General features: G+C 59.2%; 57 protein-coding genes (1 of these 57 running past the window's edge). 37 read left to right on the top strand and 20 right to left on the bottom strand.

Annotated features, from left to right (window positions below; translation table 11 throughout):
• The 7 genes from virB10 to C5750_RS24740 all read left to right on the top strand — a co-directional run.
• A protein-coding gene (gene virB10, locus C5750_RS24770) for a type IV secretion system protein VirB10 (RefSeq protein WP_105737856.1) crosses the window boundary here: on the top strand, positions 1-994 show its 3' portion. 302 nt of this gene lie to the left of the window's left edge; only the last 994 of its 1296 coding nucleotides appear in the window; its start codon lies off the left edge, out of view; it ends in the stop codon at positions 992-994.
• A 51-nt stretch (positions 995-1045) separates the two neighbouring features.
• A complete protein-coding gene (gene virB11 / locus C5750_RS24765; RefSeq protein ID WP_105737854.1) occupies positions 1046-2149 on the top strand; it encodes a P-type DNA transfer ATPase VirB11 in 1104 nt (367 codons plus the stop codon).
• A complete protein-coding gene (locus C5750_RS24760) occupies positions 2146-2895 on the top strand; it encodes a lytic transglycosylase domain-containing protein (RefSeq protein ID WP_105737852.1) in 750 nt (249 codons plus the stop codon). The genes virB11 and C5750_RS24760 overlap by 4 nt, the downstream gene beginning before the upstream one ends.
• A gap of 5 nt (positions 2896-2900) precedes the next feature.
• Complete coding sequence (locus C5750_RS26875; protein WP_425350517.1) at positions 2901-3245, top strand: TrbC/VirB2 family type IV secretion system protein; 345 nt, start codon at positions 2901-2903, stop codon at positions 3243-3245.
• 1 nt (position 3246) lies between these two features.
• Positions 3247-3549, top strand: a complete 303-nt coding sequence (locus tag C5750_RS24750; RefSeq protein WP_105737849.1) for a VirB3 family type IV secretion system protein — start codon at positions 3247-3249, stop codon at positions 3547-3549.
• Complete coding sequence (locus C5750_RS24745) at positions 3546-5924, top strand: VirB4 family type IV secretion/conjugal transfer ATPase (RefSeq protein ID WP_105737847.1); 2379 nt, start codon at positions 3546-3548, stop codon at positions 5922-5924. The genes C5750_RS24750 and C5750_RS24745 overlap by 4 nt, the downstream gene beginning before the upstream one ends.
• Before the next feature lie 228 nt (positions 5925-6152).
• Entirely contained in the window at positions 6153-7322 is a 1170-nt protein-coding gene (locus C5750_RS24740; RefSeq protein ID WP_158531256.1) for a TrbL/VirB6 family protein, read from the top strand.
• A 114-nt stretch (positions 7323-7436) separates the two neighbouring features.
• Here the strand turns inward: C5750_RS24740 and C5750_RS24735 are convergent, their stop codons facing one another.
• The 5 genes from C5750_RS24735 to hglS all read right to left on the bottom strand — a co-directional run bounded on the left by C5750_RS24735 (position 7437) and on the right by hglS (position 14095).
• Positions 7437-7622: a hypothetical protein gene (locus tag C5750_RS24735; RefSeq protein ID WP_105737844.1), complete on the bottom strand. Its 186-nt coding sequence runs from the start codon at positions 7620-7622 to the stop codon at positions 7437-7439.
• A 41-nt stretch (positions 7623-7663) separates the two neighbouring features.
• Complete coding sequence (locus C5750_RS24730) at positions 7664-7957, bottom strand: hypothetical protein (RefSeq protein WP_245421246.1); 294 nt, start codon at positions 7955-7957, stop codon at positions 7664-7666.
• Positions 7958-8220: 263 nt separating this feature from the next.
• Positions 8221-10608 (bottom strand): EAL domain-containing protein, encoded by a 2388-nt coding sequence (locus C5750_RS24725; protein WP_105737840.1) that lies wholly within the window; start codon positions 10606-10608, stop codon positions 8221-8223.
• Between the two features lie 483 nt (positions 10609-11091).
• Complete coding sequence (amaB, locus tag C5750_RS24720; RefSeq protein WP_105737838.1) at positions 11092-12603, bottom strand: L-piperidine-6-carboxylate dehydrogenase; 1512 nt, start codon at positions 12601-12603, stop codon at positions 11092-11094.
• 88 nt (positions 12604-12691) lie between these two features.
• Complete coding sequence (gene hglS, locus C5750_RS24715) at positions 12692-14095, bottom strand: 2-oxoadipate dioxygenase/decarboxylase HglS (RefSeq protein WP_105737836.1); 1404 nt, start codon at positions 14093-14095, stop codon at positions 12692-12694.
• A gap of 124 nt (positions 14096-14219) precedes the next feature.
• On the opposite strand from hglS, the gene C5750_RS24710 reads away from it, so the two are divergent.
• Both C5750_RS24710 and C5750_RS24705 read left to right on the top strand, forming a co-directional pair.
• Complete coding sequence (locus C5750_RS24710; RefSeq protein WP_105737834.1) at positions 14220-15125, top strand: LysR family transcriptional regulator; 906 nt, start codon at positions 14220-14222, stop codon at positions 15123-15125.
• Between the two features lie 150 nt (positions 15126-15275).
• Positions 15276-16559 carry an NAD(P)/FAD-dependent oxidoreductase gene (locus tag C5750_RS24705; RefSeq protein WP_105737832.1) on the top strand — a complete coding sequence of 428 codons (1284 nt, stop codon included), beginning with the start codon at positions 15276-15278 and terminating at the stop codon, positions 16557-16559.
• A gap of 26 nt (positions 16560-16585) precedes the next feature.
• On the opposite strand, the gene C5750_RS24700 is transcribed toward C5750_RS24705, so the two are convergent.
• Positions 16586-16810: a type II toxin-antitoxin system HicB family antitoxin gene (locus C5750_RS24700; RefSeq protein ID WP_105737830.1), complete on the bottom strand. Its 225-nt coding sequence runs from the start codon at positions 16808-16810 to the stop codon at positions 16586-16588.
• Positions 16807-17049, bottom strand: coding sequence for a type II toxin-antitoxin system HicA family toxin (locus C5750_RS24695; protein ID WP_105737828.1), 243 nt, complete (start codon positions 17047-17049; stop codon positions 16807-16809). The genes C5750_RS24700 and C5750_RS24695 overlap by 4 nt, the downstream gene beginning before the upstream one ends.
• A gap of 176 nt (positions 17050-17225) precedes the next feature.
• Between C5750_RS24695 and C5750_RS24690 the strand changes: the two genes are divergently transcribed.
• Positions 17226-18071: an endonuclease/exonuclease/phosphatase family protein gene (locus C5750_RS24690; protein WP_105738126.1), complete on the top strand. Its 846-nt coding sequence runs from the start codon at positions 17226-17228 to the stop codon at positions 18069-18071.
• Here the strand turns inward: C5750_RS24690 and C5750_RS24685 are convergent.
• Together C5750_RS24685 and C5750_RS24680 are read right to left on the bottom strand one after the other, a co-directional pair.
• Entirely contained in the window at positions 18043-19503 is a 1461-nt protein-coding gene (locus tag C5750_RS24685) for a phospholipase D-like domain-containing protein (protein WP_105737826.1), read from the bottom strand. The genes C5750_RS24690 and C5750_RS24685 overlap by 29 nt on opposite strands.
• A 14-nt stretch (positions 19504-19517) precedes the next feature.
• On the bottom strand, positions 19518-21017 hold the full coding sequence (locus C5750_RS24680; RefSeq protein ID WP_105737824.1) for a sensor histidine kinase: 1500 nt from the start codon (positions 21015-21017) through the stop codon (positions 19518-19520).
• 242 nt (positions 21018-21259) lie between these two features.
• Between C5750_RS24680 and rpmH the strand changes: the two genes are divergently transcribed.
• The 4 genes from rpmH (at position 21260) to yihA (ending at position 24480) form a co-directional block, all read left to right on the top strand.
• The gene (gene rpmH, locus C5750_RS24675) at positions 21260-21394 is read left to right on the top strand and encodes a 50S ribosomal protein L34 (protein ID WP_040853797.1); all 135 of its coding nucleotides are present in this window, start codon (positions 21260-21262) and stop codon (positions 21392-21394) included.
• 48 nt (positions 21395-21442) lie between these two features.
• Positions 21443-21826 carry a ribonuclease P protein component gene (gene rnpA / locus C5750_RS24670; RefSeq protein ID WP_105738124.1) on the top strand — a complete coding sequence of 128 codons (384 nt, stop codon included), beginning with the start codon at positions 21443-21445 and terminating at the stop codon, positions 21824-21826.
• Positions 21826-23664 carry a membrane protein insertase YidC gene (yidC, locus tag C5750_RS24665; protein ID WP_105737822.1) on the top strand — a complete coding sequence of 613 codons (1839 nt, stop codon included), beginning with the start codon at positions 21826-21828 and terminating at the stop codon, positions 23662-23664. The genes rnpA and yidC overlap by 1 nt, the downstream gene beginning before the upstream one ends.
• 192 nt (positions 23665-23856) lie before the next feature.
• The gene (gene yihA, locus C5750_RS24660; RefSeq protein WP_245421261.1) at positions 23857-24480 is read left to right on the top strand and encodes a ribosome biogenesis GTP-binding protein YihA/YsxC; all 624 of its coding nucleotides are present in this window, start codon (positions 23857-23859) and stop codon (positions 24478-24480) included.
• Between the two features lie 21 nt (positions 24481-24501).
• Here the strand turns inward: yihA and C5750_RS24655 are convergent, their stop codons facing one another.
• Together C5750_RS24655 and C5750_RS24650 are read right to left on the bottom strand one after the other, a co-directional pair.
• Entirely contained in the window at positions 24502-25221 is a 720-nt protein-coding gene (locus C5750_RS24655; protein WP_158531257.1) for an anti-sigma factor, read from the bottom strand.
• On the bottom strand, positions 25218-25757 hold the full coding sequence (locus C5750_RS24650; protein ID WP_105737816.1) for a sigma-70 family RNA polymerase sigma factor: 540 nt from the start codon (positions 25755-25757) through the stop codon (positions 25218-25220). The genes C5750_RS24655 and C5750_RS24650 overlap by 4 nt, the downstream gene beginning before the upstream one ends.
• A 184-nt stretch (positions 25758-25941) precedes the next feature.
• On the opposite strand from C5750_RS24650, the gene argB reads away from it, so the two are divergent.
• Positions 25942-26835: an acetylglutamate kinase gene (gene argB / locus C5750_RS24645; protein ID WP_105737814.1), complete on the top strand. Its 894-nt coding sequence runs from the start codon at positions 25942-25944 to the stop codon at positions 26833-26835.
• Here the strand turns inward: argB and C5750_RS24640 are convergent, their stop codons facing one another.
• The gene (locus C5750_RS24640; protein WP_105737812.1) at positions 26836-27318 is read right to left on the bottom strand and encodes an Lrp/AsnC family transcriptional regulator; all 483 of its coding nucleotides are present in this window, start codon (positions 27316-27318) and stop codon (positions 26836-26838) included.
• 121 nt (positions 27319-27439) lie between these two features.
• On the opposite strand from C5750_RS24640, the gene phhA reads away from it, so the two are divergent.
• The gene (gene phhA / locus C5750_RS24635) at positions 27440-28273 is read left to right on the top strand and encodes a phenylalanine 4-monooxygenase (protein WP_105737810.1); all 834 of its coding nucleotides are present in this window, start codon (positions 27440-27442) and stop codon (positions 28271-28273) included.
• Position 28274: 1 nt separating this feature from the next.
• Here the strand turns inward: phhA and C5750_RS24630 are convergent, their stop codons facing one another.
• A complete protein-coding gene (locus C5750_RS24630) occupies positions 28275-28937 on the bottom strand; it encodes a GGDEF domain-containing protein (RefSeq protein ID WP_158531258.1) in 663 nt (220 codons plus the stop codon).
• 255 nt (positions 28938-29192) lie between these two features.
• On the opposite strand from C5750_RS24630, the gene C5750_RS24625 reads away from it, so the two are divergent.
• Both C5750_RS24625 and C5750_RS24620 read left to right on the top strand, forming a co-directional pair.
• A complete protein-coding gene (locus C5750_RS24625; RefSeq protein ID WP_105737806.1) occupies positions 29193-29918 on the top strand; it encodes a pyrimidine 5'-nucleotidase in 726 nt (241 codons plus the stop codon).
• The gene (locus C5750_RS24620; protein ID WP_105737804.1) at positions 29915-30787 is read left to right on the top strand and encodes a DUF817 domain-containing protein; all 873 of its coding nucleotides are present in this window, start codon (positions 29915-29917) and stop codon (positions 30785-30787) included. The genes C5750_RS24625 and C5750_RS24620 overlap by 4 nt, the downstream gene beginning before the upstream one ends.
• Here the strand turns inward: C5750_RS24620 and C5750_RS24615 are convergent.
• Positions 30772-31614: an LOG family protein gene (locus C5750_RS24615; protein ID WP_105737802.1), complete on the bottom strand. Its 843-nt coding sequence runs from the start codon at positions 31612-31614 to the stop codon at positions 30772-30774. The genes C5750_RS24620 and C5750_RS24615 overlap by 16 nt on opposite strands.
• A gap of 153 nt (positions 31615-31767) precedes the next feature.
• Here C5750_RS24615 and dapD point away from each other — a divergent pair, with 153 nt between their 5' ends.
• Complete coding sequence (gene dapD, locus C5750_RS24610; RefSeq protein WP_105737800.1) at positions 31768-32622, top strand: 2,3,4,5-tetrahydropyridine-2,6-dicarboxylate N-succinyltransferase; 855 nt, start codon at positions 31768-31770, stop codon at positions 32620-32622.
• An 83-nt stretch (positions 32623-32705) separates the two neighbouring features.
• Positions 32706-34001, top strand: coding sequence for an MFS transporter (locus C5750_RS24605; RefSeq protein ID WP_105737798.1), 1296 nt, complete (start codon positions 32706-32708; stop codon positions 33999-34001).
• 5 nt (positions 34002-34006) lie between these two features.
• Here the strand turns inward: C5750_RS24605 and C5750_RS24600 are convergent, their stop codons facing one another.
• Positions 34007-35035 carry a 2-dehydropantoate 2-reductase gene (locus C5750_RS24600; protein WP_105737796.1) on the bottom strand — a complete coding sequence of 343 codons (1029 nt, stop codon included), beginning with the start codon at positions 35033-35035 and terminating at the stop codon, positions 34007-34009.
• Between the two features lie 101 nt (positions 35036-35136).
• Between C5750_RS24600 and dapE the strand changes: the two genes are divergently transcribed.
• Positions 35137-36324, top strand: a complete 1188-nt coding sequence (dapE, locus tag C5750_RS24595) for a succinyl-diaminopimelate desuccinylase (protein ID WP_105737794.1) — start codon at positions 35137-35139, stop codon at positions 36322-36324.
• 6 nt (positions 36325-36330) lie between these two features.
• The gene (locus C5750_RS24590; protein WP_105737792.1) at positions 36331-36942 is read left to right on the top strand and encodes a hypothetical protein; all 612 of its coding nucleotides are present in this window, start codon (positions 36331-36333) and stop codon (positions 36940-36942) included.
• On the opposite strand, the gene truA is transcribed toward C5750_RS24590, so the two are convergent.
• Genes truA through def form a run of 4 tightly spaced genes read right to left on the bottom strand, consistent with a single transcriptional unit; the run spans position 36894 to position 39642 of the window.
• Positions 36894-37679: a tRNA pseudouridine(38-40) synthase TruA gene (gene truA, locus C5750_RS24585; RefSeq protein ID WP_105737790.1), complete on the bottom strand. Its 786-nt coding sequence runs from the start codon at positions 37677-37679 to the stop codon at positions 36894-36896. The two genes, C5750_RS24590 and truA, sit on opposite strands and share 49 nt — an antisense overlap.
• Positions 37679-38176: a GNAT family N-acetyltransferase gene (locus C5750_RS24580; protein ID WP_105737788.1), complete on the bottom strand. Its 498-nt coding sequence runs from the start codon at positions 38174-38176 to the stop codon at positions 37679-37681. Before C5750_RS24580 ends, truA begins: the two co-directional genes overlap by 1 nt.
• On the bottom strand, positions 38173-39102 hold the full coding sequence (fmt, locus tag C5750_RS24575) for a methionyl-tRNA formyltransferase (protein ID WP_105738122.1): 930 nt from the start codon (positions 39100-39102) through the stop codon (positions 38173-38175). The genes C5750_RS24580 and fmt overlap by 4 nt, the downstream gene beginning before the upstream one ends.
• A gap of 9 nt (positions 39103-39111) precedes the next feature.
• Positions 39112-39642 (bottom strand): peptide deformylase, encoded by a 531-nt coding sequence (gene def, locus C5750_RS24570; protein ID WP_105737786.1) that lies wholly within the window; start codon positions 39640-39642, stop codon positions 39112-39114.
• Between the two features lie 134 nt (positions 39643-39776).
• Here def and C5750_RS24565 point away from each other — a divergent pair, with 134 nt between their 5' ends.
• From C5750_RS24565 to C5750_RS24540, 6 genes are all read left to right on the top strand, one after another.
• Positions 39777-41012, top strand: a complete 1236-nt coding sequence (locus tag C5750_RS24565) for a DNA recombination protein RmuC (protein ID WP_105738120.1) — start codon at positions 39777-39779, stop codon at positions 41010-41012.
• A gap of 153 nt (positions 41013-41165) precedes the next feature.
• The gene (locus C5750_RS24560; RefSeq protein WP_105737784.1) at positions 41166-43181 is read left to right on the top strand and encodes a hydantoinase/oxoprolinase N-terminal domain-containing protein; all 2016 of its coding nucleotides are present in this window, start codon (positions 41166-41168) and stop codon (positions 43179-43181) included.
• Positions 43182-43288: 107 nt separating this feature from the next.
• Positions 43289-45469 (top strand): malate synthase G, encoded by a 2181-nt coding sequence (locus C5750_RS24555; RefSeq protein ID WP_105737782.1) that lies wholly within the window; start codon positions 43289-43291, stop codon positions 45467-45469.
• Positions 45470-45475: 6 nt separating this feature from the next.
• Entirely contained in the window at positions 45476-45991 is a 516-nt protein-coding gene (locus tag C5750_RS24550) for a DUF3859 domain-containing protein (RefSeq protein ID WP_105737780.1), read from the top strand.
• Positions 45992-46092: 101 nt separating this feature from the next.
• Complete coding sequence (locus C5750_RS24545) at positions 46093-46512, top strand: GNAT family N-acetyltransferase (protein ID WP_105737778.1); 420 nt, start codon at positions 46093-46095, stop codon at positions 46510-46512.
• 142 nt (positions 46513-46654) lie between these two features.
• Positions 46655-48697, top strand: coding sequence for a GAF domain-containing protein (locus tag C5750_RS24540; protein WP_105737776.1), 2043 nt, complete (start codon positions 46655-46657; stop codon positions 48695-48697).
• Here the strand turns inward: C5750_RS24540 and C5750_RS26705 are convergent.
• Positions 48684-49016, bottom strand: coding sequence for a hypothetical protein (locus tag C5750_RS26705; protein WP_162800121.1), 333 nt, complete (start codon positions 49014-49016; stop codon positions 48684-48686). The genes C5750_RS24540 and C5750_RS26705 overlap by 14 nt on opposite strands.
• Between C5750_RS26705 and tsaB the strand changes: the two genes are divergently transcribed.
• The 9 genes from tsaB to C5750_RS24490 form a co-directional block, all read left to right on the top strand.
• A complete protein-coding gene (gene tsaB, locus C5750_RS24530; protein ID WP_105737772.1) occupies positions 48906-49595 on the top strand; it encodes a tRNA (adenosine(37)-N6)-threonylcarbamoyltransferase complex dimerization subunit type 1 TsaB in 690 nt (229 codons plus the stop codon). The two genes, C5750_RS26705 and tsaB, sit on opposite strands and share 111 nt — an antisense overlap.
• Positions 49592-50095, top strand: coding sequence for a GNAT family N-acetyltransferase (locus C5750_RS24525; RefSeq protein ID WP_105737770.1), 504 nt, complete (start codon positions 49592-49594; stop codon positions 50093-50095). Before tsaB ends, C5750_RS24525 begins: the two co-directional genes overlap by 4 nt.
• Positions 50096-50099: 4 nt before the next feature.
• Positions 50100-50966 carry a lyso-ornithine lipid O-acyltransferase gene (olsA, locus tag C5750_RS24520; protein WP_425350520.1) on the top strand — a complete coding sequence of 289 codons (867 nt, stop codon included), beginning with the start codon at positions 50100-50102 and terminating at the stop codon, positions 50964-50966.
• 9 nt (positions 50967-50975) lie between these two features.
• Positions 50976-52415, top strand: a complete 1440-nt coding sequence (gene miaB, locus C5750_RS24515; protein WP_105737766.1) for a tRNA (N6-isopentenyl adenosine(37)-C2)-methylthiotransferase MiaB — start codon at positions 50976-50978, stop codon at positions 52413-52415.
• A gap of 31 nt (positions 52416-52446) precedes the next feature.
• Positions 52447-53466 carry a PhoH family protein gene (locus C5750_RS24510; protein WP_245421245.1) on the top strand — a complete coding sequence of 340 codons (1020 nt, stop codon included), beginning with the start codon at positions 52447-52449 and terminating at the stop codon, positions 53464-53466.
• A gap of 44 nt (positions 53467-53510) precedes the next feature.
• A complete protein-coding gene (gene ybeY, locus C5750_RS24505) occupies positions 53511-54008 on the top strand; it encodes an rRNA maturation RNase YbeY (RefSeq protein WP_105737764.1) in 498 nt (165 codons plus the stop codon).
• Between the two features lie 5 nt (positions 54009-54013).
• Positions 54014-55102: a hemolysin family protein gene (locus tag C5750_RS24500; protein ID WP_105737762.1), complete on the top strand. Its 1089-nt coding sequence runs from the start codon at positions 54014-54016 to the stop codon at positions 55100-55102.
• A gap of 57 nt (positions 55103-55159) precedes the next feature.
• Entirely contained in the window at positions 55160-56749 is a 1590-nt protein-coding gene (gene lnt / locus C5750_RS24495; RefSeq protein ID WP_105737760.1) for an apolipoprotein N-acyltransferase, read from the top strand.
• Positions 56750-56849: 100 nt separating this feature from the next.
• The coding region (locus C5750_RS24490) for a helix-turn-helix domain-containing protein (protein ID WP_146118192.1) at positions 56850-57014 on the top strand (165 nt) is incomplete at its 3' end.

Raw genomic sequence — 57014 nt, 5'->3', positions numbered from 1 at the left:
TGATGATTCAGAAAGCCGGCGGCGCAGCGCCGAGGAAGACGCGCGCCGCCGGGCCGAGGCGGAGGAGGCCGCCTATTATGCGAAGCAACAGGACCGCTACCGTTCGCCGATGATCGTCTCGGAACTGGGAACTGCTGGGGAACCGGCCCACAATGAGAAGAGCCCCGACGAGAAACAGAAAAGCCCGGATACGTTTCAGGCCACCAATCCGAACGACCAGTTTCTGGCGTCCCTGTCCGGAAAATCCGCCGAAACGGCCAAGGCTGAAAAGAATCCGCGCATCGATGCCCTGGTGCCGCAGGGAACCATTTTGCGGGGTGTCCTCGAAACCGCTGTTCAGACCGATCTGCCGGGGATGGTGCGCGCCATAACCACCGATGACGTCTGGTCATTCGATGGCAGGCGTATTCTCGTGCCATCGGGCACGCGGCTGATCGGTGAATACAATGCCGGACTGGCGCAGGGGCAGACAAGGGCATTCATCGTCTGGACACGGCTGTTGCGGTCGGATGGCGTGTCCATCAATCTCGGTTCCATCGGAACGGATGAGCTTGGCCGCTCGGGAATGAGCGGCGATGTGAACAGGCATGTTTTCGAACGATATGGTTCCGCAATCCTGCTCAGCGCGATTTCCGCCGGCGGCCAGATACTGGCTTCCACGGACACGTCGTCCAGCCTGAATACCGGCCCGGTGACGACAACCTATGTTGATCCGAAGACGAATGAAATCCGGACCGTCACGACCCGTCCCAGTATCGACATCGGCTCGAACATGGCGGCAAAGGGCGCTGCGGTTGCAGCGCAAACCTTTGCGCAGGTTGCAGGGGAGGCCTTGAAGGGATCGCTCAACATTCCACCCACGATCACGATCAATCAGGGCACGCCGGTTGCCATATTCGTCCGCCGCGATCTCGATTTTTCCGATCTCTACCCGGATCCGGTGCGTGAAAAGCTGCGGGAGCTGAAAAGGGGGCGCGGCGGTTATGGACAATAGAAACACGCCCGCACTCGCCTTGCGGGATTTCGTTCCGCGTGAGGCTTCTTGATGGGCATGCTCTCCCGCAACGATGATTTGATCTCGCTGGCCTTTGAGCCGCTGCGATCGCTGCTGGAACGGCAGGATGTCATCGAGATTTGTATCAATGAACCGCACAGGGTGTTTGTCGAATACAGTTCCGGCGTGTTGCATGCGGGCATGGTTGCACTCAATCTTCCGGAGCTGACGCGCGAACGCATCCGCTTCATGGCAGAGCGGGTTGCAGGCGCCAGCCATCAGTTCGTCAATGAAGAAGAACCGTTGTTGTCCGCATCCCTGCCGGATGGTTCACGTGTTCAGGTGGTGCTGCCGCCGGCGGCGCCGGACGGAGGCGCCATTGCCATCCGGCGGAAAATCGTTCGCGATCTGTCGCTCTCCGACTATGCCGAGGCGGGCGCGCTTCTCTGCGCGCGGGTAACCGGCGCGACCGAGGCCCTGACCGACGAGGAACAGGGCCTATGCGACTATCTCGATGCGGGCGATATCGCGCAATTCCTTCATCTGGCGCTGCGTCACCGTATCTCCATGATCATTTCTGGCGGGACGGGAACGGGCAAGACGACGTTTCTCAATGCCTTGATGCGGGAAATACCGGGGCACGAGCGGATCATCACCATCGAGGATACGCCTGAACTCGTGCCGCCGCATGGCAACCATGTCCGGCTGATTGCCTCGCGCGGCAATCAGAACATCGCGCAGGTGGATATGCGGCGCCTGGTCGAAGCGTCGCTGCGCTTGCGCCCCGACCGTCTGCTCCTCGGGGAGGTGCGCGGCGGCGAGGCGCTGGATTTCCTGCAGGCCATCAACACGGGGCATCCCGGTTCGCTTTCCACAGTTCATGCGAACTCGCCGCGCGCGGCTTATGAACGCTTGGCAATGCTGGTCATGCAAAGCGGTTTTGGCGGTGGAGGCGGACTGTCAAAGCCGGAGATCATCGATCATCTGCATACGACGCTGCCGATCGTCGTGCAGTTGGGCCGCAAGGAGGGACGGCCCGGCGCCGTGTCGGAGATTTTTTTCGCCCCCTATATCAGGCAGATGGGGCGGCCTGCCGCCGTGCAGGGAAGCATGGTGTGGAACGCCTCCGGCCGTCGCGCGCGAGGTGCTCCATGAACGGCGTGGCAAACAGGTCCGGCAGCGCTGCCACCATCGATGCAGGCCGTTCCGCCCGCACGGATCGTTGGCCAGTGTGGATTCTGATCGGTCTTTGCCTGCTTGGCCTGACTGTTCCGGAAGCAGCCCGCGCCGTCGAGGCCAATGATCCCGGCATGCCACCGGTCAAGATCATGGCATCCGGCGGCAGGACAACCACCCCCCTGTCGGCGGCGGATGCTGCAGCATGTCAGTTCACGCGCGTGCCTTCGGCCGAGGATGGCAAGGCGCTGGTCCAACGCATCGCCAGGGAGGAGCATGCTGATGTAGCCCTTGCCGTTGCTGTTGCCCGGCGGGAAAGCGGCTTTCATATGGATAGCATCTCCAGCGCCGGTGCCGTCGGCCTGATGCAGCTGATGCCTGCAACAGCGCGCCGGTTCGAGGTCGATATTTGCGACCCCGAGGACAACGTGCGCGGCGGCGTTCGCTATCTCAAGTTTCTGGAAGGCAAATACGCCAATCCGCTCTATGTCCTCGCCGCCTATAACGCTGGCGAGGCTGCCGTGGAGCAAAACGGCGGCATTCCCTTCTATCCGGAGACGGTCCGTTACATCGCGGCCGTGCTCTCGGACGTCTATGACTGGCGGCCGTTCGATGACCGCAAAATGCCGGGAAAAGTGGTCCATCAGGGCAGGAAGGCGCCGGACAAATCCGAGGCCGGAAATGCCGGTGCATGGACGCAAGGTTTTGTTCTTCACGTGGAGTAGTCAAAGTGTTTTTTCAGTCGCTCATTTTCAAAATCCGTCTGTTGCCATCGCTCGTCAGGCGCATCCTCATCCGCGGGGGATTGGCCTCGATAACCCTGGCCGTTCTGATGAAGGGTGCCAGCGCCCAGACGGGATTGCAGCCGGTGCAGTCGGTCCTGCAGACGCTTATCGGCATTCTCACCGGGCCGATTGCCTCGATGATCGCCATCTTGGCCGTCATCAGCTGCGGGTTTCTCGCCTGGACCGGACGCTTCACCTGGGGCATCGCGGGATCGGTGATCATGGGGATTGTCCTGGTGTTCGGATCGACGCAGATCGTCGCCTTCTTCCAGAGTGCGTTGGGGCACTGAGATGATCCCGGATGATGCGCCAGATCTCGTGCCTCTGGTCAAAGCCCTGACCCGTGCACCCACACTGTTCGGGGTTCCCTACATGTTCGCCATGTTCAACATCGTCGTGACGGCATGCACATTCCTGGCCACCAAGAACCTGCTGACGCTGCTGCTTGTCCTGCCGATCCACAGCCTTGGTTATTTTCTGACATTGCTGGACGATCAGATTTTCACCATCCTGCGGGTGAAGATGTCCAAGGCACCGCCGCAATCCAAAGCGGTCTGGGGCATCAGAAGCTATGCGGCCGGTGACCGTTCATGACCAGCCGTCCCGTCCGCCGGGAGATGCGGTTTGGTTCGCCGGGCCAGCGGGAGCGCTCCGTTGCAGCCCACATCCCCTATACACGCCATGTGGATGATACGGTGTTGCGCACCCGGGATGGCTATCTTTTGAGCGTTTTGAAACTCGATGGCTTCTGTTTCGAGACTGCCGACATGGCGCAGCTGAACGGCAAGCTGGAAGCACGCAATACCCTGCTGCGATCCCTCGGCAGCAGCCGCTATGCGGTCTATGGCCATATGATCCGCCGCCGCATTCAACCGGGCCTCGCGGGCAGGTTCGACAACGCTTTCGCCGATGAGTTGAACCGGCGGTATATGGCGCAACTCGAGCAGCAGCGCATGTTTGTCAATGACATGTACGTCACCATCGTCCGCCGACCCCTGCGCGGCCAAGTCGGCATCATTGACAAGGTGACACGGCGTCTCTTTGCCAAGGCGTCCGACGATGGCGGGACCTCCGGCGAAGCTCAGGATCTGCGCGAACTGCAGGATGCCGTTCTCAACATCCGGGATGTCCTGCAGGATTACGGAGCGCGATGCCTTGGCATTCGCGAACCGCAACCGGGGGTCTATTTTTCCGAGCCGCTGGAGTTCCTCGTCCAGATCGTCAACGGTCTGGAACCGGTCAACATGCGGCTGCCGCGCATGCCGCTTGACGGGGCGCTGGCGATGAAACGGCTGCATTTCGGGCGCAATGCCATCGAGTTCGTCGGATCGACCCCGCCTGATAACAACAGGCTGGGCGCCATGCTTTCGATCCGGGAATACCCGCCTTATACCGGTCCGCTGCTGCTCGACGGGCTTCTGAAAGTTCCGCACGAGTTTATCGTCAGCCAAAGCTTCGCGATCGTCGACAAACCCGTGGCGCAGGTGCAGATAGAGCGCGTCTCCCGGCAGATTGCCATGGCCGACGAAGCCGGTTCCGTGGTGGGCGGCCAGCTTAACAGCGCCCGCGATGAATTGCTGGGTGCGCGTTCGATTTACGGCAATCATCACCTCTCCATCATGTGCCTCGGCGATGATAAGGCGGAGCTTGATCACTGCATCCGCGCCGTCGGCGCCACGCTGACAGACCAGGCCATTCTCTGGTTGCGCGAGGACCTGAATTGCGAACCCGCCTTCTGGGCGCAACTGCCCGGGAATTTTTCCTATATTGCCCGCTCGGCGATGATCTCCTCGAAGAATTTTTCCGGATTCCTGTCATTGCATAATTTTCCAAGCGGCAAGTCCGACGGCAATCACTGGGGCAGTGCCATTTCATTGCTGGAGACAACCAGCCAAACGGCTTATTTCTTCAATTTCCACGTGCGCGATCTGGGAAATTTCACCATGATCGGGCCATCCGGCTCCGGCAAGACGGTGGCTCTTTCGTTTCTCATGGCGCAGTCGCAACGCATCACGCCAAAACCGCGCTGCATTTTCTTCGACAAGGATCGCGGCGCCGAAATCTTCATCCGGGCACTGGGAGGCAATTATGCCGTGCTGGAGCCCGGAGAGCCCTCGGGTTTCAATCCGCTGTCCCTGCCCGATACGGGACCCAACCGCGAATTCCTGTTCCAGCTGTTTTCCCTCATGGTGCGGCGGCCGGATGGCGCCAGGCCATCCGCCGTGGAAGAGAATGTCCTGCGCTCGGCCATCGCACAAATTTTTGCGTCAGGCCCGGACATGCGCACGTTGAATGCATTCGGATGCCTGCTGCGCGGACGCATGCGGGCGGGCGGCGATGATCTTTTGGCGCGCTTCGACAAATGGCTGCGCGCGGATCAGCTTGGCTGGCTGTTCAACAATCCCAGGGACCACTTCACCTGGTCCGATGTCGCGGGATTTGACATGACGAAGCTCCTCGACGACCCGCTCATCCGCAGTGCGGCGCTCATGTATATTTTCCATCGGCTGGACGAATTGCTTGATGGCAACCCGTTGCTGATTTTCCTGGACGAAGGCTGGCGGCTTCTGGATGACGATGTTTTTGCCGCCTTCATCAAAGACAAGATGAAGACGATCCGGAAGTTCAACGGTGTTGTCGGCTTCGGTACGCAAAGCGCATCGGACATCGCCTCATCCGCGCTCGCCAATACGCTGATGGAGCAAAGTGCGACGCACATCTTCTTCCCCAATCCGCACGCCGATCTGCAAAGCCACACAACGGGTTTTGGCCTCTCGGCCCGGGAGATCCAGTGGATACGGACGGCCGATGCCTCAAGCCGGTCCTTCCTGATCAAGCACGGCCGGGAATCGGTCATTGCGCGCCTGCGCCTGAACGGCATGGATGACCTGATCAAGGTTTTATCCGCCCGTGCCGAGACAATCGAGGAACTGACCGCCCTGCGCAGCCGTCTGGGCGACGATCCGTAGAAATGGCTTCCCGCCTTTTGCCGTCCCGGAGACAAGACATGACGTTTCGCACCATCTGCCTGCTGCTTTGTACCCTGATGACCGCCACCGGCTGCGGGAGTGATCAGAGGTTGAAAACCCCCTGTTCTCCCGGGTTGTTCTCATTGGCCCCCGCGGCGCGCGATTGTGGGCCACTCAGGCCGGTGAACGAGACGCTGGCTGTCCTGTTCGGTTATGGGACGTGACACCATGGCCTTGACGGAAACCGTCAATTACATCGCCCTGATGTCGGACAATATCGATCGTCTCGGCAGGAGTTTCACGGCATCGACATACGGGGCTTTTGCCGGCCAGTTGACGCCTGTCTTGTCCGGGCTGCTGGTGCTCTACCTGATTTTCTGGGGATTCCGGTTCTGGCAGGGCCGGGGTGAAAGCAGCGTTATCGATATCGCATTCCGCCTGTTTCGCATTGCCATCATCTTCTCGATTGCCACCGGATGGGGGCCGATTCAAACGGTGGCATACGGCGTCATCTCGGGCATTCCGACCGCCATTTCTTCGGTCATGATGAACAACATCGTCAATGCTGGCCGTGGCGCCATGTCGCAAACCACCGTGGAACGTGATCTCTATGATTTCTATCAGATAGCGCTCTTGGCCTCGGCGCGGATTTCCGCGCCGGCCGCCATCACGGCCGTACCGGCTCCCACTGCAAAACCGCAGCCAGCGGATCCAGATCCCTCAGCCAAATCCGGTCCGGACAGCAAGACAACATTGCCGGGAGATGCGGTGCTTTCTTCCCTGCATTCCGGCATTGTCTGGATCTCTGCCGCCCTGTTTGTCGGATACGCGGTATTCCTGATGCTGTTCTCGAAGCTTGCATTGTGGGTCGTGTTGGCACTGGCCCCCGGTTTCATCGTGATGCTGCTGTTCCAGGGTGTGTCACGGTTCTTCTCGGGGTGGCTGAGCGTTGCCATTCAGACGATGCTTGTCCCGATTTTCTTCTATGCGTTCTTGAGTTTCTTCCTGCTGGTCATCAAGGAGGTTGTGATTGCCTTGAAGATATCCATGGATCATGGAGCCGTTCCAGGCATCAAGGAAATCGCGCCCTTCGTGCTGATCTGTTTCTCGGGATTGTTTCTTCTCGCGCAGATCGTGCCATTGAGCGCGCGCATGGCCGGCGGTGCGCAAAAATGGCTCGGCGATGTACTGCAGGGCGATGCCGGTCGGGCGCTCTCCGCCTCCCTTGCCACGCGCGGGAATGGCGGGAGCATGGCGCGCACGCAAGCTTCGGGCCCGGTTCTCCCAAGCGCCTCGTCCCAGGGCAGTCCATCATCCCTGTCCGGCATGAATGATACTCTGATACGGGATATTCAGGACCGGAATCTCGCGATCAACCGGCAGACCCGCAACCGGTAGCAGTTCCTGCTGAGCGGGATCGAGGGTAAGGACGTGTTCAAAACAAAATGATGCCGACCAACGGCGTCCGCTGACCAGCATCATTTTAAGGTCGTTCAAATCAGGTCGCTGTTGTTACATCTTCTTTGCATGATGACGATGATGGCGATGATGCTTCTTCATGTGGCGATGATGCTTCTTCATATGATGATGCTTCTTCATCGGTGCTGCCGATGCCGTGGTGCTGCTGGTGGCGAGCACAGGAGCAGAGAATGCAAGGGCAAGTGCAAGACCAAGTGCTGTGTAGAGTGACTTTTTCATAATGCCATTTCCTCTCAGTTGGGGCTGTTGTGATACAACCGTCAATTATTGGCGGGTTGTACACCGAGTACTTTCAGTGCTTTCGCAAAGGTCCGTATTCCCTGTGCCTGCCGATTGCTTGCACAAAAGCGGATAGCCTTTTTCTGCAGTGATTTTGCCTTGGCCGCCCGGGGAGCCTCGGCATGCTCGATGATTGCTTCATGAACCTGTGCCTGGAATTTCACGCAAAGCTCTTTGCGTGACGGTGGTCGCTCTGCAGCAGATGCGCCATCAGCGCCTGTCGAGAGGATAATTCCGGCTAGAAGTATTGTTGGTAAAGTCGAAATATTTCTCACGGCCACCTGCAGGAAGAAGAAATGTATTCTCCAGTGATGCGAGAATACAAAATCATTTTACTTGCTCTTTATGGAGCCGGAACATTTCGACAATATTTCTGGCTTGTGGCGTTTTGTTTCTGTGGTGTTTCCAAAATAAGGCGCAGGCAGTGAAGCCATAAAGCGCTTATAGGCGGGATGCGAAGCCGGGAGATAGGCCGCAACAGGATGGCGGGCAGTCGATGCAACGCGGCTCCCGGTGCGGAGCCGCGTTGCAGACAATGTCAGAGCGCGACGAGTTTCTTGTTCGCCGGTTGCGCATCACCGCTGACAAGATGGCGGAAACTCTCCATGGGACCCGGCATGCCCAGATAGAAGCCCTGTCCGGCGCTGCATGATTCGCCCATCAGAAACTCCAGTTCGTCCGGGGTTTCGATGCCTTCAGCCAGAACCGGCATGCCCAATCCCCGGCCGAGGCCGAGCACCGCCTTGACGATGGCGGCTGCCTGCTCGTTCTTGTCGACCGATTTGATGAAGGAGCGGTCAATCTTGATCATATCGAACGGGAAGGCGCGCACGTTCGACAGCGAGGAGTAACCGGTACCGAAATCGTCCATGGCGATACGCACGCCCAGTGTCTTCAGCTGGCGCAACGTGGTGAGGGCGCGGTTGGTATCCTTTATCAGTGCGGTTTCGGTGATCTCAAGCTCAAGCCGGTGAGCCTGCAGGCCGGTGTGCAGCAAGGCGCTGTGTACGCGCTGGGTGAAATCGTGGCTGTAGAGCTGCACCGCAGAGACATTGACGGCAACGGACAGGGGCTTGTCCCAGCTGGCCGCCTCGCGGCAGGCCTCCCGCAGGGCCCAGTCGCCAAGCTGTAAAATGACGCCGCTCTCTTCAGCAATGGGAATAAAGACCGTGGGCGAGATATCGCCCTGGCGCGGATTGTGCCAGCGCATCAGGGCCTCAAATCCGGTGATCGCGCCTGTGTCCATCCGCATTTGCGGCTGATAGACCAGCCGCAGCTCGTTGCGCTGCAGCGCATTGCGCAGGTCGTGCTCGATCAAGCGCCGTTCTCTGGCCTGAGCGCCCATTTTTGCCTCGAAGAAGCGATAGGTGTTACGGCCTTCGGCCTTGGCCTGGTACAGGGCCGTGTCGGCCTGGTTCAGCAATGTCTCGCGATCGGTCGCATCGACAGGAAAGATCGCAATGCCGATGCTGGTCGAAATCAGAAAACCGATGGGGGAGTTCAGATTTTCCGACTGCAGGGCTTCGAGAATCCTGTCGGCCAGGCGGCAGGCCGCCGTCGGAGTGACCAATCCCGGAATGAGAACGGCAAATTCGTCGCCGCCAAGACGTGCCAGCATATCGTCCTTGCCAAGGAGCCGGGTGATGGCGGTGGAAACCCGCTGTAATATATCGTCACCGGCCGCATGGCCGAACAGATCATTGACCTCCTTGAACCGGTCAAGATCCAGGCAAAACAGCGCAAGATAGGTTTCTTCGCCGCTTGCCGCTGTTGCAATCAACTGGTCGAGGCGGGCATTGAAATTGCGGCGGTTGGGCAGCCCCGTCAGCGCGTCGTGGTGCGCGAGATAGCTGATATGCGCCTCCGCTTCCTTACGGGAACGCAGATCGCGGACCGCAAGAGCGCGATGCCATTTGCCATTGAAGTCGATCGTATGGGCGATGAGCTCTACCGGAATGGTTTGACCGTCGCCGCCCACGAGATCGGCTTCGATCAGCTCGTTCTGGTCACTCAGCAGTTTGGAGCGCAGGCGTGCGTCGGGCAGAAAGGCGGCCAGCGAGACGCCGTCGAGCGAGGCGTTCGCTATGGCTGTCAATGTCAGGAAACTCTCATTGGCCGTAACAATGGTATCTCCGTCACAGATCACCAGCCCTTCCACCGCAGCATTGACCAGCTTGTGCATGCGCTGCAATTCAAGCCTGTTTCGGCGGTTGTGGACGTCGACCGTGAACGCTATCGAACTGGCCACGAGAATAATGGTGCTTATCAGTGCGACGGTTATGGCAATAAGGCTGGCGGGCAATGCATTTGCCGGAACGGCGATGGACGAATCGGGAATGATCGCGACCGCGCCCATGGCAATGAAATGGTGGCCGCAAATGGCCAGGGTCAGCATGGCCGCTGCTGCGTGACGGGTTTTGTCTTCTGCTTTGGCCAGAGCCAGGCGGACGGCAAACGCGCCAAGGACAATGCCGGTACCAATGGACACCGCGACAAGGGTGGGATCCCAGGCAATTCTGCCTTCAACCTCAAAGGCCGCCATGCCGGTAAAATGCATGGCCGCGATACCGGCGCCGATGATGGCTCCGCCGGCCAGATCCGCATTCCGCCATTTGGCAGTGATTGCGGTGCGTATGCCAAGACCGGTTACAAGAACGGCGATAACAAGGGAGACGGTGGTGAGCAGGCCGTCATAGCCGTTGGGCAGACCGGGTGAAAACGCCATCATCGCAATGAAATGCGTGGCCCAGATGCCGAAGCCGCAGGACATGGCCGAAACACACAGCCAGACGGTCTGATGCGCCGAGCTGCGGGCGTGACGAAGAAGATCGACCGCCGTCAGGCAAGAAAAGATACAGATGGCTGCGGCAAGAAAAACAAGCCTGATATCGTGCTCATTGACGATACAATTGTATACTGTCAACATACATTTGTTCCCTGTATTGCATTCTTTTCTTGGACAACTCTATTGTTTGTGATCTTAAGTCAGACTTAAGAGGAGAGTTATTTGCTGTTTTGAACAGGTTTAAAACCGTCAGAATGATATTTAAGTAAACAAATACGAAACAGACTTAAGAAGTATTTATGGAACTGACTGAACGGATTTATCCAAAGTATAAAATTTTAATAAAACAAATAATCTACATGACGTTGGTTTCGTTTGAGTAACCCCTAGGGTCAGGACCTATTAATCTGGTCGAAATGGCGCCTGAAACGGCTGCAAGCTGCAGTGTCGAGCTGCTCGGTCGGGGGAAAAACCCCGCCCTTCGCATCTCTCCTCGCATCTTCTTGCCGTTTCAGGCGCCATTTCGACCATATTAATAGGTCCTGACCCCAGGTCTTGCCCGGCAACAAAAAGCCCCCGGCGTGGAAAGGCCGGGGGCTGTATGGTTACGGTCGGGGATATCGATCAGTCGATGTCGAAGGAAACACCCTGGGCCAAGGGCAGAGCCTTGGAATAATTGACCGTGTTCGTCGCGCGGCGCATATAGGCCTTCCAGGCATCCGAGCCGGATTCGCGGCCGCCGCCTGTTTCCTTTTCGCCGCCGAACGCGCCGCCGATTTCAGCGCCTGAAGTGCCGATATTGACGTTGGCGATGCCGCAATCCGATCCGTCGGCGCTGAGGAAGCGTTCTGCTTCCTGCAGATCGAGGGTGAAGATGGATGACGAGAGGCCTGCGCCGACCGCGTTGTGATCGGCAATCGCCTTGTCGAAATCGCTGTACTTCATCACGTAGAGGATTGGTGCAAAGGTTTCCTCCGTTACCGGACCGGCCTGTTCCGGCATTTCGACGAGGGCAGGACGGACATAATAGGCATTGGGGTGCGAGGTATCGACCCGGGTGCCTCCGGTGACCTTGCCGCCATGGGCGACGGCTTCCGCAACGGATTTCTGCATATTGTCGAAAGCTGCCTTGTCGATCAACGGGCCGACGAGAGCCGATGTATCGATCGGGCTGCCGACGGAAACGCTCTCATAGGCCTTTTTCAGGCGTGGAACGAGCGTGTCATAGACGCTTTCATGCACGAAGAGGCGGCGCAGGGTGGTGCAGCGCTGGCCCGCGGTTCCCATGGCGCCGAAGGCGATGGCGCGCAGTGCCATGTCGAGATCGGCTGAGGGGCAGACGATGCCGGCATTGTTGCCGCCAAGCTCAAGGATCGAACGGGCAAAACGCTTGGCCAGTCGCGGGCCGACTTCACGGCCCATGCGGGTCGAGCCGGTTGCCGATACGAGCGCAACCTTGGGATGATCCACCAGGGCTTCGCCGATGGTCCGGTCGCCCATCAATGTCTTGGTCAGGCCGGCCGGCACGTCGCCGAAGCGTGCAACCGCGCGGTCGAAGATGGCCTGGCAGGCGAGGGCGGTGAGCGGTGTCTTTTCCGATGGCTTCCAGACAACGGCATTGCCGCAGACGAGAGCAAGCGCCGTATTCCACGACCAGACGGCAACCGGGAAGTTGAAGGCGGAAATGACGCCGACAACGCCGAGGGGATGCCAGGTCTCCATCATGCGATGTCCTGGACGTTCCGTCGCGATCGTCAGGCCGTAGAGCTGACGGGAAAGACCGACCGCGAAATCGCAGATGTCGATCATTTCCTGTACTTCGCCGAGACCTTCAGACGGGATTTTCCCCGCTTCAATCGAGACGAGGCGTCCGAGTTCCGTCTTCAGCGACCGCAGCTCTTCGCCAAAAAGACGAACCAGTTCACCGCGCTTGGGTGCTGGAACAAGGCGCCATTCGCGGAACGCCGCATCGGCCTGTTCAATAGCCTTGGCTGTATCGGCCGCCGAATGAATGGCGATATCGGCAATCTTCTCGCCGGTGACCGGGCTGAAGGAAGCCATGGTGCCTCCGGTATAGGCGGCTTCGGCCACGCCAAGCTTTGCGAGGAGTGTTTTTACGTCTTGAGCAATCGTCATTTTGCCTTCCCTTTACATATCTTTTGTCTGACCGTGCGGTGAGCGCCGGACTTTTGCCGGAGAGGCCGCAATAAGGTCAAATGAGCGTTCAACTTGCAAGTGCTGCGGGGCGCAGTATTTGCAGGCATTGTTGAATGGAGGCCTGTTCGAGCCCGGCATAGTGCGCGAATTCATCGAGGACCGCCGTACCGAGATCAGTCTCGAATTCGCGCTGGCTGGGGCTGGCGACGAATGTCTGGCTGGCTTCGTCACCCAGATTGGACTGGAAAATGCCCGCGGCGCTGACGGGGAGAAAATCTTCGTAGACGATGGGGTCGAACCGCACGGCACCACGTGCGATGAGGGCTTCGATATCCGCTGCCTCCCGCGCGGTCACGCGGCCTGCAAAACGCTCGATAGCCGAATAGCGGAAATAACCGAGACCTTCGCGGCGAATATCCGCCCAATTGTCGGGAAACGCCTTGAATGTATCCGACAGGGCCGTGATGTAAGCTTTTGCATTGGAGCCGTCAGCGGCCGGGCGAATGATCTTGCGGGTGTCATTCAGCAGCCGGTCGTAGAGAGCCCGGCCCTTTGGCGTCAGGGCAATGCCGCGCTGCTCGATTTCGCCAAAGCGCGCGGTATGCGAGCCTGTTTCCCAGGTGCCGTCGGAATTTTGAAACGACACACTCTCTTCCAGCGCCTTGAACGATGTCTGGCGCAAGAGGATGGGGCAGGCGCGTGTGGGCGGGCCTTCAATAACGGCCTTGGGAGAAATGCCGTGTTCCGGCATCAGGTCCTGTACCGCATCGATATCGAGGGTGCGCGGCGTCAGATGATTGATGTGTGGCCCCTTGAAGGAAACGACATCGGCAATAAGCCGGTGCGCATCGTGCAGACGCTGATAGAGCGGGCTGCTGACGCTCGCCCGGTCGTGCCAGCGGAATGTCTCGAGAATCTCGCTGACGAATGTTTGCGCATCATCGGCACCGAGGCCGCCCTCGGCTTCCGCCTTTTCAACAAGGGTAATGGCCTTGTCCGTAAAAATCTGCCGCGCGCCGAGAATGGCCCGCGCCTTCTTGCGCAGTCCGGTATCGCCGATCAGGTTGAGGCGCAGCAGCGAGGTGAACACCCGAAACGGGTTGATTTTCAACGCGTCGCCATTGACCGGCCGGAAGGCAGTAGAATGGACGGGAACGCCCGCCTCGCTCAAATCGTAATAGCCGACGGGGTACATGCCCATCACCGCAAAGACACGCCGCAGCATGGAAAGCTCTTCCGGCGTGCCGACGCGGATTGCGCCGTGACGCTCTTCCGATATGCGGTCGAGCGTATCGGTTTCCTGCAACTGGTCTTTCAGTTCCGGCGATGCTGCCAGTGTCTTGCTGTTCACCTCGGCAACCAGCGACATGAGTGTGCCATAGGCAGGAACCTCTGTCCGGTACATGGATGACATGGCGGCCGAAAAGGACGCTCTGATCACGTCGGATGACGTAAACGTGCCTGATTTCATCGTGTTCTGTTCCGCTTTGTTGCTGCAACAGCATAAACTATCGCTGTCATGCTCAAACTGGATTATAGAGTGATGATATCGCCAAAGATTGCGATGAATTGAACTGGGTTGATGCGAGATAAGAATGAAGTTGAGCCGCCGTCTGATTCCTGACATCGATATCCTGCAAACCTTCGAGTGCGCGGCGCGCCATGGCAGCTTTACGCAGGCGGCAAAGGAGCTGAACCTCACCCAGAGTGCCGTCAGCCGCCAGATGAGCGAGCTTGAAAGCCAGATCGGCGTCCTGCTTTTCGAGCGGGTCCGGCAAAGGGTGGTTCTGTCTGATGCCGGGCAGAAATTCCTGCCGGAAGTGCGCCGCCTGCTCGGGCTGACCGAGGAAACCATGCTGCGGGCCATGGCGGCATCGCAATCGGCATCGTCCCTGAGCATTGCGACGCTGCCAACCTTCGGCAGCCGCTGGCTGATGCCGCGCCTGCCGGATTTTCTGCGGCTCAATCCGGATATGGCCTTGAGCGTCGCGTCGCGCTCGCAGCCCTTTGATTTCGAGGAAGAGCCGTTTGATCTGGCGATTCATTATGGCCAGCCGGTCTGGGCCCATGCCACGTGCACATATCTTTGCAGTGAAATGATTGTTCCCGTCGGCAGCCCGGAATTGCTGGCGGCCAATCCCGTTGCCACGCCGGCCGAGCTTGCCGGCTCCGCACCGCTGCTGCATCTCTCGACGCGGCCGAAAGCCTGGGCAGACTGGTTTGAATCGGTACAGGCCGAGGTGGTCAGTCCCTATAAGGGCCACCGCTTCGAGCACTTTTCCATGGTGATCGAAGCCGCGCTTGCCGGGCTCGGCTTTGCTCTGGTGCCGCGCTACCTCATCGAGCATGAATTGGTGTCCGGACGCCTGCGCGTTTTGTTCGATCAGCCGCTGACGACGGAGAACAGCTATTATCTCGTCGTACCGGACCACAAGAAAGAAAATCCCATGGCCCAGAGCTTTTTTGCATGGATCGCCGATCAGGTCAGCAAGCGTCCCTAGGGTCCAGACCCTGGCCGGGGTCATTCGCCCGCCGCATCACCTCTTCAACGAATTTCACTTTCGTTGCCGAAAACCCGGTCTATAAGCAGAATGGACGATGAGTCTGTGCAAGATTGCCGGCAAAGGCCGGACCGACCTGACGGTGACCCCATGCTGAATGATGAACGCTCCCACGGCCTCTGGGAAAAGACCGCACCGCCCGCGCCGGCAACGCAGAAGCTGGCGGGCAATATTTCCGTTGATGTTGCCGTCATTGGCGCCGGTTTTACCGGACTGTCCGCGGCGCTTCACCTCGCTGAAACAGGCACGAAAGTAGCTGTTCTCGATGCCGTCGATATCGGTTTTGGCGGGTCGGGCCGCAATGTCGGCCTGGTGAATGCCGGCATGTGGGTGATGCCCAACGACCTGCCGCAGGTTCTGGGCCAGGTGCACGGCGAACGTTTGCTGGAATTGCTGGGCAATGCACCGCAATCCGTGTTCAACCTTGTCGACAGGCACAAGATCGCCTGCGAACTCGAACGCAAAGGCACCTTGCACTGCGCCGTCGGCACGAGCGGCGTCAAACAGCTTGAACAGCGGGCGGAACAGTGGCTGGCGCGCGGCGCAGCCGTCCGCCTGCTGGGCGCTGAGGAAACCGCCGAGAAGGTCGGCTCGACCGCCTATGCTGCTTCGCTGCTGGACAATCGCGCCGGCACGATCCAGCCGCTCGCCTATGTGCGCGGCCTCGCAACCGCTGCTATTGCCGCGGGCGCTGCCATTTATACGGGAACCCCGGTCACATCAACGGCCCGTTCCGGCGACCGCTGGATCGTCAATACGCCGTCCGGAACCGTATCGGCCGAGTGGGTTGTCGTGGCGACCAACGCCTATACGACATCACCCTGGCCGGAGCTGAGGGCCGAACTCCTGCATCTGCCCTATTTCAACTTTGCCACGACGCCGCTGCCGGAAGACGTGCGCAACACGGTTCTGCCCGAGCGCCAGGGCGGCTGGGATACCAAGGAAATACTGAGCTCGTTCCGGATGGATCAGCGCGGCCGCCTCGTGTTCGGCAGTGTGGGTGCACTGCGCGGGACGGGGATGGCGGTCCACAAGGCGTGGGCTGCCCGGTCGATCCGCAAGCTGTTCCCGCAGATCAGAGATGTGACCTTTGAAGCGGGCTGGTACGGCCAGATCGGCATGACCAGCGACAACCTGCCCCGGTTTCACACGCTTGCGCCGAAGATCATCAGTTTCAGCGGTTACAACGGACGCGGCATCGCTCCGGGTACGGTCTTCGGCCGGGTCCTGGCTGAACATATCATCGGCAGGATATCCGATGCCGACCTGCCTTTGCCGGTGACAAAACCCCGGGAAGAAGGCCTGCGCACCCTGCGCGAAGGGTACTACGAAGTGGGTGCCCAGCTGGCGCATTTTGTTGGCAACCGGGTTTAGACCAAGTCTGCAACTCTTTTCGGGCGTTATTTCGCAAGAGCTGGTTTCTGCGACGCTGGCGGAATTGGCAACCCGTGATCGGTTGCGGCTTCCAGCCATGCCGTTATGGCATCGTGAGCATTGCGAACGGCTTCCTCAGGCGTGTTCCCGTCACTCATGCAACCAGGAAGATCGGGAACATAGGCAATGAAGCCACCGCCGTCTTCAGAGGATAGCGGGGAAACAATCACCGAATAGTCATAGTAGGTCATGTTGCACTTTTCACCGCTTCAATGAACTCAATGAGCTTGCGTATATATACCGGTTTGATGGGTCTATTAAAAGGCACGGTCAAAATCGCATGCTGCGACGGATGCGATATTTTGTAATGGGAACTGCCGGAACGCGGTTTTTCGCATTGCAACTCAAACGCCTTGCAAATTGCTGCAACGTCCTCAATCCGCCAATCAGCATTGGGATTGCGTTGCATTTGTTCAAACCGTCTGTCCATAGCCCAATGTCTGTCGCTATAATCTCAACTATGTATCAGCGGATTATTTTCAGCGAAATTGGTACTTCGTAGCAGAGGCGGCGAGGGCCATCGGTGTCTTGGCGGCATACCTGCTGCATTTGCTTGCCATTCGCGCGAACCCGACATATCTCTTATGCATGGACAGCAAGAAGCCAATGCGGCACACGAGACCCAGTGTCTCGGCCAGCATCCTCGCGGCGGTCAAGAACCGCAACAAGCGCCCGACAGGCGTGACCAAGGTCGTGCGGAACGACACGGTCATTGCGTCCTACAATGTCCATAAATGTGTCGGCATCGACAAGAAGTTCGATCCGGACCGCATCGCCCATGTCATCGGCGAACTTGGCGCAGACGTTGTCGCTGTGCAGGAGGCGGACAAACGCTTCGGCGAACGGTCCGGCCTGCTCGATCTTGCCCGGCTCGAGCGCGAAAACAATCTCGTTCCCGTGCGTGTGGCATCGCTTTATCCCAAGGGGCACGGCTGGCACGGCAACCTGCTGCTCTTCCGTGAGGGCGTCGTGCGGCGCGTGCAGCAGCTGAAACTGCCGGGACTTGAGCCGCGCGGTGCCCTGGTGGTGGACCTTGACCTCGAAGCGGGGCCGCTGCGCATCATCGCGGCGCATCTTGGCCTGCTGCGGCATTCCCGCATGCAGCAATCCGAGGCGATCCTCAATGCCGTGCATGCGGATCCGTCGCGCCCGACGCTTTTGCTCGGTGATCTAAATGAATGGCGCATCGGCAAGGGGTCGTCATTGCATTTCCTGCATCCGGTTTTCGATCCCATGAAGAATGCAGTGCCCAGTTTCCCCTCGCGTTTTCCGGTTCTGGCGCTGGATCGCGTCCTCGGCCATCCCCACAGCCTGGTCACCGGTATCGAGGTCCACGACACGCCGCTTGCCCGCGTCGCGTCGGATCACCTGCCGATCAAGGCCTATGTCGATCTGAAGGGGGCCCTGGCCGAAACGGCGGATATCAGAGATAGGGCGAGCCTAGCCAGATAATCCGGTCGAGCAGCCGCACCCAGAATGAGCGGGCACGCAGGCTTTGCAACAGGACCGGCTTGGCGGTTTCAATGGCCGTCTCGATGAGCCCTTCCACTTTTCCGGCAAATGCCGCGTCCATGATCTCCAGGTCAACTTCGAAGTTGAGCCGCAGGGACCGCGGATCAAGATTCGATGACCCGACATAGGCCCACTGCCCATCGACAGCCAGAAGTTTGGAGTGGTTGAAATTGCCGCTGGCACGCCAGATCCGGCAATGGCTCTTGAGAATCTGATCGAATTGCGCCGTCATGGCACGGTCGACGAGTTTCAGGTTGTTGACCGCCGGCACGACGATATCAACCTCGACGCCGCGCCGCGCCGCGGTCACAAGGGCACTGATCAATTCACGATCCGGCAGGAAATAGGGTGACATGATCCGGATATGGTTTCGCGCCACGGAAAACGCCCCCATCAGCATGCGGTGATTGGCTTCCACGCTCTTGTCCGGCCCCGCCGGGACGGCCCGGATGAAGACAGGATCGCCCGCGTGCGTTTCCGGCGACGCAATCAGCCAGGCATCGCCAGCCAGAAGTTCGCCCGTGGTGAACCGCCAGTCTTCCGAGGCAATATGGAAGAGGTCTGTGACGATCGGGCCAGTCAATCTGAAATGGGTGTCCCGGGCATGGTCCTTGCCGGCGATTTCTTCGGAAAAACCGGCGCGAATGTTCATGCCGCCGGTAAAGGCCGTTGTCCCGTCGACAATCAGAATCTTGCGGTGGGTCCGCAGATTGGCATAGGGCAGGCGCAAGCCGATGATGATGTTGCCATTGAAGACGTCGGTGCGCACGCCGCCCTTTTTCAGATATCCGACAATACTCGGTATGGAATAGCGGGCCCCGACAGCGTCGATGAGAACACGGACTTCAATGCCGCGTTGAACGGCAACAATCAACGCATCTGCCACGCGAAAACCGATCTTGTCGCGGTCGAAAATATAGGTCTCAAGCAGAATGCTGCGCTGAGCTGCATTGATATGGTCGATCATCGAGCGGTAGGCATCGTCACCGCTTTGCAGCATGCTGACGTCGTTGCCTGTTGTCAGGCGGCAGCGGCTCACCCGGTCGCCCAGTGTTTTCATCGCGGCGAAGCGTTGCCCGAAATGCGCAAGGACATTTCCTTCATCCGCATCGAAACGCATCAGGTGATCCTGACCGATTTCGTGCAGGAAGGCGCGCTGCGAGCTTATGGAGGAGCGCCTGATCCGGTTGATGCCGGCGACCGCATAAATGACCGCGCCGATGACCGGGGAGAGGATGATGACGCCGACCCAGCCGATCGCCGCGCGCACTTCCTCCTTTGTCATGGCCGCATGGACCGCGGCGGGAACGCCGAGGGCGATGGAAAGAACAAAGAAGATCTGCGGCCAGTAGGTGGGAAGATAATCACTCATTTGCGAGTGTCATATCACGATATTGAATCCCGGCGCGAGCGCCATTCGGCCAGAGAAACGGGTTGATCCGGTATGCGGATTTCAAAACTCGCGCCCGCACCTTCGCCGCCGCGCAGTTCAATGCTGCCTCCATGGGCCCGAACCAGCTCGTGCACAATGGCAAGGCCAAGACCGGTGCCGCCGGAGCGGGCCGACCCCTTGAATGCAGTGAAGAGATTTTCACGCGCTTTGGGCGGTAGCCCCGGTCCGGTATCTTCAATGCCGATGATCGATGTCGTGCCAATTTGCCCCGCTGTAATTGTCAGCCGTTTGACGATGGAGATGTCATCGCCCGTACTGCCGCTCATGGCTTGAACGGAGTTGCGGCAGAGATTTGAAATCACGCGGAAGAATTGATCCGGGTCTGCGTCGACTTCAAAACTTTCCGGTACGAGGTTTTTGAATTCAATCCCCGACTTTGCGTCAAGGTTCAGCATTTCCTCCACGTCGCTGACGATGGTGTGCAGCTTCACCCGGCGCCGCTGTGGCGGCGGCTCCTGCGTCCCGCCATAGGCAAGCACGGTCTGGGAGTAGTTGATGGCACGATCGATCGTCCGCACCAGCTTCGGCACCATGCGCTGAATGGCCGGATCGCTGGCATTGGCAAGGTGATCGGACATAAGCTGGGCAGACGCCAGGATGTTGCGCATGTCGTGGTTGATTTTGGAAACGGCAAGGCCAAGGTCGGCCAGATGTTTCTGTTCGGACAATGTGCGCTGCAGCTGCTGTTGCATGTCGGCCAGCTCGCGCTGCGCCGTGCCGAGTTCATCGTCGCGCTTCTCCGGCTGGATGACCCGCTTGGGATCGTCCGGCTGCTGGGCAAAGGCCAGCATGTTGGCACTCATGCGTTGTATCGGCCGGATCAGCAGGTGGCTGATGGCCAGGAAAACCAGACCGGCGGTAATGACCGAGATGAACATCGAAATCAGCGTCAGATTGCGGGCATAGCGCAACATCGCGTTGCGCAGGGGCGCATCCGATGTGATGAGTTCGATGACCTTCCCCGTATCGCCGATCGGGCCATAGACGCGGATGATGCGGTTGCCGCCATTGATGAGGGTATCGAATGCGTCGCGGATCGTGGTCAGCGGGTCGGTGACGGTCATGTCGATATGCCGGTCGACCTTGGAGGGCATTTCCGAGACCGCCAGCAGCCGCGATGCGCCCATTTCGCGCAGGGCAATCGCCTTGGTGCCCGTGGCCAGAAGCACGTCGTTCTGCACGCTCTGCGGAATATCCTTGCCATCGCTTGCCGCCAGCACGACACTCGCCGCTGCCACGGTATTGAGGCGGTCAGAGAGCCAGCGCATGCGCATATCGGCCATGGTCGGAACGAAAATCATGATTTCGGCCAGAAGGCCGAACAGGATTGTGAGGCGCAACAGCTTGCCCGAAAGGCGTTTGAGGATCGGCAAGCGCCGACCCGCATGCATATGCAAGCCTGCCGGTTGTTGATCCTGTTGCGTTACCGCCATATTTGCTCCATCGATGCCCGATGTAGGGCAAACGTTGCGCCGGTACAATAAATCACTTCCTGTTTTTTGCCTATGTGTGAATTGTCCGGTATGAATTGACTTCTCGGCATCATGCCTCTATAAGCCGCGCACGTCCGGGTTGACCGCCCCGGCGGCGTGTTCTTATGCGCCAATGGCGGTCCTGATATGCTCCTGTCAAAGAACAGACCACAAGAAGGGCCGCACACCGCGGTATTAAACAAATGAAGCGTACTTATCAGCCATCCAAACTTGTCCGCGCACGTCGTCACGGGTTTCGCGCCCGTATGGCTACAGCAGGCGGCCGCAAGGTTATCGCAGCACGCCGTGCTCGCGGTCGCAAGCGGTTGTCGGCATAAGGCGTTCCGCGCAGGTTTGCGCGGTTGGCCGAAGTTGGCATTGCAGGAATGAATGATCAAAAACCACTCCGCCTTCGCAAGAGAGCGGAGTTTTTGGCTGTTCGGACCGGAGAAAAACGCCGCGGCGGCTTTTTCCTGCTCGAAGTCAAGGAGCGCGAAGACCGGAAAGGTCCGCCGCGTGTTGGTTTTACGGTCACAAAAAAGAACGGAAATGCCGTTATCCGCAATCGCATCAAGCGCCGGCTGAAAGAGGCTGTACGCGTCAATGTTGCAGATGACATGGCCGCCGGAACCGACTATGTGATCGTTGCTCGCCGTGACGCGCTCGATGCGCCGTTTGCGGACTTATCCCGGGAACTCTCGAAACGGGTTTCCAAAAAATACCAAACCGGCGTTTCCCCAAGACATGACCGGCCCAACAGGACCCGATAATGGAAACCAATCGTAATTTCTTTATCACCATCGCCTTGTCCGTCGTTATTCTGGGACTGTGGCAGGTGTTCTACATGGGCCCCAAGATCGAGGCCGAGCGGCAGCAGGCACAGATTGAAGCCACGCGCCAGGCTCAGACCAAGGCAGCCGGGCAGCCTGCCGCGCCAGCCGGTGCGCCAGCAAACAATCTGCCGGCATCAACACCCGCCGCGCCCGGTGCCAATATTCCCGGCCAGACGCCGGATGCCGCTCAGGCGGGCAGCATCACCCGTGCCGCAGCGCTCGGGCAGACGCAGCGCGTCCAGATCGACACGCCAAGCCTCAGCGGATCCATCAGCCTGACCGGCGCGCGTCTGGATGACCTGCAGCTCAAGCAGTATCATGAAACGGTCGACAACAATTCACCGACCATTCAGCTGTTGAGCCCTTCGCAGATGGCGGACGGGCAATTTGTCGAGATCGGGTTCACTGGCAACGAGACATCGGGCACGGTTCCCGGTCCCGCGACCGTATGGACAGTGGACGGCAACAGCAAGCTTAGCCCGTCGACCCCGGTCACCCTGACGTTTACCAACGAAAAGGGCCTGGTTTTCAAGCGCACCTTCAGTGTCGACGACAATTATATGTTCACGGTCAAGGATGCCGTGACCAACGGAACCTCCGTGCCGGTTTCTCTGGCCTCCTACGGTCGCGTCACGCGGTTCTACAAGCCTCTGCATGCCAGCACCTATGTGTTGCATGAAGGTCCGATCGGCGTGATTGCCGGCAAGCTGGTCGAATACAAATTCGCGGCAATCGAGAAGGAGAAAGAGGTTTCTCCGGAGAAAACGGACACTGGCGGCTGGATCGGCATCACCGATAAATATTGGGCAGCTGCTCTTGTCCCGTCGCAAACGAAGCCTTTCAAGGCGCGCATGTCCTACTTCGACAATGGCCGTCCGCAGTATCAGAGCGACTACCTGTCCGATCCGACAACGATCGAACCGGGTCAATCCACAACGATCGAGAACCTCGTTTTTGCCGGCGCCAAGGAAGTTGGCAAGATCAATGGCTATATGAACAACCTGCATATTCCGTTGTTCAAGAATCTGATCGACTGGGGCTGGTTCTATTTCATCACCGAGCCGATGTTCTATCTCATCGACTGGCTGTACAAGGCCATCGGCAACTTCGGCGTGGCCATTCTCGTTGTCACGGTTCTGCTCAAGGCGCTGTTCTTCCCGCTTGCCAACAAGTCCTATGCGTCGATGGCGCGCATGAAGCTGGTTCAGCCGAAGATGACCGAAATCCGCGAGAAATATGCGGATGACAAGGTCAAGCAGCAGCAGGCGATGATGGAGCTGTACAAGACCGAGAAGATCAACCCGATCGCCGGTTGCTGGCCCATCCTGATCCAGATTCCGGTCTTCTTCGCGCTCTACAAGGTGCTGTACGTTACCATCGAAATGCGTCACGCGCCGTTCTTCGGCTGGATCCAGGATTTGGCAGCGCCGGATCCGACATCGGTGTTCAACCTGTTCGGTCTCATTCCTTGGACGGTTCCGGCATTCCTGATGATCGGTGTCTGGCCGCTGATCATGGGTGTGACGATGTTCCTGCAGATGCGCATGAACCCGACGCCTCCCGATCCGACGCAGGCCATGATCTTCAACTGGATGCCGCTGATCTTTACGTTCATGCTGTCCAGCTTCCCGGCCGGTCTGGTGATTTACTGGGCATGGAACAACTTCCTGTCGATCACCCAGCAGGGCATCATCATGAAGCGGCAGGGCGCGAAGATCGAGCTGTGGGACAATCTCGCGGGGCTCTTCAAGAAGAAACCCAAACCCGCGGAATAGGCGGGTTCCACTCGAATGCCGAAAGCCCCCGCGTCATACCGGGGGCTTTTCATTTGCCGGTGAACGGCGCCGTTCAGTTGACAAGGCGGCGATAACATTGAATGCAGGTGGCTGCGGCCACCCCATGAACGGACGGAAAACAACGTGAGTGAAACCAACGACAATACGAACCGGCTGATCGAGAAGGGCCGGATGCTCTTTGCGCAAGGCTGGGTTTTCATTCGCGGCGTTCCGTCCATGAAATTCCTGCCGCCTGAAGGGCCCATCGAAATCGCCTTCGCCGGGCGCTCCAATGTGGGCAAATCGTCCCTTATCAATGCGATCATCGGCCAGAAAGGTCTGGCGCGCACCTCCAACACGCCGGGGCGTACGCAGGAACTCAACTATTTCGTCCCGGATGGCCATTCCGGTGAAAATGGCGATCTGCCGCCGCTCGCCGTGGTCGACATGCCGGGCTACGGCTTTGCGGAAGCGCCGAAAGAGCAGGTCGATGCCTGGACGCGGCTTGTTTTCGATTACCTGCGCGGCCGCACCACGCTGAAGCGCGTCTATCTGCTCATCGATGCCCGTCACGGCGTGAAGAAGAACGATGCGGAAGTGCTCGATCTCCTGGATCGTGCGGCGGTGTCCTACCAGATCGTCCTGACCAAGATCGACAAGATCAAGGCCGCCGGCGTGCCGCGCCTCATGGAAGAAACGGCTCAGGCGATTAAAAAGCGCGCCGCGGCCTATCCAACGATCCTTGCCACATCGTCGGAAAAGGGCGGCGGACTGGATGATCTGCGCGCTGCAATCGCCCTTCTCCTCGAAGAATAAAGCCCTTCCAGCGCATTGATTTCAGATGCTGCTGACGGTACCGGCTGCCACGACGGCGCCGGTCGGTGCTCCGCTCGGGGAACCGCCTGCCGGTTCAACCGAAATGGCCAGGGTTGTTCCATCCCGCAGCTTTGCCGCAGCCGGTGCGGGCACGTCGAACTCCGTCACCTTGGGTGATTTGAGAATGCCCAGCGACACCGGCGCATCCTTTCCCGCAATCAGCCAGAGTTCCAGCGACTTGTTCTGCGGAATATCGCCTGAAACCAGCGTAACCCTGAGCTTTCTCGACTTGCCGTCAAAAACAGCAACGCTGCGCATTGGACCGCTATCGCTTGCCATGGAGGCGATGAGCTGGGCAGGCACTGGTCCGCTCTGCCGCTGCACATACTCCCTGCCGAAGTTGAACAGGACAAGCGCAAGCGCTGCAACGGCAATGGTCCGCCAGAAGGCCAGGCTGTTCCAGAAGGAGGCGCCGGTCCCCACGCGGCCCGAGTCGATGCCAAACAGGCGCTGGTCGATCTGGCTCTTCAGATAGCTGGGCGCCGTCACCGGCTGAAACTGCTCGTTGAGCGGATTGAACCGGTTCTGCCAGTCGGACACGAGGCGCGCGAAGGACGCATCGGTTTCGATGCGGCGGGCGGCCTCCTGCCGCTCTTGATCCGGCAGCACGCCCAGCACATACTCGGCAGCGACAAAATCGTCGCCTTCCGGCATTGTGTCATCGGGAGGTATCGTGCTCATCGTTCCAGACATTCCTTCAGTTTCATCAGGCTGCGCCGCAGCCAGGTTCTCATCGTATTGAGCGGCACCCGGTGCCGGATCGCCAGAAGATCATAGCTCTCGCCATTCAGATAAGCGCCCCGCACGGCCGCAGCCCGGTCAGAATCCAACTGATCGAGACACTCATTGATGCGCTTCGTTTCACCGGATGCAATGGCAGACTGTTCGGGATTGAGGGACGGTTCAGCAAGACCGACGGCCTTTTCCAGTTCAGCTGTTGCCGGTTTGCGCGCACGCAGCACGTCAATCGAATGATTGCGCGCAATCGCCACCAGCCATGAGATCGGGCTGGTATCGGCGACGGCAAACCGGTCGGCCTTGTTCCAGATCTTGACGTAGATATCCTGCAGTGCGTCCTCTGCTTCCGAGCGATTGCCCAAGATACGCAGGCATACGCCGAATAGTTTCGCACTTGTGGAGGTATAAAGCCGATCGAACGCCGAGCGGTCCCGCAAAGCGACCCGTGAAATGAGTTCTGATATGCCTTCGGGTGTCATGCGACCGGCGTTTCCAACTCTTTGACTATCCAGAGTCCTGCCCCTAAGTTAAATCTGCGGACAGGTTGTCCTGTCAATGGGCCGCATGCAAAAACGTTCCCGCCCACCCTAAATCATGTTTGCCCATGGCCGTCTTTAGGGTTATGAGACCCCCGTCCTTTTTAAGCTGGAGCTTGCTTCCCCAATGTCCGAGACTGAGCACACCGCAGAAATTCAGGCAAGCCTTCTATCCGCGGCACTTCCGTATATGCAGCGGTACGAAAACAAGACCGTTGTTGTGAAATATGGCGGCCATGCCATGGGCAATGTGGAGCTCGGCAAGGCTTTTGCCCGCGATATCGCTCTGTTGAAGCAATCCGGCATCAATCCGATCGTCGTCCATGGCGGCGGTCCGCAAATTGCATCCATGCTTGCACGCATGGGTATCGAATCGAAGTTTGAAGGCGGTCTGCGCGTCACCGATGCGAAGACGCTTGAAATCGTCGAAATGGTTCTTGCCGGTTCGATCAACAAGGAAATCGTCGCGCTGATCAATGCGGAAGGCGAATGGGCCATCGGCCTGTGCGGCAAGGATGGCAATATGGTCTTCGCCGAAAAGGCCAAGAAGACCATTGTCGATCCCGATTCCAATATCGAGAAGATCGTTGACCTTGGCTTTGTCGGTGAACCGGTTGAAGTGGACCGCACGCTGCTTGACCTGCTTGCCCGCTCGGAGATGATCCCGGTCATAGCTCCGGTTGCGCCGGGGCGTGACGGCCATACCTATAATATCAATGCCGATACCTTCGCAGGCGCCATTGCCGGTGCTCTGGCCGCTTCGCGCCTGCTGTTCCTGACCGATGTTCCCGGCGTTCTCGACAAGGACAAGAAGCTCATCAAGGAACTGTCCGTCGGACAGGCCCGCGCCCTCATCAAGGATGGCACGATTTCAGGCGGCATGATTCCGAAGGTCGAAACCTGCATCGACGCGATCAATCGCGGTGTCGAAGGGGTCGTCATCCTCAACGGCAAGACCCCGCATTCGGTCCTGCTTGAGCTTTTCACCGAACGCGGCGCGGGAACGTTGATCGTTCCCTGATCAGCGCTTGAGGTGGTCGAGCGGAATTTTGCCCGGCCCCTTGATGTTCTGCAGCACGAGTTGGGTGTGCACATCGCGCACACCCTTCAGGCGCATCAGACGGTGCATGACGAAGTCGTTGAGATCATCGACGGTGGGCACCATCACGTGTAGCAGGAAATCGTGCTCGCCGGTCATTGTCCAGCACGATGATACCTCGTCCATGCGCTGTATTTCCGTGATGAACCGTTCCGGCGAGTCATCGCTGTGCGATGTCAACCGGACCTGAACAAAGACCTCGACCATGAGCCCGATGGACCGGCGGTCGATCACGGCGGCAAAGCCTTTGACGACACCCGTCTCCTGCAGGGCGTCAAAACGCCGGCCGCAGGGCGTCGCCGAAAGCCCGATGGCTTGTGCAAGATCGGTGATCGGCACCCGGCCATTGTCGCGCAGAACCTGCAGCATCTTGATTTCAAATTCGTCAAATCGAGGGGATGTCACTTGTTTTTCTCCGGAATATTATATTTTCCTCTCGAGATAGTGGTCCATTGAGACAATAAGGTCAAATTCACTCGATTTTCAGGAGTATTCTGAATGCTGGAATGGAATCGAGGAGGAATTCATGACCATCAGCGTCGAGGCTTATGCCCGCGAATGTGCAGCACAGGGGTTGCGCGGCGACTATCATGCCTGCCAGCCGGATTTTACCGTTGAACAGCAATATGACTACTCGGCGGAAGATCAGGAGGTGTGGCGCACCTTGTGTGACCGTCAGACCAAGCTCACGGCGCGGCTTGCCCATCACAGCTATCTCGACGGCGTCGATGCTCTGGGGTTGCTCGACCGTATCCCCGATTTCCATGAAGTAAGCGAACGGCTGCGCAAGTTGACAGGCTGGGAGATCGTGGCCGTCCCGGGCCTTATCCCGAACGAGCCGTTCTTCGACCATCTTGCCAACCGCCGCTTCCCGGTTACCAACTGGTTGCGCAGCAAGAAGGAGCTGGACTACATCGTCGAGCCGGACATGTTCCATGACTTCTTCGGCCATGTTCCCATTCTCAGCCAGCCGGTGTTTGCCGATTTCATGCAGCTCTACGGCGAAAAGGGTGCTGCCGCCGTTCGGATCGGCGGCGAGCAGATGGTGGCGCGGCTGTACTGGTATACGGCTGAATTCGGCCTGATGCAGGAGGAGGGCGCCGCACTCAAGGCTTTTGGCGCCGGCCTGATGTCATCGTTCAGCGAATTGCAATTTGCTGTCGAAAGCCCGGATGCACATCACGTCCCGTTCGATCTGGAAACGGTGATGCGGACCGCCTACGAGATTGACAAGTTCCAACGCGCCTATTTTGTTCTCCCAAGCTTTGCCGCGCTGCGGGACGCCTTTGAAACCGCTGATATGGCTGCCATTGTTGCCCGGTGGAAAGACAGCCCGCCGCTGGATCCGTCGGCGATTTAGGTCAGGCTGCGGTTTTCATCGCCGGTTTCACGATGACGCAGTTGCGGCCATTGCGCTTGGCCTCGTAAAGCCTGCGATCGGCGGTCTGGAAATGATCGGCGATCGTCCCTGTCGAGACGTCGATCACCCCGCCGATACTGACGCTGAGCGGAACACGCTCATTTTCCGGCGTCTTGAAATCAATCAGCGTCACATCTTCGCGAATGAGTTCTGCAATGGCCCGGACCTCGTTTTCGCGTTCCGTGGCCAGGAAGACTGCAAACTCCTCGCCGCCGATGCGGCCGATGCTGTCATTTTCGCCGATGCTGCGTGCAATGCAGTGGGCAATGGCGGTCAGCGCGCCATCGCCATTGTAATGGCCGTGCTGGTCGTTGATTTTCTTGAAATGGTCCGCATCGATGATGAGCAGGGATCCGGGCATCTGCCTGCGGACCCTGTCCACATGGGTGAAAAACGCTTCACGGTTGAGCAGGCCCGTCATGCTGTCGCGCGAGGCTTTTTCCAGCAGCTTGGCATTGGTTTCCTCAAGCTGCTGCATGACCTGGCTGAGTTGGAGCAGGGTCACGCGCAGCCGCTCGGACTGCCTGAACACCATCAGCGAGATCGGCGGGGTGATTGTCAGCGGACAGATTGTGGCGATCACAAAGCCCATTTTGTTATGCATGTCGAAAGCACTCATGATGCTCCCGGTAATCAGCAAAGAACAGACAATCGCGATAAGTGTGACCAGCGCACATTTGTACAGAATTCTGAACATTTCACCCCTGATGCTGCTACTCCAGTACTATGCGGTATTCATGAAGCTGCTGTTAGCGGAAAATGTAAAAACGGTCGTAGTTCGGACTTTTTTCGTCTATTGAGTCGATAAGGCAACACACGGCCTGTCTCTTTACCGATGTCCCTGCAATGGCGAGTATGCATGACGAAGAATCCTGATCCTCTGAATTTTGCCCATGTAACGGACTGGGTGTTCGATCTGGACAACACGCTCTACCCGCATCATTCCAATCTGTTTTCGCAGATCGACGTGAAGATGACTGGCTATGTTGCCAATCTCCTGCAGCTTTCCCATACGGATGCCCGCCAGCTGCAGAAGCAGTTCTACAAGGATTACGGGACAACCCTCAAAGGCCTCATGGATCGCTACAACATCGATCCGGACGATTTTCTGCAGAAGGTCCACGATATCGATTACTCCTGGCTGGTTCCCGATCCGGCATTGGCCATGGCGATCAAACATCTGCCGGGGCGCAAGTTCATCTTCACCAATGGTGACCGCGGCCATGCCGAGCGGGCAGCGCGGCAACTCGGCGTCCTCGATGAGTTCGACGATATTTTCGATATTGTTGCCGCCGAACTGATGCCCAAGCCGGCGCGGCAGGCCTATGACCGCTTTCTCGATCTGCACGGCATCGATGCCAAGAGCAGCGCCATGTTCGAGGACCTCGCGCGCAATCTGGTCGAGCCCAAAGCGCTCGGCATGAAGACCGTGCTGATCGTTCCGCACAATTTCGAGCCGACGTTCTCCGAGATATGGGAACGTGATCCGGACTACACCGATCACGTTGACTATGTGACCGATGATCTGGCGTCGTTTCTCAATGCGATCCAGCCGGGACAGGTCCGCACGGGTATGCCTGCTTGAAGCGATTTACATCCGTCGAAGCCATTATCGATGCTGCGGCGCACCGCGTCCTCGCCCGGCTCCCGCAGTCGGGCGTCTGCGGTGGTCTTGTCGAGTTCCTGGTTTTTGGCATCAAACAGGCCTGGGCCTGCCTGTTCGGCGGTGCATTGCTTGCAATCATCATGCTCACGCGCCTCTATTGGCCTGAAGGCAGCGCAATCCCCCGCTATGACTTCCTGTTCCTTAGCGCCGTCGCCATTCAGCTGGGCATGCTGGGGTTCAAACTGGAAACCTGGAGCGAGGCCAAGGTCATCTTGATATTCCACATCGTCGGGACGGTGATGGAAATCTTCAAGACACAGGCAGGCTCGTGGATTTATCCCGAGCCCAATGTCTTTCGCATTGGCGGCGTCCCGCTGTTTTCGGGGTTCATGTATGCCGCAGTCGGCTCATACATGGCCCGTATCAACCGGATTTTTGATATCCGGCTTGAACGCTACCCGTCATTCGCGCTGACGCTCGTGCTCGCCATGGTGATCTACGCGAACTTTTTCACCCATCATTTCCTGCCCGATATCAGGATTGTGCTCTTCGCCGCCACCGTTCTGCTGTTCTGGCGAACGACGATGTACTACCGCGTTTTCCGGTTTCGTCACCGAATGCCACTGCTCGTGGCATTCCTGCTGGTCGCCTTGTTCATCTGGGCCGCTGAAAACATCGGCACGTGGTCGAGAGCCTGGATTTACCCCGCGCAGGCCGATGGCTGGACGATGGTTTCCTTTGCCAAATTCGGCTCCTGGTATCTGCTGATGATCATCTCCGTCGTGCTTGTGACATGGATTCATCCGCCCCGCGGCCGCGATGAGGCAGAGGATCAGGGCAGCTCGTAGAACGTCTTGATCACGCCCCATGCCTCTTCGGCGTCATCGACAAAGGTGATCAGTTCCCTGTCGGACGGCGAAATGACCCCCTGTTCGGCCAGGAATTCAAAATTGATCGCCTTTTCCCAGAACGACCGGCCGAAAAGGAGAACCGGGATGCGCTCCATGCGCCCTGTCTGGATCAGTGTCAGCGTCTCGAATGTCTCATCCATGGTGCCGAAGCCGCCGGGGAAAATCGCCAGCGCCTTGGCCCGCATCAGAAAGTGCATTTTCCGGATGGCAAAATAGTGGAAGTTGAAGCAGAGCTCTGGCGTCACATATTCGTTCGGCGCCTGTTCGTGCGGCAGGACGATGTTGAGACCAATCGTCGGCGCTCCGATATCGGCTGCGCCGCGATTGCCGGCCTCCATCACGCCGGGACCGCCGCCGGTAACAACCACAAACTCGCGGTTGTAGGTGGTCGCGGAATAGGTCGAGCATAGCTGGGCAAACTTGCGCGCCTCGGCATAATAGCGCGAATTGGCTTCAAGGTTCTTCTTCTGCACGTCGTTTTTCGCCGCCCAGGCCTCGCCGCCGGGCTCGGGAATACGGGCGCCGCCGAAAAGCACGACCGTCGAACGGATACCCCGTTCGGTCAGGGCCATTTCCGGTTTTAGCAATTCAAGCTGCAACCGCACCGCGCGCAGATCGCGGCGTGTCATGAATTCCGGATCGGCAAAGGCAAGACGATAGGTGTCCGATTGTGTCTGCGGGGTCTCGGGAGCGGTCTCTACCCGCCGTACGGCTTCTGTCGAGTGGGAAAATGGCGTCCAGCCGTTTTTTTCATCGGTATTCAATTATATTCTCCTTCTGCGGACGCAAGTGACGCTTACAGACATTAAATCCTATTCGTCGTCCAACATTGTGACGCTGCGATTGACCCTCTCACAGACTTATCCTACTAGGCCTTACATCAGCCTTAACCGCCCGTGCAATGGAGTGACCTGAAAATGTCCAAGCCCGACCTGGCCAGTCTTGAAAAGACCATCAACAAGGCCTTTGACGAACGCGATGCCGTGAACACCGAAACGCGCGGCGAAATACGCGATGCGGTTGACACATCATTGCTGCTTCTCGACAGCGGCGAAGCCCGTGTTGCCGAGCGGCAGGCGGACGGCACATGGACGGTCAATCAGTGGCTCAAAAAGGCAGTGCTCCTTTCCTTCCGTCTCAATCACATGGGCATCATCGACGGCGGGCCCGGCGGCGCACCGTGGTGGGACAAGGTTCCCTCGAAGTTTGAAGGCTGGGGCGCGACCGAGTTCAGCAAGGCGGGCTTCCGCACGGTGCCGAACGCGATTGTCCGCCGTTCGGCCTATATTGCTCCCGGCGCCATCCTGATGCCGTCCTTCGTCAATCTCGGCGCCTATGTCGGCGAGGGAACGATGGTGGATACATGGGCCACGGTCGGCTCCTGCGCGCAGATCGGCAAGCATGTGCACCTTTCCGGCGGCGTCGGCATTGGTGGCGTTCTTGAGCCCATGCAGGCAGGCCCGACCATCATTGAAGACAATTGCTTCATCGGCGCCCGCTCGGAAGTGGTCGAAGGCTGCATCGTGCGCGAAGGCGCGGTCCTCGGCATGGGCGTGTTCATCGGCAAGTCGACAAAGATCGTCGACCGCGCCACGGGCGAGATTTTCTACGGCGAAGTACCGCCCTATTCGGTAGTTGTCGCGGGTACCTTGCCGGGCAAGCCTTTCCCCAACAATGAGCCGGGCCCGAGCCTCTATTGCGCGGTGATCGTCAAACGCGTCGATGAGAAGACCCGCTCCAAGACCTCGATCAACGAGTTGCTGCGCGACTGATTAGACGATTTATATCTGGACAGACGCAGATTCTCGACAGAAGCTGGTACCCAAGCCGATTCCATCTCCGCTGAGGTACCAGTATGACTGTGCAGGCTTCCCCTCTGACCAGCGATTATGACGCCAAGCGGCGCCACGCCATTGCCGCCGCCACGATCGGCAATGGCCTCGAATGGTTTGATTTTACCGTCTACGGTTTCTTCACGCCGATCATCGCACGCTTGTTCTTTCCCGCGATCAACGACCTGACCTCGATCCTGCTCACAGTCGGCACCTATGGTGTCGGCTTTTTCATGCGTCCGGTCGGGGCTGTGGTTCTCGGTGTCTACGCTGACCGGAAGGGGCGCAAGGCGGCGTTGACGCTGACAATCCTGATGATGGCGTTCGGCACGGCACTTCTCGGCTTTGCGCCGACCTATGCCCAGGCCGGGATCATCGGACCGCTCGTCATCGTTCTGGCGCGGCTGATCCAGGGCTTTTCTGCCGGCGGAGAGATTGGCGGCGCAACAGCCTTTCTCATCGAATACGCGCCGCCGGAAAAACGCGGGTTCTATGCCAGCTGGCAACAGACGAGCCAGGCGCTGGCCGTCGTGCTCGGCGGTATCTGCGGCACGATCGTCACGCACGCGCTTGACCCGGCTGCCATCGACAGCTGGGGCTGGCGCGTGCCTTTCCTCCTGGGCCTGCTCATCGGACCGGTCGGGTTCTATATCCGCGCCCGTGTCGACGAGACGCCGGTCTTTACCGACAGCCACACGCAGAAGAGCGAGTCGCCGCTGCGTGACGCGTTGCGTGACCATCCGCGCGGCATTGCCTCCGGCTTTGGCGTCACTATTCTCTGGACGGTATGCACCTATGTGCTGCTGTTCTACATGACGACCTATGCGGTCAAGCAGCTCAACATTCCGCTCGCCGATGCATTCGTTGCCACAACCATTGGCGGATTGGTGCTGATGCTGGGCTGCCCCGTCGCCGGGGCCTTGTCGGACCGGGTGGGGCGCAAGCGGCTGCTGCTGGCAGCAGCCATTGCCATCGGTGTGCTGATCTATCCGCTGTTTGCCTGGGTCAACGCCTCGCCCGATCTGATGACTCTTGCCATTGTCCAGGGCATTCTCGGGCTGCTTCTCGCCGCATTCACCGGACCGGCGCCGGCGCTGCTGGCCGAGCAGTTTCCTGCAGGCTTGCGCTCCACCGGGCTGTCGCTGGCCTATAATTTCGCCGTGACCATTTTCGGCGGCTTTGCCGCTGTCATCGTCACGCTGCTGATCGAGGCAACGGGTACGAAACTGGCTCCGAGTTTTTACGTGATGGCGGCAGCACTGGTGAGTGCGCTGACACTTCTGACCATGCAGGACAAGACGGGAAAACCGATCGACTGAGCGGTTTAGGCGACGAATTTCTGCCGGATCTCGGCCACCGCATGGCAGCGGACCGGTTGTCCCTCGGCTTGTTTGACGCATGCGATGACCTTTTGCGCCAGGGGCGTGGAAATGCCCTTTTCCCTTGCCAGCTTGACAACGACACCCTGGAGATAATCGATCTCGGTGGTCCTGCCGCGCGAAAAATCCTCCCACATGGATGAGCGCGCCCGCGGATCGATGGCCAGCATCCTGCGGGCAACACGCCGGAACAGAAAATCGGGCAGTCGCAGAATCCATGGCAGTATCGCTGGTGAGACGCCCTGGACCGGCGCTGCAACGATGCCATGGGCTTTCATGACCTTGAGGCCTTCGCCCATCTGATCGGCAAGCAGAACGCGCCAGTCGCGGTCGGCAAGCTGTGTGGCAAGCGGCAGGTTTGACAGGGCGTTGAGCGCATTGTTGAGGTTCATCATCAGCTTGCCCCAGAGAATGCCTTGCATATTGTCGTGCGGGCTGACCGGAAGGTCCGGTGTCGACAGGGCCTCGGCCAGGCCCTCGGCGTTGTTTTCAACAAGGATCGTGCCCTGCGTGGTGCGGCGTACACTCAGCGGCAGCGCGCCTGCATCTGATTGGACGACGTTGAAAGGCACCATTCCGGCAACCACGGTCATGCTCTCCGGGAGGTTTTCTCGGAGAACACCGGCATTGCCGATACCGTTCTGCAGACTGACGACGATACAGTCAGCGGGTGCATGGCTGGCAATCACCCCCGCCATTTCTTGCGTCGCACCGCTCTTGACGGCCACGAGAATGATCCGCGCCTTGTCGAAGGCAGTGGCAGGGTCCTGCGTGAGGGAAAGCCGGTCTGGCGATAGAAGCCGCTCCGTGCCGTCGAGATTGACAATTTTCAAACCGGCGCGCCGGATTTCGTCCGCCACGCGCGGCCGGGCCAGGAACGTGACGGCCTTTCCGGCGGCGGCAAGCTGGCCGCCGACATAGCAGCCGATGGAGCCGGCGCCTGCGACAACAATACGGCCATTGTTTTCAGTCATCGGCGAGCCCCGGTTTGACGCAATCGTCAGCCATTAAAACAGATGCACGCATTGCGATCCAGTGCGTGACAGGATGCTGCTTTTGGATTATCGCTTTGCACATGACATCCTCGACAGATCCCATAAACAACCTCGCCCAACTCATTGCTTGTCCATCGGTTACACCGGCGGAGGGCGGTGCTCTCACCACGCTCGAAGCCATGCTGGCGCCGCTGGGCTTTTCCGTTGAGCGCCCGACCTTCAGCGAAGACGGGACGCCTGATGTTGAAAATCTCTACGCCAGACGTTCGGGCAATGGGCCGCATCTGATGTTTGCCGGTCATACCGACGTTGTTCCCGTCGGCGACGCGGCGGCCTGGACCTACCCGCCATTTTCGGCGGCGATCCACAAGGGCGAGATGTATGGCCGCGGTGCGGTTGACATGAAGGGCGGCATTGCCTGTTTTGCCGCCGCCGTTGCCCGCCACATCGCGAAGAATGGCGCTTTGAAGGGCTCGATTTCCTTCCTGATCACCGGCGATGAGGAAGGCCCGTCGATCAATGGTACCAGCAAGCTGCTGGAATGGGCCAAGGCCAGGGGTGAAACCTGGGATGCAGCCATTGTCGGCGAACCAACCAATCCCGACAAGCTGGGCGACATGATCAAGATCGGCCGGCGCGGTTCGCTCTCGGGAACGGTCACCGTTCATGGCGTTCAGGGGCACGCGGCCTATCCGCATCTGGCCGACAGCCCGGTTCGCGGACTGGTGACGTTGGTGGACAGCCTGCTCTATCCGGCTTTCGACAAGGGGACGAAGAACTTTCAGGCGACCAATCTGGAAGTCACGACGATCGATGTTGGAAATCCTGCTGTTAATGTCATCCCGGCCAAGGCAACCGCGACATTCAATATCCGTTTCAACGACACATGGACCGATGAGACGCTGATGGCGGAAATCCATAACCGTCTCGACAAGGCATCCGGGCGGCGCAAACTGCGGCCAGGCCGGAAAACGCCGGTTAATTACGAGCTTGTCTGGCGCGACCGGCCGAGTCATGTCTTTCTCACCCATGATGAAAAGCTTATCGGCACGCTGACCGCTTCGGTTGAGGCCGTGACCGGCAAGCGGCCGCAGCTGTCCACCTCGGGCGGTACATCCGATGCGCGCTTTATCAAGGATTACTGCCCGGTGGTCGAGTTCGGGCTCGTCGGGCAGACCATGCACATGGTGGATGAGCGCGTGGCGGTCGCCGATTTGGAAACGTTGACACAAATTTACGAGCGGTTCATTGCCGACTTTTTTGCCTGAGCGACCATGCTGAATTTTGAAGACATCCAGCGTTATTTCTGGGGCTCATGGCGGATCATGAACGGCCATGCCGACGGTCTGGAATTCTTCGATCTGTCCGAAGACGGCTTCTGGCAATCGTTCCATGCGATCACGGTATCGCTGCCGCCTTTGATATTGAGCTGGATTGTTTTTGCCAATGATGTGGTGGCCTTCCGGCCTGAAACGGGAACCCGGCTTTCCCTGATCGGCCGGATCGCCTTTGTCGATTTGACCGCATGGGTCCTGCCATTGGCGGTGCTGCTTTTCGTGGCCCCGCGCATTGGCCTGCGCAGCCGCTTCAGTGTCTATGTGATCACCAGCAACTGGGGCTCCGCATTGGTGAACTGGCTGGTTGTGCCTGCCACGCTGATTCATATTTTCATGCCGACGCGGCCGCAGTTCTCGCTGGGTGTCGACCTCGTGCTCAACGCCGTCGCGCTCGTTTTGACCTATCGATTGACACATGTGGCGTTGAAGAAAACCTATGCCTATACGACGGCCTTCTTCGCCATTCTGGTTACCGGATATATTATTCTGGTGGTCGTTCTTCAGAGCGTGCTGGGAATTGCCATGCCGGAGCCGATCACACTCGGGTAATCCACACCGACGAGGTAGAGGCCATAGGGCGGCGCGACAGGACCGCAGGCCTTGCGGTCCCGGGCGGCAAGCGCATCGCTGACATCGTCGGCCGTCCAGCGGCCGCAACCCACTTCGTTCAACGTTCCCGCAAATGACCTGATCTGGTTGTGCAGGAACGAGCGCGCGGATGCCCTGATCTCGATGATTTCCCCGTTGCGCGCGACACTGAGGTGATCGAGCGATTTGACCGGGCTTTTTGCCTGGCACTGGGTGGCGCGAAAGGTGGTGAAATCGTGGGTTCCGACCAGCCGTTGTGCCGCCTCGTGCATTGCCTGTGCATCAAGCGGTTTCTTCACCCACCATGCGCGGAATGCTTCCAGTGGCGCGGGCGGACGGCGATTGATGATGCGGTAGAGATAATGCCGGCCCGTGGCGGAAAAACGCGCATCGAAATTCTCGCTCATCCGCTCGACATTGATGATCCCAACGGTTTCTCCGGCCACGACCAGATGGGCGTTGAGCGCCTCGCGCACCTTGGCGCTGCTCCAGTCCTTGGTCAGATCCACATGGGCAATCTGGGCAATCGCATGCACGCCCGAATCGGTGCGGCCTGCGGCGCCAAGGGAGATGGTTTCGCCGCAGAACTTGAAGATGGCCTGCTCGATGGCTGCTTGAACGGTATGGCCGTTTTCCTGCCGCTGCCAGCCCGCATAGGGGGTGCCGTCATATTCGATGGTGAGCTTGTAGCGCGGCATCAAAGGCCCTCGAACGCTCTGGAGTAGACAAGCGTTCCCGACAGAGGTGCATCGCCGAAAGCCAGCGCCTGCAGATACGCGCCCTGATATTGGCTGATAAAACCCGATGCCCGCGCATGGGTGTAGCCGAAGCGGCCGTAATAGCCGGGGTCGCCGAGGACAACGGAAAGGGTTTCGCCCATGAGCGCCAGCTGTTCGTGTGCAGCCTTGATCAGTGCGGACCCGATGCCTTTGCCCTGATGGGCGGAGGCGACACTGAGCGGTGCCAATGCAACTGCGTCAAAGCTGGTTCCATTCTCAACGCGCAGCCTTGAAAACAGGATATGGCCCGCCAGCGCGCCATCGAACTCCGCAACCAGTTCGAGAACGACATCGCCATTGCCGCTGAGTTGCGCGACAAGCTTTGCTTCATCCGGCCCGTCAAAGGCCTCTTCGAGGATAGCTGAGATCAACGCGCGGTCCGCGGGCTGTACGCGACGAATGGCGATGCTGCTCATGGCAGCTTGGCCCCTTGCGCAATCTTGGCGCCACGCTGAAATTCCTGCCCGTCCATGGCCTTGCCGCCCGCCCGCTGCAGCGCGCGCAGACGCACCGCACCTTCTCCGCAGGCAACGCGCAGATCGTCATCGAGCACCGTGCCCGGCACGCCGGCACCGGTCGCAAGCAGCGAGCGCAGCAACTTGACGCGTTCGAGGCCGTCACCGATTTCCATCTCGCACCAGGCGCCGGGAAACGGTGCCAGACCGCGAATGCGGTTATGGATGTCAATGGCTGGCAGGGTCCAGTCGATGCGGGTTTCAACCTTGGTGATCTTCGACGCGTAGGTGACGCCGTCTTCCGGTTGCGGGGTCAGGGTGAGGCTGTCCCGTTCGAGCGCAGCCATGGCGCGCACCATCAGGTCTGCCCCGATCATGCTGAGCTGGTCGTGCAACTCGCCCGCTGTCGTGTCGGGTGTGATCTTGACCTTTTCGGCCATGGCGACCGGGCCCGTATCCAGCCCTTCATCCATTTTCATGATCATCATGCCGGTTTCGCTGTCACCCGCCATGATGGCCCGCTGGATCGGCGCGGCGCCGCGCCAGCGCGGAAGAAGCGAGGCATGGCCGTTGTAGCAGCCAAGGCGCGTGCCTTCGAGAATGGCGGTCGGCAGGATCAGGCCATAGGCCACGACGATGGCAACATCCGCATTGAGGTCACGGAACGCCTGCTGTTCCTCGGGACTGCGCAGGCTTTTGGGCGTGCGCACTTCAATGCCGAATTCCTCGGCATTGCGATGAACGGGGGAGGGAGTCAGCTCCAGCCCGCGCCGCCCGGCGGGGCGCGGCGGCTGGCTGTAGACAGCGACGATCTCATGGCCCTGGCCGATGAGCGCGTTGAGAACCGGTACGGAGAATTCCGGGGTTCCCATGAAGACGATGCGCAGGCTCATGGCTTACACCGCCAGCCGGCTCGGAACGCGATCCTTGGCAAGCTTCTTGAACTTCTTCATCACCATTTCACGCTTCAGGCGCGAGATGTAGTCGATGAACAGAACGCCGTTGAGGTGGTCAATCTCATGTTGAAGGCAGGTCGCCAGCAAGCCGTCAGCCTCGATCTCGTGCTTCTTGCCTTCGATGTCAAAATAGGCAACGCGCACTTTTGCCGGGCGTTCCACTTCCGCATAGTAATCCGGAATGGACAGGCAGCCCTCTTCATAGACATTGCGCTCGGTGCTGGAAGACAAAATCTCGGGGTTGATGAAAACCTGCGGTGCCTTCGGTTCGTCTTCCTTGGCAAGGTCGATCACCAGCATGCGCAGCGGTTCCGCCACCTGAATGGCGGCCAGGCCGATGCCCGGCGCGTCATACATGGTGTCGAGCATATCGTTGGAGAATTTGCGCAAATCAGCGTCAAAGCGCTCCACGGGTTTGGAAACCTGGCGCAACAGCGGATCGGGAAGAATGACAAGCGGTTTGATAGACATGTGCATCACCTAATATCTCGGCTTTCAACCGTCAATCCGACACAAACGGCATTTGTGCCGGCATGACCATCATTTGTAAAAATGTTCTTGTTTTGATCTCACATTTGCCATCCGAATCGGTTAGTCTGCTTGCCATGGAAACATCACATTCACTCGACCAGCCATTGTTTCAGCTTGGTGCCAGTTCAATATCGGTCGGCACCGCGCTGATGACCGCGGCTGTCATCGTTGCCCTTGCCATCGTCCTGTGCGGGATTGCGCTCTGGCGTTCGGCGCGGATACGGCTGATCGCGGAAGTCCAGGCGGAAGACCGTGCGCGCGATGCGGAAGTGCGGATGGCTGAGATCCTGAAGAGCCAGTCCGAGATGCAGGGCCGCATGCAGACCATGGCCGAACTTTTCGGCTCCCGCCAGGCTGAACTCAACCAGTCGATCCGCGAGCGCCTTGACGGAATGACCAGCCGCATCGGCCAGACTATGACCGAACAGACGCAGTCGACCCATGAAAATCTGGCCAAATTGCAGGAGCGGCTGGCGGTCATCGATACCGCACAGAACAATATCCAGTCGCTGGCCGGACAGGTTGTCCAGCTGCAGGCGATCCTCGCCAATAAGCAGACGCGCGGCGCCTTCGGCCAGGCGCGCATGGAAACCATCATTGCCGATGGCCTGCCGCAGGGGGCCTATGAGTTTCAGGCCACGCTCTCCAATGGAAGCCGGCCGGATTGTATCGTTCGCATGCCGAATGGCGCTCCCAATCTGGTCATCGACGCCAAATTTCCGCTGGAAGCGTGGAATGCCATCCGCGAGTCCGAAACACCGGACACGAAGAAACTGGCGCTTGCCCAGTTCCGCCGGGATATCGAAATCCATATTCGCGATGTGTCGGAAAAATACCTGATCAATGGCGAAACCCAGGATACGGCGTTTCTCTTTGTGCCGTCGGAATCCATCTTTGCCGAAATTCATGAGAATTTCGAAGGCATTGTGCAGAAGGCCCATCGTTCGCGCATCGTCATCGTTTCGCCGTCGCTGCTGATGCTGTCCATTCAGGTCATTCAGGCGGTGCTCAAGGATGTGCGCATGCGCGAGCAGGCGCATCTCATCCAGGGCGAGGTGATCCGCCTGATGGAAGATGTCGGGCGTTTGGATGACCGGGTCCGGCGGCTGCAGACGCATTTCGGTCAGGCCAGCAAGGATATTGACGATATTCTCGTCTCGTCCGGCAAGGTGACAAAGCGCGGCCAGAAGATCGAGGCGCTCGAATTTGTCGATCCGGCGGCCGGCGAACCCTCAAAGGGACCGGATGCCGGCCGTTCGGCAGCATCGGCAACGGGCCAGCTGCGCCTGCGCGTGGTGGACGAGGATTAACGGTCATCCCCGCCGTGACGTAACGGGCCGTCACGTAACAAGATTCGAATAGTTCCGGCACTGTTGTGCCGTTGCGGCGGCAAATGTCAGAATCAGACCACTGGTCGTCTGCGCCGTCATGGGATAACCCTGCCACAAACGGCGCAGGGCATCATGGCTGATTCACAGATAGAGAACGCGATTTTCCTCGGTATTGATACGGGCGGCACCTATACGGATGCGGTTCTCTGGTCGGAGGCGCGCGGCGTCATCGCCAAGGCCAAGGCTCTGACCACGCGCCACGATCTGAGTGTCGGCATCTCCGGGGCGGTCGAACGCATTGTCGAAGAGGCTCGCGTTGATCCGGGCCATATCCGCCTTGTCTCCATGTCGACCACACTGGCCACCAATGCCCTTGTCGAAGGGCAGGGCGGGCGGATCGCCCTTGTCATGGTCGGGTTCTCGCCAGCCGATCTGGAGAAGGCGGACCTTGGGTCTGCCCTTGGCTCCGATCCCGTTGTCTTCCTGCCGGGTGGCCACGATGTCTACGGCCGTCCGCAGCCCTTCGATGTCTCGGCGCTTCAGGAGGCCTTGCTGCGCCTCAAGGACGAGGTGACGGGCTTTGCCGTCTGCGCCTATTTCGCCGTGCGCAACCCTGAGCATGAGATTGCCGTTCGCGATCTTGTACGGGCGCAGACGGGTCTGCCTGTCACATGCAGTCACGAGCTTTCGGCCAAGCTGAACGGTCCGCGCCGTGCCCTGACGACCGTCCTCAATGCCCGGCTCATCGCCATGATTGACCGTCTCGTGGCGGCGACCGAAGGGTTTCTCGACCGGCGCGGCATTCACGCGCCGCTCATGGTGGTGCGCGGCGATGGCGCGCTGGTCTCGGCGGCATTTGCGCGGCACCGCCCGATTGAAACGATCCTGTCGGGACCGGCTGCCAGCCTTGTCGGCGCACGCCATATGACGGGCCTCGACAATGCCATTGTGTCCGATATTGGCGGAACAACCACGGACGTTGCCGTTCTCGACAATGGCCGTCCCCGGCTCGATCCCAACGGCGCCACCGTCGGCGGTTTCCGCACCATGGTCGAGGCGGTGGCCATGCGCACGTTCGGACTGGGGGGCGATTCCGAAGTGTCGCTGGACGACAATGCCATGGCACCGCGCATCATGCTTGGACCAAGGCGCCTGGTGCCGCTCTCCCTGCTTGCAGCCAATCACGGCGCAACGGTCATCGATCATCTGGCGCGGCAGGTGAAGACGGCCAATCCTGGACGTCTGGACGGGCGTTTCGTGCTGCGGACCGGCGTGCCCGAACAAATGGCTTCGGGATTGAGCAAGGGCGAAGCCGAGCTTTACGTGCGGATCACCGGTGAACCGCAGCCGCTCGACCGGCTTTTGAATTCCGTTTCCCAGACCGCGACGATCAACCGGCTGGTGGCGCGCGGGCTCGTTCATCTCTCGGGTTTCACGCCGTCCGATGCCTGCCATGTCCTCCACCTGCAGAACAATTGGAACGGCGAGGCGGCGCGCTACGGCGCCATTCTCTATGCCCGGCGCAAGGATGGGGCGGGCCGCCCTTTGTGTGATACGCCGGAAGAGATTTCGCGCCGCACCTATGACGCACTCATCCGCCGCTCGTCGGAAGTGGTGCTGGAAACCGTCTTTGCCGAGGATGGATTGGATGGTCCCGACATGGTGGCCAGCCCACTGACCCAAAGGGCGCTTTCCGGCGAAGGCGGCATTGCCGGCATCAAACTTGACATCGACCGGCCGCTGATCGGCCTGGGTGCTTCCGCTCCCGTCTATTATCCCGCTGTCGGAACCATGCTGGGCGCCCCGAGCATTGTTCCCGTCGACACCGATGTCGCCAATGCGCTGGGAGCTGTCGTCGGACAGGTGCGCGTGTCGGTCGAGGCCTATATCAGCCAGCCCGTTGAAGGGATTTTCCGCGTGGCGGCGGGAGAGGCTGTGAAGGATTTTCAGGAGGAAGAACTGGCGATTGCCTTTGCCGAGGAAACACTGCAGGGGCAGGTTCGCAGTTTTGCGCTGGAAGCCGGTACCGATGAAGCACAGGTAACGATTGCCCGGAACATCAGCGCGGCGACGGTTGAGGATCAGCGAAAATTTATCGAAGCGGTGCTGGTTGCAACCGCCACGGGCAGGCCCCGCATCGCCCACTGATTGATTATTTCCATTATGGCATAAATCATGTTCATTTAGGATGAATTGACGGGGAATGCTTTGGTGTGTTCAAGGGTACGCTAACAGAAAATCTGAAGGAGTATGGTATGAGCGAGCGGGTCGAGATCAATGGTCTGAAGGTGGCGAAAGAGCTCTACGACTTCGTGGCACAAGAAGCGGTCGCCGGAACGCCGGTCAATGCCGATGCCTTCTTCCAGGGACTGGCGGCCATCGTCGATGACCTGTCGCCGAAGAACCGGGCCCTGCTCGCCAAGCGCGATGCATTTCAGGAAAAGCTTGACGCGTTCTATCGCGAAAAGCGCGAGACGGGATACACGCCGGAGCAATATGAAGCGTTCCTGCGGGAAATCGGCTATCTGCTGCCCGAGGGCGGAACGTTCTCGGTTTCTACCGACAATGTCGATCCGGAAATCGCGGTAACGGCGGGACCGCAGCTGGTGGTGCCAGTCATGAACGCCCGTTACGCGCTGAACGCTGCCAATGCGCGCTGGGGTTCGCTTTACGATGCGCTTTATGGCACCGATGCCATTCCGGAAACCGGCGGCGCGGAAAAAGGCAAGGCATTCAATCCGCTGCGCGGCGCCAAGGTTATCGCCTGGGCCAAGGCCTTTCTCGATGACAGCGCGCCGCTCGATGGCGCACACTGGGCCGATGTGACCGGTCTTTCCATCGATCACGGCGCCCTTGTGCTCAGGACTGCCAATGGGATTGCCCCGTCGCTGAAGGATCCGGCGCAGTTCGTCGGCTATAAGGGCGATGCGTCCAGTCCATCCTCCGTTCTCCTGGTGAAGAACGGCATGCATGTGGAGATCGTCATCAATGCCGGTCATCCCATCGGGAAAACCGATCCTGCCAATATTGCCGATGTGGTGCTGGAATCGGCACTCACGACCATTCAGGACTGCGAGGATTCCGTTGCTGCCGTCGATGCGCAAGACAAGGTTGTCGTCTATCGCAACTGGCTCGGCCTGATGAACGGCGACTTGCAGGATACATTTGAGAAGGGCGGCAAATCAGTCACGCGCAAGCTCAATCCCGACCGCGACTATACCGGGAAAGACGGCAAGCCGCTGACGCTGCCCGGCCGTTCGCTCATGCTGGTGCGCAATGTCGGTCACCTCATGACCAATCCGGCTATTCTCGACAAGGATGGCAATGAGGTGCCGGAAGGCATCATGGATGCGGCAATCACCGGTCTGATTGCCCTGCACGATGTCGGCCCCAAGGGCCGCCGCATGAATTCGCGTGCCGGTTCGATGTATGTTGTCAAGCCGAAAATGCACGGCCCGGAAGAAGTCGCCTTTGCCTCGGAGCTGTTCGGACGCGTTGAAGCGCTGCTCGGCATGCAGCCCAACACGATGAAGATGGGCATCATGGACGAGGAGCGCCGCACGACGGTCAACCTCAAGGAAGCCATCCGCGCGGCGAAGGAACGGGTTGTTTTCATCAATACCGGCTTCCTCGACCGCACCGGCGACGAGATCCACACCTCCATGGAGGCGGGTCCGATGATCCGCAAGGGGGACATGAAGCAGGCATCGTGGATCGGCGCCTATGAAAACTGGAATGTCGATGTCGGGCTTGAATGCGGCCTTTCCGGCCATGCGCAGATCGGCAAGGGCATGTGGGCCATGCCGGATCTGATGGCAGCCATGCTTGAACAGAAGATTGCCCATCCGAAGGCCGGTGCCAACACCGCATGGGTGCCGTCGCCGACGGCCGCCACGCTGCATGCCACCCACTATCACAAGGTTGATGTGGCCGAGGTACAGGCAAAGCTGAAGACGCGCGGCCGCGCCAAACTCGGCGATATCCTGTCGGTGCCGGTCGCTTCGCGGCCGAACTGGACACCGGACGATATCCAGCGCGAACTCGATAACAATGCCCAGGGCATTCTGGGTTATGTCGTGCGCTGGGTGGATCAGGGCGTCGGCTGCTCCAAGGTGCCTGACATCAACAATGTCGGCCTGATGGAAGACCGCGCCACCTTACGCATTTCCGCCCAGCACATCGCCAACTGGCTGCATCATGGCGTGGCCGGCGAGGCGCAGGTTCTGGAAACGCTGAAGCGCATGGCCGGTGTCGTCGACAAGCAGAATGAAGGCGATCCGCACTACCAGTCGATGGCTGCGGATTTGGATGCCTCGGTGGCGTTTCAGGCGGCTTGCGATCTGGTGTTCAAGGGGCGGGCGCAGCCGAACGGCTATACCGAGCCGGTCCTGCACCGCCGCAGGCTGGAACTGAAAGCCAAGCGCGCGGCTGCCTAGCAGCCAATGCGCGCTCTTCGCCTCCTGGCTCTGGTGCTGCCGGCATTGCTGGCGGGGCCGGGGCCTGCGAGGACGCAGGGCGCAGAACCCGCCATTGAAATCCTCAACTGGGGGCTGACGCGGGCGAAGGATGTCGGCACTGAAGCGGCACCGGATACGCCGACCGGCTATAACCGGCTTGTTGACGGGCCGGTGGACGTTGTCAGGGCCGACAAAATCATCGCCTGCCTCGGGACCAGTTTCGGCGTGATGTATGCCGCTTTCAACATCCCTGATTTCCAGGTCGTGCCGGTCATGATCATTGTCCGGCATCCGGTGATTCACACGCCCGATGGCCGCAGCATGCAGCGCAGCAGCTGGCCCGACGGCGCCATCCGGCAGCAGCGCTATGCGGGATGGGTGTTCGAGAAAAGCTACGAGCTGGTTTCCGGTGTCTGGACCTTCTCATTGCAGGACACGCATGGGCGCGAATTTGCCGCCAAGAGTTTCGATGTGACCGCCGGAAGCTGCCCCATATCCTGACGGATGCCCGATGCTTTTCGATCAGCGGCGTTGCCATCATCTTGTTATCCCAGCCGGATAGTCCTAACCATCCTTGCCCGGATACAATCGGAGGTCTGACCATGTTGACGATAACCCGCGAAGCGGAACCCGACGAGGCAACGCAGCTGGCCATCGAGGCGGGGCTTGAGGGTTTCAATACATCGAAAGCCGGACCGGAAAATGCCGAGGACTTCTGGATTATTGCGCGCGATGCGGACGGCAAGGTACAGGGCGGCGTCAAGGGATGGTCATCCTTCTCCTGGCTGTTCATCGACTGGCTGTGGGTGTCCGCCGATGGGCGAAAGGGCGGGACGGGCTCGCGCTTGCTCGGCGAAGCGGAAGAGGTGGGCCGGGCGCGCGGATGTGTTGGTGTCTATCTCGAAACATTTACCTTTCAGGCGCCGGAGTTTTACCGGAAACACGGTTATGTGGAATTCGGCAGACTGGAAGGCATGCCGCCGGGCCATGACTGCATCTGGTTGAAGAAGGCGTTGGACTAGCGCGGCCGTAAGCGCATGTCTCCCTGCGGACACGCGGATCGTGGGAATTCGCAAATAGCAATTGTCACGGTGCAGAATTAGACTATTTGATAATCACGAAAACTCCTGTGTCTCTCACATAATTTGGCGATTGGGTTTATCCATGAGCGATTTGCCCCATTCAGTTCTGCAGGACGCCCACCGGCTGGCTGCCCTTGCTGAATATGATGTCCTCGATACACCGTCGGAGCCGGCGTTCGATAACATTGTTTCTCTTGCCAAACAGATTTGCGAGACGCCGGTTGCTTTGATCAGCCTGGTTGCCGGCGACCGGCAATGGTTCAAGGCGCGGTCCGGGTTTGAGACCTGCGAAACACCCCTCGAGCAATCGGTTTGCGCACATGCGCTGCCAACGGGTTCCGTGCTGATCATTCCGGATCTCACGCTGGACGAGCGAACCCGAAACAACACGCTGGTGACGGGAGAACCCCATATCCGGTTCTACGCCGGAGCAGTTCTCAATACACCGAGCGGTGAGGCGATCGGAACCCTGTGCGTGATCGACAGCGTGCCGCGCCCCGGCGGACTGACCGACGCACAGACCGAGGCCCTTCAGGACCTTGCCGAGCAGGTCATCACCATTCTCGAGTTGCGCCGCGTGCTGGAAGACCGCAACGATGTTGTTCTGCAGCAGCGGCGGTCGATTCGCTCCAGCCTGAAACGCGCTCTGTCGAGCGAGGCGGCGCGCAACAAGCAGTACAGGGTCGATGGATGGCTCGGTCCCGCGCAGCAGGCGGGCGGCATCGGGGCATTCGAACTTGATCTCAAAACCAACATCGCCCGTGTCACACCCGAAATGTGCCGGCTGTACGGGCTGGCGGAAAGCGAGCAGTATTCCGCTCCCACGTTCGAGGCGCTGACCTATGAGGACGACAGGCATCTGGTCTCCGATCAATCGTCGCGCCTTGATGGGAACGTCATGCTTGATATCGAATACCGGATCCGCCGTGCCGATGACGGGTCGTTGCGCTGGCTGAGCCGCCGTGGCGAGCTCGTCCATGACGACGCCGGCCAGCCCGCGTTTTTCCGCGGCACGGTCCAGGATGTCACCAAGCGCAAACAGGCAGAAATCCGCCAGGCTGCCCTTCTCGAACTCGGCGACAGCATTCGCGACGCCCGTACAACCGGTGAAGCTGCGGAAATTGCCTCGAGGATTTTAGGTGAGAATCTGGGCGCTGGCCGTGCGGGTTTTGCCATCATCGATCTGACGGCGGATCTTTTCAATGTCGAGCGCGATTGGACCGGGGAAGCGCTGAAGTCCATGGCCGGCCGCCACTCCCTGGTCAATTTCAAGGCAACGATCAAGAACTCGCAGATCGGCATTCCAATTGCCGTCTCCGACATACCGGGTACGGACTGGCTGACACAGGATTATGACGGCTATGCCGCCCTCCAGGCCCGGTCGTTCATCAATGTTCCGCTGATGCATGCCGGTGAACTCGTGGGGCTGATGTTCGTTCACGATGAAAATCCAAGGGATTGGCAGACCGACGAGATTCAGTTTGTCGTCAGCATTGCCGACCGGACCTATGCGGCGATTGCCAAGCTGCAGGCTGAACATGAGCAGGGCATTCTCAATCAGGAATTGAGTCATCGCCTGAAAAACACGCTGACCATGGTCCAGGCCATTGCCACGCAGACATTGCGCGATGCGCCGCAGGATGCGGTCGAGGCATTCAAGCAGCGCCTGATGGCACTCAGCTCAGCGCACAATGTGCTGTTGCATCAGAACTGGTCGGCGGCGCGTATCCGCTCGGTGCTGGAGAGCGTTCTGGCATTGCACGGTGAAACATCGCAATTCATCCTGCGCGGTCCCAATCTCAATCTGGGACCAAAGGCCGTTCTGTCCCTGTCATTGTTGCTGCATGAGCTTGCCACGAACGCTTTGAAATATGGCTCGCTGTCCAACAGGCAGGGCACTGTGGAGATCAGTTGGGAAATTCAACGTGCCCAATCACAGATGGAGTTTGCGCTGACATGGCGCGAGAGCGGCGGTCCGGCGACAACCGCCCCTGACAAGAAAGGGTTTGGCTCACGCCTGATCCGTTTCGGTCTGTCGGGCACCGGGGATGCCGATATCCAATATGAGAAAGAAGGGCTTGTCGCACGGTTCAGGGCGCCGCTGGCGCTGATCATGGATAATTGATCAGGATCTTTGGCCGTGCCTTGCCGGACGGCCGGCGGCGCGCAGGTGAACTTTGGTATGCATTGTTTGCCGCATCGGATATAGCCTTCCCGATCAAGGCGATAATCGGCATTCGGGTCGAAAAGCCTTCTGCAATTTTGACCAGATTAATGAATGCCACCCCGAACACTACTTGTTTGCTGGCTGATTCTTGTTTACGCGATTGGCCATGAAACTGCTTGCGCTTGATACGGCCTCCACTCGTTGCTCCGTTGCTGTTCTCGATGTCGAAACCGGGACTGTGCTGGCGGCAACGAGCGAAGATATTGGCAAGGGACATGCTGAACGTTTAATGGCCTTCATTGAGCAGACATTGAAACACGCAGCGGTATCGATCAGTGCCATCGGCAAGATCGCGGTCAGCATCGGCCCCGGATCGTTTACGGGCGTGCGCGTCGGCGTTTCCACGGCGCGCGGCTTTGGACTTGCCTTGCAATGCCCGGTCGCGGGTGTCAGCACACTTGAAGCATTGGCTTTTGATGCACGGCGTGCATTTCCGGGGCGTCCCGTCCTGGCGATTATCGATGCGCGGCGCGATGAGATCTATGCGCAGTTCTTTGCGCCGGATGGGTCCGCGGATTCGGCGCCCGGTGTGACAACCCTGCCGGAGGTGTTCTCTGCCTTGTCGGAACGGCCGGGCGATCTGGTCCTGTCCGGTTCGGGTGCGGCGCTCGTCAATGACGGCATGGAACACAAGCTTGATGTGGCCGTGACCACGTCGACGGGAACGATCGAAGCCTTTGCCCGCCTCGGCGCTCTGCGCGCGGTTGATGGCGAAGCGCCAAAACCTCTCTATCTGCGCGGGCTCGATGTCAAGCCGCAGCAAGGTTTTGTCCTGCGAAGGAAGGTCTCGGAATGATGGGCTTTCCCCTCGGTAATCTGCGCAACCGTCCCTTTGTCGTCGAACCGTTGGTGAACGCGGATTCGATCCACCTGGCAAAGCTGCATGCCCTGACATTCAGCCAGCCGTGGAGCGATGAAGAATTCCTGGCGCTGATGATGCAAGGCAATGTTTTCGGCTTCATCGCGCGGGAAGAGGGCAAGCGGTCCGCTCCCCCCGGCGGCTTCGTGCTGGCGAGGCTGGTTGTCGATGAAGCAGAAATCCTGACCATTGCGGTCGCGCCATCTGAACAACGCCGTGGTCTTGGCCACGCCCTGATGGACGCGACTTTACGTCATCTGCACAATGCCCGGGCGGAAATGCTGTTCCTCGAGGTGGATGAGACAAATATGCCGGCCCTGACACTCTACCGCCGTCTTGGCTTCAAACAGGTGGGCAAACGTCCCGGTTACTATGAAACTGCGGGCGGACGCTCTGCGGCCCTGACCATGCGCCGTGATCTGAAGCGGGCGCGCTGACATGATGTCCTGGGTTCGGTTCACCGTCACGGCAACGGCTTTTGCGCTGGTCACCCTGATCTCGGTGCCATTGCAATATTTTTTCCTCAAGGCCGGCTGGGGTTTGCGCAAGAGATTTCCGATTTTCTATCACCGCATCGTTGCCAGGTTGCTTGGCCTGCGCATCCACATGCATGGGGACATGGCAACGCAGCGCCCGTTGCTGCTGGCGGCCAATCACGCATCGTGGACCGATATTGTGGTGCTGGGCGCCCTCAAGGAATTGTCATTCATCGCCAAGATCGAAGTTGCGAGCTGGCCGCTGTTCGGCATGCTCTCCAAATTGCAGCGCTCTGTCTTCGTGGAGCGGGAAAAGCGCGGCAAGACCCATGATCAGGCGAGCGAGATTGCAACCCGTCTGGCCGCTGGCGACGTCATGGTGCTGTTTGCCGAGGGGACAACCTCCGATGGCAATCGTGTCCTGCCCTTCAAGACGTCACTCTTTGGTGCCGCCCAGGTGGCCATTCGCGAAACCAGCGTGGAAACAGTGACGGTGCAACCCGTTGCCATCGCCTATACGCGCGTACACGGCATGCCGATGGGCCGTTTCCATCGCCCGATCATTTCGTGGCCGGGCGACGTGCCGCTGGGGCCCAGTCTGATCGGGCTTTTGAAGGATGGCGCCATCGATGTCGATGTCTGGTTTGGCGAGCCGATGACGATCGACAGCAAGACAAACCGCAAGACCCTGGCCCGGCTGATGGAGAAGCGGGTAAGGGAGATGATGCTGTCGTCGCTTCTCGGGCGGGATCTTATCGCGCCGGCAGATGAAACGCCGGAGTCAGTCGCTCCCGTCGACTCAGCTATTCTCAAAGAGCGCAAAAAGCTTTAGAAGCCTCGCATGGACGATATCAGCACCCCGCATAAACCGGACGAGACATCCGGAACCCGACCCATTTCGCCAGCACCTGCGAACACGCGCAAGGTCTATGTGAAGACCTATGGCTGTCAGATGAATGTCTATGACAGCCAGCGTATGACCGACAGTCTGGCGGCGGAAGGCTATAGCCCGACCGATACGGCCGATGACGCCGATCTGGTGCTGATCAACACCTGCCATATCCGCGAGAAGGCCTCGGAAAAACTCTATTCCGCGCTTGGCCGCCTGCGCAAGATGAAGGATGCCCGCACCAGGGAGGGCCGTGAACTCACGGTCGGCGTCGCCGGTTGCGTGGCGCAGGCGGAAGGTGACGAGATCACCCGCCGCGCCCCGGTGGTTGATCTGGTGGTCGGTCCGCAGACCTATCATCGCCTGCCGCAGGCGCTTGCCCGCGTCAGGCAGGGCGAGCGGGTCGTGGAAACCGAATATGCCATTGAAGACAAGTTCGAGCATTTGCCCGTTCCGCAAAAGGAGCAGACGAGAAGCCGCGGTGTGACCGCTTTTCTCACCGTGCAGGAAGGGTGCGACAAGTTCTGCACGTTCTGCGTGGTGCCCTATACCCGTGGCTCGGAAGTCTCGCGGCCGGTCGCGCAGATCCTGAAGGAAGCCGAAAAGCTGGCGGATGCCGGTGTGCGCGAACTGACCCTGCTTGGCCAGAACGTCAATGCCTGGCATGGCGAAGGCGCCGACGGGCGCGAGTGGGGATTGGGCGAATTGCTGTACCGGCTGGCAGAGATACCCGGCATTGTGCGCCTGCGCTACGTGACCAGCCATCCGCGCGATATGGATGACACGCTGATCCATGCCCACCGCGACCTGCCGATGCTCATGCCCTATCTGCACCTGCCGGTTCAGTCGGGGTCGGACCGCATCCTCAAGGCCATGAACCGCAAACATACGGCTGCGGATTATGTGCGGCTCATCGACCGGATTCGCGAGGCGCGCTCGGACATTGCCCTTTCCGGCGATTTCATTGTCGGCTTTCCCGGTGAGACAGACGAAGATTTCGAGGCGACGCTGCAGATCGTGCGCGATGTCACCTATGCCGCGGCCTATTCGTTCAAATACTCGCCGCGTCCCGGTACGCCAGGCGCTGATATGGAGGACCATGTCCCCGAAGCCGTGAAGGACGAAAGGTTGCAGCGCCTGCAGGCATTGCTGTCGGAACAGCAATATGCGTTCCAGCGCAGCCTGACCGGCAAGACCATGGACGTGCTGATCGAAAAGGCCGGGCGGGAACCCGGACAGATGGTCGGCCGATCTCCCTGGTTACAACCTGTAATTATCGATGTACATGGCGGGGAAATCGGCGACATAATCAGGGTACGAATCATCGGCACGGGAACCAACAGCCTGATTGGGGTTCGTGAGATGGAAACGACGAGCGACGGGACTATATAAGCACTGAACACCTTTTGGTAAGGAGAGCCGATTGACCGCCACCGAAAAGCTGAAACCCGCTCCGTCAGGGGCCTCGGATCTGGCGCATATCGTACTGACATTCGACAACAACCGGCTGGCAAGTGCATTGTTCGGCCAGTTCGACGAGAACCTCGCCCGCATCGAGCAGAAATTGGGTGTCGATGTCCGCTCCAAGGGAAACCAGCTTGCGATCCGCGGCGAACCGGGCGCGACCGAACAGGCCCGCAGGGCTCTCGATCAGCTCTATGAGCAGTTGCAGAAGGGCCATGACATCTCGGCGTCCGATGTGGATGGTGCGTTGCGCATGGCTATTGCCGCCGACGACCAATTGACGCTTCCCACCATGGAAAACAAGAGCAAGATGGCTGCTGCCCAGATATCGACCCGCAAGAAGACGATTTTTGCCCGCACACCCACGCAGGACGCCTATATGCGGGCGCTCGACCGCTCGGAAATGGTGTTCGGCGTCGGCCCCGCCGGTACCGGCAAGACCTATCTGGCCGTTGCCCATGCCGCCATGCTTCTGGAGCGCGGCCTGGTGGACCGGATCATTCTGTCGCGCCCGGCCGTGGAGGCCGGCGAGCGCCTGGGATTCCTGCCCGGCGACATGAAGGAAAAGGTCGATCCTTACCTGCGGCCGCTATATGACGCGCTGTATGACATGATGCCTGCCGACAAGGTGGAGCGGGCCATCGCGGCCGGTGTGATCGAAATCGCGCCGCTGGCTTTCATGCGCGGGCGCACGCTCGCCCATTCGGCGATCATTCTCGATGAAGCGCAGAACACGACATCGATGCAGATGAAAATGTTCCTGACGCGTCTGGGTGAAAATGCCCGCATGATCATCACCGGCGATCCAAGCCAGATCGACCTGCCCAGCGGGCAGAAGTCCGGATTGGTCGAAGCCTTGAAGATTCTCGACGGCGTCAGCGGTATCGTCACGGTTCGCTTTACCGATGTCGATGTTGTCAGGCACCCGCTGGTTGCGGCCATTGTCCGTGCCTACGACAAGGAAGGCGCCAAGCCCTGACGTATCTTTGATCATCAAAGATATCTAACACGTGATGGTACATTTTGATCGATATCGATATTCTCGTTGAAACCGGCGGCTGGCCCGAGGAGGCCATTTTGCGGACGCTTGCCGAAAAGGCTATTGCTGCAGCATGGCAGACATTGGATGGCGGGGAACAACCGGAGAGTGAACTAAGCCTCGTCTTCACCGGCGACGCGGCGATCCGGGAACTGAACAATGACTGGCGCGACAAGGACAAGCCAACCAATGTCCTGTCCTTTCCGGCTTTTCCGGTCAAGCCCGGCCAGAAACCCGGCCCCATGCTCGGCGACATCGTCATCGCGCGGGAAACGGTCGAGCGCGAGGCGGCGGACGAACAGAAATCTTTCGACCATCATTTGACGCATCTGATCGTGCACGGCTTTCTGCATCTGCTGGGCCATGATCATATTATCGAGAGCGAGGCGGAAGAGATGGAAGATCTGGAGCGTAAAATTCTCGCGCGTCTTGCCATTCCCGACCCATATGCGCTATCGGTCACTGACGATCAATCCGATTGAGGACCATGTCTGACACGTCGCACCAGAACGATCCTGCCGCGCCCGCCAAGGGCATAACCGGGCAGGAGAGTGACGCCGAGGGGCAAAGTAGCACCAGAGCGCCCGCAACCGAAAAGCGCTCGCTTCTCACTGCAATTTTTCCATTTCTGCGCGCTCGCCCGGGCACATCCTTGCGAGAGGATATCGATGCGGCGCTGGCAGGTACGGATAATGGCGATACGGCGTTTTCGCCGGAAGAACGCGCCATGCTTCACAACATCCTGCGCCTGCGCGAATTGCGCGTGGAGGACGTGATGATCCCCCGCGCCGATATCGAGGCGGTTGATATCACCACCACACTTGGCGATCTGCTCGAGGTTTTCGAAAAATCCGGGCATTCGCGCATGCCGGTTTTCGCCGAGACCCTGGATGATCCGCGCGGCATGGTGCATATCCGCGACGTGGTCAATTACATCACCAAGATTTCCAGGGTGAAGACCCAGCGCCGGACATCGGCCAAGACCCCCAAGGCACCGGCGGTTGCCAAATTTGATCTGGGCAATGTCGAGTTGACCAAGACCATTGCGGAACTCAGCCTCATGCGGCCGATCCTTTTCGTGCCGCCGTCGATGCTTGCCAATGATCTGATGGGCCGCATGCAGGCACAACGCATTCAGATCGCGCTGGTTATCGACGAGTATGGCGGGACCGACGGTCTGGTATCGCTGGAAGATATCGTCGAAATGGTCGTCGGCAATATTGAAGATGAGCACGACGACGACGAAGTGATGATCATGGAAGAGCCGGAAGGCGTCTTCATTGCCGATGCGCGCGCCGATCTTGAAGAGGTTGCCGGAAAGATCGGGCCCGGCTTTGTCGTTGGCGAACATGGCGAAGATGTCGACACGGTCGGCGGCCTCATCTTCTCGATTCTCGGGCGTATCCCCGTGCGCGGAGAGATGGTCCAGGCGGTTCCGGGCTACGAGTTCCATGTGCTGGAAGCCGATCCCCGCCGTATCCGCAAGGTCCGCATCGTGCCGCTGCGCCATGCCGAGCGCCGCCCGCGTTCTCCGCGTCCGGGTGCGGCGGATGAACCCGCTGAAATGGACGAATGATTGGCGCAAGTCTCACCCGCTAATATTGACGAAAAATCACCAAGGGTGGGGCATGGCATGATCCAGCGTCTGGCCGGAAAAATCATCCTGCTGTGGGGATGGAAGCGTGTTGCGCTGGCATTTCTCATGGGCGCGCTGGCCAGTTTCGCGCTGCCGCCCTATGATTTTTTTGCCGTTTGCTTCATCTCGTTTCCGGTTCTTGTCTGGCTGATCGACGGTGCCGTCGACAATGCGGGCGCCGGGCCTTTGCGCAGGCTTTGGCCGGCTGCCATGATTGGCTGGTGGTTTGGTTTCGGCTATTTCGTCTTCGGCCTCTGGTGGCTGGGGAATGCGCTGCTGGTGGATGCTGCCGATTTTGCCTGGGCCATCCCGCTTGCCGTGCTCGGGCTACCGGCCTTTCTCGCCATTTTCTATGCCTTTGCCGCAGCGCTGGCGCGGCTGTTCTGGAGCGAGGGGCTGGGCCGCATTCTGTCGCTGGCCTTTGCCTTCGGCATCACGGAGTGGCTGCGATCCTTTGTGCTGACCGGCTTTCCCTGGAATGCGATCGGTTACGCGGCAATGCCGGTGCCCGTACTCATGCAGTCATCGGTCTTTGTCGGTCTCCTGGGCATGAATGCGCTGGCTGTTCTGGTGTTTTCCATACCCGCATTGCTTGCGGGCCGCCGGGATATCAGAACAGGCCTGGTTGTCGCGTTGATCCTGGTAAGCGCCCATGCGGGGTACGGGGTTTACAGGTTGCAGACAGCAAGCCTCGTCACGAAGGGCCCCAATGTGCGCATCGTGCAGCCGTCAATTGCGCAGGACCTGAAGTTCGATGTCGAAGCGCGCCGCGATATTCTGGATAAGTATCTGGCCATGAGCGGCAGGCCTGCCCGATCCGGCGCTCCCGAACCTGAAGTGATTGTCTGGCCGGAAACTGCCGTGCCCTATATCCTGACAAAAACCCCCGACGCGCTGCAGGCGATTGCCGGGATGCTGAAAGAGGGACAGGTGCTGCTGGCCGGGGCCGTGCGGATGGAAGAGCCTGGAGGCAATCAGCCGCCGCTGTACTACAACACGATCTACAGCATCAATGACACCGGTGAGATCACCGGCGCCGCCGACAAGGTACATCTGGTTCCGTTCGGGGAATATCTGCCGCTCGAAGGCATCCTGCGCAGCCTGGGGATGAGCGAGGTTGTAGAAATGCCCGGCGGCTTTACCGCAGGCTCCTCCAAGCAGTCGCTCAAGGTGAAAGACAATCTCACCGCTTTGCCGCTCATCTGCTATGAAGCGATTTTCCCGGCTGAAATGGGGTATCAGGGCGCGGCGGCCGATGCGATCATCAACGTTACCAATGATGCGTGGTACGGCGATACGCCCGGCCCGTACCAGCACTTCCGCCAGGCGCAATTGCGTGCGGTCGAACAGGGCATGCCGCTTGTCCGGGCCGCCAACAATGGACTATCAGCGGTTGTCGATCCCTATGGTCGAATCATTGATGCCCTGGCGCTGAATGCAGTGGGTGTGGTCGATGCGGCGCTTCCCGGTAAGGTTCAGCTACCATTAAGTGAAGGCTTACGCAGATTTCAATTTCTGATTGTAATCGGTCTGCTTTTTGCCGCCGTACTGGCGTATTTTTATCGGGACAGAAGGCGTCTCGGTTGACTTTTTCACCTTTGCCCTGTCGAATACCGTTATATTTGGTCTGTTGATACATTGATGATAAAATTAGTTTTCAGCCCCATTTCATACGAATGAGATTTTCATGCCCGATAATAAAAAGCGACCGAACCCAGTTGACGTCCACGTGGGCGCCCGAATCCGTCTGCGCCGGAATATGGTTGGCCTCAGTCAGGAACGACTAGGCGATAGCCTGGGAATTACATTTCAGCAAATTCAAAAATACGAGAAGGGTGTCAACCGGGTCGGT

This window comes from Phyllobacterium myrsinacearum, assembly GCF_002980555.1.
Classification (GTDB): domain Bacteria; phylum Pseudomonadota; class Alphaproteobacteria; order Rhizobiales; family Rhizobiaceae; genus Phyllobacterium; species Phyllobacterium myrsinacearum.
This window is presented reverse-complemented; position numbering and strand designations above follow the sequence as displayed.

Excerpts from the sequence above, each read along its gene's own strand:
- rnpA (WP_105738124.1), top strand. The coding sequence starts at position 21,443 with ATGAATGATCAAAAACCACTCCGCCTTCGCAAGAGAGCGGAGTTTTTG.
- yihA (WP_245421261.1), top strand. The coding sequence starts at position 23,857 with ATGCTCTTTGCGCAAGGCTGGGTTTTCATTCGCGGCGTTCCGTCCATG.
- C5750_RS24545 (WP_105737778.1), top strand. The coding sequence starts at position 46,093 with ATGTTGACGATAACCCGCGAAGCGGAACCCGACGAGGCAACGCAGCTG.
- C5750_RS24625 (WP_105737806.1), top strand. The coding sequence starts at position 29,193 with ATGACGAAGAATCCTGATCCTCTGAATTTTGCCCATGTAACGGACTGG.
- C5750_RS24630 (WP_158531258.1), bottom strand. The coding sequence starts at position 28,937 with ATGCATAACAAAATGGGCTTTGTGATCGCCACAATCTGTCCGCTGACA.
- truA (WP_105737790.1), bottom strand. The coding sequence starts at position 37,679 with ATGCCGCGCTACAAGCTCACCATCGAATATGACGGCACCCCCTATGCG.
- C5750_RS24760 (WP_105737852.1), top strand. The coding sequence starts at position 2,146 with ATGAACGGCGTGGCAAACAGGTCCGGCAGCGCTGCCACCATCGATGCA.
- phhA (WP_105737810.1), top strand. The coding sequence starts at position 27,440 with ATGACCATCAGCGTCGAGGCTTATGCCCGCGAATGTGCAGCACAGGGG.
- C5750_RS24685 (WP_105737826.1), bottom strand. The coding sequence starts at position 19,503 with ATGAGTGATTATCTTCCCACCTACTGGCCGCAGATCTTCTTTGTTCTT.
- C5750_RS24710 (WP_105737834.1), top strand. The coding sequence starts at position 14,220 with ATGAAGTTGAGCCGCCGTCTGATTCCTGACATCGATATCCTGCAAACC.
- def (WP_105737786.1), bottom strand. The coding sequence starts at position 39,642 with ATGTCTATCAAACCGCTTGTCATTCTTCCCGATCCGCTGTTGCGCCAG.
- C5750_RS24555 (WP_105737782.1), top strand. The coding sequence starts at position 43,289 with ATGAGCGAGCGGGTCGAGATCAATGGTCTGAAGGTGGCGAAAGAGCTC.
- C5750_RS24750 (WP_105737849.1), top strand. The coding sequence starts at position 3,247 with ATGATCCCGGATGATGCGCCAGATCTCGTGCCTCTGGTCAAAGCCCTG.
- olsA (WP_425350520.1), top strand. The coding sequence starts at position 50,100 with ATGTCCTGGGTTCGGTTCACCGTCACGGCAACGGCTTTTGCGCTGGTC.
- C5750_RS24550 (WP_105737780.1), top strand. The coding sequence starts at position 45,476 with ATGCGCGCTCTTCGCCTCCTGGCTCTGGTGCTGCCGGCATTGCTGGCG.
- C5750_RS24690 (WP_105738126.1), top strand. The coding sequence starts at position 17,226 with ATGCGGCACACGAGACCCAGTGTCTCGGCCAGCATCCTCGCGGCGGTC.
- C5750_RS24605 (WP_105737798.1), top strand. The coding sequence starts at position 32,706 with ATGACTGTGCAGGCTTCCCCTCTGACCAGCGATTATGACGCCAAGCGG.
- C5750_RS24655 (WP_158531257.1), bottom strand. The coding sequence starts at position 25,221 with ATGAGCACGATACCTCCCGATGACACAATGCCGGAAGGCGACGATTTT.
- C5750_RS24725 (WP_105737840.1), bottom strand. The coding sequence starts at position 10,608 with ATGTTGACAGTATACAATTGTATCGTCAATGAGCACGATATCAGGCTT.
- C5750_RS24565 (WP_105738120.1), top strand. The coding sequence starts at position 39,777 with ATGGAAACATCACATTCACTCGACCAGCCATTGTTTCAGCTTGGTGCC.
- C5750_RS24680 (WP_105737824.1), bottom strand. The coding sequence starts at position 21,017 with ATGGCGGTAACGCAACAGGATCAACAACCGGCAGGCTTGCATATGCAT.
- C5750_RS24560 (WP_105737784.1), top strand. The coding sequence starts at position 41,166 with ATGGCTGATTCACAGATAGAGAACGCGATTTTCCTCGGTATTGATACG.
- C5750_RS24650 (WP_105737816.1), bottom strand. The coding sequence starts at position 25,757 with ATGACACCCGAAGGCATATCAGAACTCATTTCACGGGTCGCTTTGCGG.
- C5750_RS24700 (WP_105737830.1), bottom strand. The coding sequence starts at position 16,810 with ATGACCTACTATGACTATTCGGTGATTGTTTCCCCGCTATCCTCTGAA.
- C5750_RS24590 (WP_105737792.1), top strand. The coding sequence starts at position 36,331 with ATGCTGAATTTTGAAGACATCCAGCGTTATTTCTGGGGCTCATGGCGG.
- C5750_RS24695 (WP_105737828.1), bottom strand. The coding sequence starts at position 17,049 with ATGGACAGACGGTTTGAACAAATGCAACGCAATCCCAATGCTGATTGG.
- amaB (WP_105737838.1), bottom strand. The coding sequence starts at position 12,603 with ATGACGATTGCTCAAGACGTAAAAACACTCCTCGCAAAGCTTGGCGTG.
- C5750_RS24600 (WP_105737796.1), bottom strand. The coding sequence starts at position 35,035 with ATGACTGAAAACAATGGCCGTATTGTTGTCGCAGGCGCCGGCTCCATC.
- C5750_RS24745 (WP_105737847.1), top strand. The coding sequence starts at position 3,546 with ATGACCAGCCGTCCCGTCCGCCGGGAGATGCGGTTTGGTTCGCCGGGC.
- C5750_RS24525 (WP_105737770.1), top strand. The coding sequence starts at position 49,592 with ATGATGGGCTTTCCCCTCGGTAATCTGCGCAACCGTCCCTTTGTCGTC.
- C5750_RS26705 (WP_162800121.1), bottom strand. The coding sequence starts at position 49,016 with ATGTCCCTTGCCAATATCTTCGCTCGTTGCCGCCAGCACAGTCCCGGT.
- hglS (WP_105737836.1), bottom strand. The coding sequence starts at position 14,095 with ATGAAATCAGGCACGTTTACGTCATCCGACGTGATCAGAGCGTCCTTT.
- C5750_RS24500 (WP_105737762.1), top strand. The coding sequence starts at position 54,014 with ATGTCTGACACGTCGCACCAGAACGATCCTGCCGCGCCCGCCAAGGGC.
- C5750_RS24580 (WP_105737788.1), bottom strand. The coding sequence starts at position 38,176 with ATGAGCAGCATCGCCATTCGTCGCGTACAGCCCGCGGACCGCGCGTTG.
- rpmH (WP_040853797.1), top strand. The coding sequence starts at position 21,260 with ATGAAGCGTACTTATCAGCCATCCAAACTTGTCCGCGCACGTCGTCAC.
- C5750_RS24740 (WP_158531256.1), top strand. The coding sequence starts at position 6,153 with ATGGCCTTGACGGAAACCGTCAATTACATCGCCCTGATGTCGGACAAT.
- tsaB (WP_105737772.1), top strand. The coding sequence starts at position 48,906 with ATGAAACTGCTTGCGCTTGATACGGCCTCCACTCGTTGCTCCGTTGCT.
- C5750_RS24735 (WP_105737844.1), bottom strand. The coding sequence starts at position 7,622 with ATGAAAAAGTCACTCTACACAGCACTTGGTCTTGCACTTGCCCTTGCA.
- C5750_RS24540 (WP_105737776.1), top strand. The coding sequence starts at position 46,655 with ATGAGCGATTTGCCCCATTCAGTTCTGCAGGACGCCCACCGGCTGGCT.
- miaB (WP_105737766.1), top strand. The coding sequence starts at position 50,976 with ATGGACGATATCAGCACCCCGCATAAACCGGACGAGACATCCGGAACC.
- yidC (WP_105737822.1), top strand. The coding sequence starts at position 21,826 with ATGGAAACCAATCGTAATTTCTTTATCACCATCGCCTTGTCCGTCGTT.
- argB (WP_105737814.1), top strand. The coding sequence starts at position 25,942 with ATGTCCGAGACTGAGCACACCGCAGAAATTCAGGCAAGCCTTCTATCC.
- dapE (WP_105737794.1), top strand. The coding sequence starts at position 35,137 with ATGACATCCTCGACAGATCCCATAAACAACCTCGCCCAACTCATTGCT.
- lnt (WP_105737760.1), top strand. The coding sequence starts at position 55,160 with ATGATCCAGCGTCTGGCCGGAAAAATCATCCTGCTGTGGGGATGGAAG.
- virB11 (WP_105737854.1), top strand. The coding sequence starts at position 1,046 with ATGGGCATGCTCTCCCGCAACGATGATTTGATCTCGCTGGCCTTTGAG.
- C5750_RS24705 (WP_105737832.1), top strand. The coding sequence starts at position 15,276 with ATGCTGAATGATGAACGCTCCCACGGCCTCTGGGAAAAGACCGCACCG.
- dapD (WP_105737800.1), top strand. The coding sequence starts at position 31,768 with ATGTCCAAGCCCGACCTGGCCAGTCTTGAAAAGACCATCAACAAGGCC.